This window comes from Burkholderia puraquae, assembly GCF_002099195.1.
Lineage (GTDB): Bacteria > Pseudomonadota > Gammaproteobacteria > Burkholderiales > Burkholderiaceae > Burkholderia > Burkholderia puraquae.
On the sequence record NZ_NBYX01000002.1, the window covers coordinates 1 to 55,428 of the forward strand.

Annotated in this window: 54 protein-coding genes and 2 pseudogenes (1 of these 56 only partly in view); 31 read left to right on the forward strand and 25 right to left on the reverse strand. The window is 67.4% G+C overall.

The window, feature by feature from the left end; all coding sequences use genetic code 11:
• Positions 1-1,369, reverse strand: a pseudogene (locus tag B7G54_RS04360) (methyl-accepting chemotaxis protein); the annotation flags it as partial.
• Between the two features lie 324 nt (positions 1,370-1,693).
• Here B7G54_RS04360 and B7G54_RS04365 point away from each other — a divergent pair.
• The 3 genes from B7G54_RS04365 to B7G54_RS04375 all read left to right on the forward strand — a co-directional run bounded on the left by B7G54_RS04365 (position 1,694) and on the right by B7G54_RS04375 (position 3,232).
• Positions 1,694-2,065 carry a hypothetical protein gene (locus B7G54_RS04365; protein ID WP_085037972.1) on the forward strand — a complete coding sequence of 124 codons (372 nt, stop codon included), beginning with the start codon at positions 1,694-1,696 and terminating at the stop codon, positions 2,063-2,065.
• Positions 2,062-2,622, forward strand: coding sequence for a GNAT family N-acetyltransferase (locus B7G54_RS04370; RefSeq protein WP_085037973.1), 561 nt, complete (start codon positions 2,062-2,064; stop codon positions 2,620-2,622). The genes B7G54_RS04365 and B7G54_RS04370 overlap by 4 nt, the downstream gene beginning before the upstream one ends.
• Positions 2,623-2,731: 109 nt before the next feature.
• Positions 2,732-3,232 (forward strand): 2-thiouracil desulfurase family protein, encoded by a 501-nt coding sequence (locus B7G54_RS04375; protein ID WP_425266457.1) that lies wholly within the window; start codon positions 2,732-2,734, stop codon positions 3,230-3,232.
• A 108-nt stretch (positions 3,233-3,340) separates the two neighbouring features.
• On the opposite strand, the gene pcaF is transcribed toward B7G54_RS04375, so the two are convergent.
• The gene (pcaF, locus tag B7G54_RS04380; protein WP_085037975.1) at positions 3,341-4,543 is read right to left on the reverse strand and encodes a 3-oxoadipyl-CoA thiolase; all 1,203 of its coding nucleotides are present in this window, start codon (positions 4,541-4,543) and stop codon (positions 3,341-3,343) included.
• A 227-nt stretch (positions 4,544-4,770) separates the two neighbouring features.
• Here pcaF and B7G54_RS04385 point away from each other — a divergent pair, with 227 nt between their 5' ends.
• Complete coding sequence (locus B7G54_RS04385) at positions 4,771-5,559, forward strand: IclR family transcriptional regulator (RefSeq protein ID WP_085037976.1); 789 nt, start codon at positions 4,771-4,773, stop codon at positions 5,557-5,559.
• A 229-nt stretch (positions 5,560-5,788) separates the two neighbouring features.
• Here the strand turns inward: B7G54_RS04385 and B7G54_RS04390 are convergent, their stop codons facing one another.
• A complete protein-coding gene (locus B7G54_RS04390) occupies positions 5,789-6,904 on the reverse strand; it encodes a succinylglutamate desuccinylase/aspartoacylase family protein (RefSeq protein WP_085037977.1) in 1,116 nt (371 codons plus the stop codon).
• A 59-nt stretch (positions 6,905-6,963) separates the two neighbouring features.
• Positions 6,964-7,737: a transporter substrate-binding domain-containing protein gene (locus B7G54_RS04395; RefSeq protein ID WP_085037978.1), complete on the reverse strand. Its 774-nt coding sequence runs from the start codon at positions 7,735-7,737 to the stop codon at positions 6,964-6,966.
• Between the two features lie 136 nt (positions 7,738-7,873).
• Here B7G54_RS04395 and B7G54_RS04400 point away from each other — a divergent pair, with 136 nt between their 5' ends.
• Positions 7,874-8,794, forward strand: a complete 921-nt coding sequence (locus B7G54_RS04400) for a LysR family transcriptional regulator (RefSeq protein ID WP_085037979.1) — start codon at positions 7,874-7,876, stop codon at positions 8,792-8,794.
• 46 nt (positions 8,795-8,840) lie between these two features.
• Here B7G54_RS04400 and B7G54_RS04405 read toward each other — a convergent pair whose 3' ends face one another.
• Entirely contained in the window at positions 8,841-10,172 is a 1,332-nt protein-coding gene (locus tag B7G54_RS04405) for an MFS transporter (protein WP_085037980.1), read from the reverse strand.
• A gap of 55 nt (positions 10,173-10,227) precedes the next feature.
• Entirely contained in the window at positions 10,228-11,415 is a 1,188-nt protein-coding gene (locus B7G54_RS04410) for a M20 aminoacylase family protein (protein ID WP_085037981.1), read from the reverse strand.
• A 222-nt stretch (positions 11,416-11,637) separates the two neighbouring features.
• Between B7G54_RS04410 and acuR the strand changes: the two genes are divergently transcribed.
• The 3 genes from acuR to B7G54_RS04425 all read left to right on the forward strand — a co-directional run bounded on the left by acuR (position 11,638) and on the right by B7G54_RS04425 (position 13,968).
• A complete protein-coding gene (acuR, locus tag B7G54_RS04415; RefSeq protein WP_085037982.1) occupies positions 11,638-12,276 on the forward strand; it encodes an acrylate utilization transcriptional regulator AcuR in 639 nt (212 codons plus the stop codon).
• A 44-nt stretch (positions 12,277-12,320) separates the two neighbouring features.
• Complete coding sequence (gene acuI / locus B7G54_RS04420) at positions 12,321-13,304, forward strand: acrylyl-CoA reductase (NADPH) (protein ID WP_085037983.1); 984 nt, start codon at positions 12,321-12,323, stop codon at positions 13,302-13,304.
• A gap of 85 nt (positions 13,305-13,389) precedes the next feature.
• Positions 13,390-13,968, forward strand: a complete 579-nt coding sequence (locus B7G54_RS04425; RefSeq protein WP_085037984.1) for a peroxidase-related enzyme — start codon at positions 13,390-13,392, stop codon at positions 13,966-13,968.
• Between the two features lie 131 nt (positions 13,969-14,099).
• Here the strand turns inward: B7G54_RS04425 and B7G54_RS04430 are convergent, their stop codons facing one another.
• Together B7G54_RS04430 and B7G54_RS04435 are read right to left on the reverse strand one after the other, a co-directional pair.
• Positions 14,100-14,975, reverse strand: a complete 876-nt coding sequence (locus tag B7G54_RS04430; protein WP_085037985.1) for an SDR family NAD(P)-dependent oxidoreductase — start codon at positions 14,973-14,975, stop codon at positions 14,100-14,102.
• Positions 14,976-15,148: 173 nt separating this feature from the next.
• Positions 15,149-15,727, reverse strand: a complete 579-nt coding sequence (locus tag B7G54_RS04435; RefSeq protein WP_085037986.1) for a TetR/AcrR family transcriptional regulator — start codon at positions 15,725-15,727, stop codon at positions 15,149-15,151.
• A 202-nt stretch (positions 15,728-15,929) separates the two neighbouring features.
• On the opposite strand from B7G54_RS04435, the gene zwf reads away from it, so the two are divergent.
• Positions 15,930-17,405 (forward strand): glucose-6-phosphate dehydrogenase, encoded by a 1,476-nt coding sequence (gene zwf, locus B7G54_RS04440; protein WP_085037987.1) that lies wholly within the window; start codon positions 15,930-15,932, stop codon positions 17,403-17,405.
• Between the two features lie 97 nt (positions 17,406-17,502).
• Here zwf and B7G54_RS04445 read toward each other — a convergent pair whose 3' ends face one another.
• Positions 17,503-18,444: a LysR family transcriptional regulator gene (locus B7G54_RS04445; protein WP_085037988.1), complete on the reverse strand. Its 942-nt coding sequence runs from the start codon at positions 18,442-18,444 to the stop codon at positions 17,503-17,505.
• 101 nt (positions 18,445-18,545) lie between these two features.
• On the opposite strand from B7G54_RS04445, the gene B7G54_RS04450 reads away from it, so the two are divergent.
• From B7G54_RS04450 to B7G54_RS04490, 9 genes are all read left to right on the forward strand, one after another.
• Positions 18,546-19,748, forward strand: a complete 1,203-nt coding sequence (locus B7G54_RS04450) for an MFS transporter (protein ID WP_085037989.1) — start codon at positions 18,546-18,548, stop codon at positions 19,746-19,748.
• A 30-nt stretch (positions 19,749-19,778) separates the two neighbouring features.
• Positions 19,779-20,102, forward strand: coding sequence for a MoaF-related domain-containing protein (locus tag B7G54_RS04455; protein WP_085037990.1), 324 nt, complete (start codon positions 19,779-19,781; stop codon positions 20,100-20,102).
• Positions 20,103-20,115: 13 nt separating this feature from the next.
• Positions 20,116-21,090, forward strand: a complete 975-nt coding sequence (locus tag B7G54_RS04460) for an LLM class oxidoreductase (protein WP_085037991.1) — start codon at positions 20,116-20,118, stop codon at positions 21,088-21,090.
• Between the two features lie 147 nt (positions 21,091-21,237).
• Positions 21,238-22,044 (forward strand): 2,5-didehydrogluconate reductase DkgB, encoded by an 807-nt coding sequence (dkgB, locus tag B7G54_RS04465; protein ID WP_085037992.1) that lies wholly within the window; start codon positions 21,238-21,240, stop codon positions 22,042-22,044.
• A gap of 75 nt (positions 22,045-22,119) precedes the next feature.
• Positions 22,120-23,235 carry an alkene reductase gene (locus tag B7G54_RS04470; protein WP_085037993.1) on the forward strand — a complete coding sequence of 372 codons (1,116 nt, stop codon included), beginning with the start codon at positions 22,120-22,122 and terminating at the stop codon, positions 23,233-23,235.
• A 23-nt stretch (positions 23,236-23,258) separates the two neighbouring features.
• Complete coding sequence (locus tag B7G54_RS04475; RefSeq protein WP_085037994.1) at positions 23,259-24,263, forward strand: aldo/keto reductase; 1,005 nt, start codon at positions 23,259-23,261, stop codon at positions 24,261-24,263.
• Positions 24,264-24,420: 157 nt separating this feature from the next.
• Positions 24,421-24,966, forward strand: coding sequence for a DUF3455 domain-containing protein (locus tag B7G54_RS04480; protein WP_085037995.1), 546 nt, complete (start codon positions 24,421-24,423; stop codon positions 24,964-24,966).
• A 548-nt stretch (positions 24,967-25,514) separates the two neighbouring features.
• On the forward strand, positions 25,515-26,903 hold the full coding sequence (locus tag B7G54_RS04485) for an NCS2 family permease (protein WP_085037996.1): 1,389 nt from the start codon (positions 25,515-25,517) through the stop codon (positions 26,901-26,903).
• A gap of 213 nt (positions 26,904-27,116) precedes the next feature.
• Positions 27,117-27,710: a hypothetical protein gene (locus B7G54_RS04490; RefSeq protein WP_085037997.1), complete on the forward strand. Its 594-nt coding sequence runs from the start codon at positions 27,117-27,119 to the stop codon at positions 27,708-27,710.
• Positions 27,711-27,756: 46 nt separating this feature from the next.
• On the opposite strand, the gene B7G54_RS04495 is transcribed toward B7G54_RS04490, so the two are convergent.
• Positions 27,757-28,158 carry a CopD family protein gene (locus B7G54_RS04495; RefSeq protein ID WP_085038390.1) on the reverse strand — a complete coding sequence of 134 codons (402 nt, stop codon included), beginning with the start codon at positions 28,156-28,158 and terminating at the stop codon, positions 27,757-27,759.
• The gene (locus B7G54_RS04500; protein ID WP_085037998.1) at positions 28,155-28,463 is read right to left on the reverse strand and encodes a DUF3817 domain-containing protein; all 309 of its coding nucleotides are present in this window, start codon (positions 28,461-28,463) and stop codon (positions 28,155-28,157) included. Before B7G54_RS04500 ends, B7G54_RS04495 begins: the two co-directional genes overlap by 4 nt.
• 105 nt (positions 28,464-28,568) lie before the next feature.
• Between B7G54_RS04500 and B7G54_RS04505 the strand changes: the two genes are divergently transcribed.
• The 4 genes from B7G54_RS04505 to B7G54_RS04520 all read left to right on the forward strand — a co-directional run bounded on the left by B7G54_RS04505 (position 28,569) and on the right by B7G54_RS04520 (position 32,949).
• Positions 28,569-29,516: a GlxA family transcriptional regulator gene (locus B7G54_RS04505; RefSeq protein WP_085037999.1), complete on the forward strand. Its 948-nt coding sequence runs from the start codon at positions 28,569-28,571 to the stop codon at positions 29,514-29,516.
• Positions 29,517-29,677: 161 nt separating this feature from the next.
• Positions 29,678-30,598 (forward strand): LysR substrate-binding domain-containing protein, encoded by a 921-nt coding sequence (locus B7G54_RS04510; RefSeq protein WP_085038000.1) that lies wholly within the window; start codon positions 29,678-29,680, stop codon positions 30,596-30,598.
• 226 nt (positions 30,599-30,824) lie between these two features.
• Entirely contained in the window at positions 30,825-31,607 is a 783-nt protein-coding gene (locus tag B7G54_RS04515; RefSeq protein WP_085038001.1) for an ABC transporter substrate-binding protein, read from the forward strand.
• Between the two features lie 226 nt (positions 31,608-31,833).
• Complete coding sequence (locus tag B7G54_RS04520; protein ID WP_085038002.1) at positions 31,834-32,949, forward strand: succinylglutamate desuccinylase/aspartoacylase family protein; 1,116 nt, start codon at positions 31,834-31,836, stop codon at positions 32,947-32,949.
• A gap of 138 nt (positions 32,950-33,087) precedes the next feature.
• Here the strand turns inward: B7G54_RS04520 and B7G54_RS04525 are convergent, their stop codons facing one another.
• Positions 33,088-33,894, reverse strand: a complete 807-nt coding sequence (locus B7G54_RS04525; RefSeq protein WP_085038003.1) for a MetQ/NlpA family ABC transporter substrate-binding protein — start codon at positions 33,892-33,894, stop codon at positions 33,088-33,090.
• A 308-nt stretch (positions 33,895-34,202) separates the two neighbouring features.
• Here B7G54_RS04525 and B7G54_RS04530 point away from each other — a divergent pair, with 308 nt between their 5' ends.
• The 5 genes and pseudogenes from B7G54_RS04530 to B7G54_RS04550 all read left to right on the forward strand — a co-directional run.
• Positions 34,203-35,360, forward strand: a complete 1,158-nt coding sequence (locus B7G54_RS04530) for a porin (RefSeq protein ID WP_085038004.1) — start codon at positions 34,203-34,205, stop codon at positions 35,358-35,360.
• 207 nt (positions 35,361-35,567) lie between these two features.
• Complete coding sequence (locus tag B7G54_RS04535; protein WP_011353838.1) at positions 35,568-35,828, forward strand: DUF2866 domain-containing protein; 261 nt, start codon at positions 35,568-35,570, stop codon at positions 35,826-35,828.
• Between the two features lie 124 nt (positions 35,829-35,952).
• Positions 35,953-36,336 carry a DUF6232 family protein gene (locus B7G54_RS04540; protein WP_085038005.1) on the forward strand — a complete coding sequence of 128 codons (384 nt, stop codon included), beginning with the start codon at positions 35,953-35,955 and terminating at the stop codon, positions 36,334-36,336.
• Positions 36,337-36,534: 198 nt separating this feature from the next.
• Positions 36,535-36,762 (forward strand): hypothetical protein, encoded by a 228-nt coding sequence (locus B7G54_RS04545; RefSeq protein WP_085038006.1) that lies wholly within the window; start codon positions 36,535-36,537, stop codon positions 36,760-36,762.
• Between the two features lie 369 nt (positions 36,763-37,131).
• Positions 37,132-37,755, forward strand: a pseudogene (locus B7G54_RS04550) (TonB-dependent receptor plug domain-containing protein); the annotation flags it as partial.
• A gap of 22 nt (positions 37,756-37,777) precedes the next feature.
• On the opposite strand, the gene B7G54_RS04555 reads toward B7G54_RS04550, so the two are convergent.
• Both B7G54_RS04555 and B7G54_RS04560 read right to left on the reverse strand, forming a co-directional pair.
• The gene (locus B7G54_RS04555) at positions 37,778-38,389 is read right to left on the reverse strand and encodes a trimeric intracellular cation channel family protein (RefSeq protein WP_085038008.1); all 612 of its coding nucleotides are present in this window, start codon (positions 38,387-38,389) and stop codon (positions 37,778-37,780) included.
• A gap of 8 nt (positions 38,390-38,397) precedes the next feature.
• Positions 38,398-40,521, reverse strand: a complete 2,124-nt coding sequence (locus tag B7G54_RS04560) for a penicillin-binding protein 1A (RefSeq protein WP_085038009.1) — start codon at positions 40,519-40,521, stop codon at positions 38,398-38,400.
• Positions 40,522-40,759: 238 nt separating this feature from the next.
• On the opposite strand from B7G54_RS04560, the gene B7G54_RS04565 reads away from it, so the two are divergent.
• The gene (locus tag B7G54_RS04565; RefSeq protein ID WP_085038010.1) at positions 40,760-41,554 is read left to right on the forward strand and encodes an aminoglycoside phosphotransferase family protein; all 795 of its coding nucleotides are present in this window, start codon (positions 40,760-40,762) and stop codon (positions 41,552-41,554) included.
• Between the two features lie 286 nt (positions 41,555-41,840).
• Here B7G54_RS04565 and B7G54_RS04570 read toward each other — a convergent pair whose 3' ends face one another.
• Complete coding sequence (locus B7G54_RS04570; RefSeq protein ID WP_085038011.1) at positions 41,841-42,668, reverse strand: SDR family NAD(P)-dependent oxidoreductase; 828 nt, start codon at positions 42,666-42,668, stop codon at positions 41,841-41,843.
• A gap of 100 nt (positions 42,669-42,768) precedes the next feature.
• On the opposite strand from B7G54_RS04570, the gene B7G54_RS04575 reads away from it, so the two are divergent.
• Positions 42,769-43,146 carry a MerR family transcriptional regulator gene (locus B7G54_RS04575; RefSeq protein ID WP_085038012.1) on the forward strand — a complete coding sequence of 126 codons (378 nt, stop codon included), beginning with the start codon at positions 42,769-42,771 and terminating at the stop codon, positions 43,144-43,146.
• Between the two features lie 178 nt (positions 43,147-43,324).
• Here B7G54_RS04575 and B7G54_RS04580 read toward each other — a convergent pair whose 3' ends face one another.
• The 5 genes from B7G54_RS04580 to B7G54_RS04595 all read right to left on the reverse strand — a co-directional run bounded on the left by B7G54_RS04580 (position 43,325) and on the right by B7G54_RS04595 (position 47,507).
• Positions 43,325-44,161, reverse strand: a complete 837-nt coding sequence (locus B7G54_RS04580; RefSeq protein WP_085038013.1) for a bifunctional allantoicase/(S)-ureidoglycine aminohydrolase — start codon at positions 44,159-44,161, stop codon at positions 43,325-43,327.
• 869 nt (positions 44,162-45,030) lie between these two features.
• Positions 45,031-45,468, reverse strand: a complete 438-nt coding sequence (locus B7G54_RS04585) for a hypothetical protein (RefSeq protein ID WP_085038014.1) — start codon at positions 45,466-45,468, stop codon at positions 45,031-45,033.
• A 378-nt stretch (positions 45,469-45,846) separates the two neighbouring features.
• A complete protein-coding gene (locus tag B7G54_RS04590) occupies positions 45,847-46,506 on the reverse strand; it encodes a methyltransferase family protein (RefSeq protein ID WP_085038015.1) in 660 nt (219 codons plus the stop codon).
• A gap of 156 nt (positions 46,507-46,662) precedes the next feature.
• On the reverse strand, positions 46,663-46,827 hold the full coding sequence (locus tag B7G54_RS38930) for a hypothetical protein (protein WP_162836114.1): 165 nt from the start codon (positions 46,825-46,827) through the stop codon (positions 46,663-46,665).
• Between the two features lie 260 nt (positions 46,828-47,087).
• Complete coding sequence (locus B7G54_RS04595) at positions 47,088-47,507, reverse strand: HIT family protein (protein ID WP_085038016.1); 420 nt, start codon at positions 47,505-47,507, stop codon at positions 47,088-47,090.
• 295 nt (positions 47,508-47,802) lie between these two features.
• On the opposite strand from B7G54_RS04595, the gene B7G54_RS04600 reads away from it, so the two are divergent.
• Positions 47,803-48,981 carry an NHL repeat-containing protein gene (locus tag B7G54_RS04600; RefSeq protein WP_085038017.1) on the forward strand — a complete coding sequence of 393 codons (1,179 nt, stop codon included), beginning with the start codon at positions 47,803-47,805 and terminating at the stop codon, positions 48,979-48,981.
• A gap of 192 nt (positions 48,982-49,173) precedes the next feature.
• A complete protein-coding gene (locus B7G54_RS04605) occupies positions 49,174-50,598 on the forward strand; it encodes a serine hydrolase domain-containing protein (protein WP_085038018.1) in 1,425 nt (474 codons plus the stop codon).
• A 91-nt stretch (positions 50,599-50,689) separates the two neighbouring features.
• Here the strand turns inward: B7G54_RS04605 and B7G54_RS04610 are convergent, their stop codons facing one another.
• From B7G54_RS04610 to B7G54_RS04630, 5 genes are all read right to left on the reverse strand, one after another.
• Entirely contained in the window at positions 50,690-51,313 is a 624-nt protein-coding gene (locus tag B7G54_RS04610; RefSeq protein ID WP_085038019.1) for a glutathione S-transferase family protein, read from the reverse strand.
• 72 nt (positions 51,314-51,385) lie between these two features.
• Positions 51,386-52,885 carry a TIGR01777 family oxidoreductase gene (locus B7G54_RS04615; protein ID WP_085038020.1) on the reverse strand — a complete coding sequence of 500 codons (1,500 nt, stop codon included), beginning with the start codon at positions 52,883-52,885 and terminating at the stop codon, positions 51,386-51,388.
• Positions 52,882-53,748, reverse strand: coding sequence for a thiol-disulfide oxidoreductase DCC family protein (locus tag B7G54_RS04620; protein WP_085038021.1), 867 nt, complete (start codon positions 53,746-53,748; stop codon positions 52,882-52,884). Before B7G54_RS04620 ends, B7G54_RS04615 begins: the two co-directional genes overlap by 4 nt.
• 93 nt (positions 53,749-53,841) lie before the next feature.
• Complete coding sequence (locus tag B7G54_RS04625; protein WP_085038022.1) at positions 53,842-54,312, reverse strand: DUF2269 family protein; 471 nt, start codon at positions 54,310-54,312, stop codon at positions 53,842-53,844.
• Positions 54,309-55,428, reverse strand: the 3' portion of a protein-coding gene (locus B7G54_RS04630; RefSeq protein WP_085038023.1) for an SDR family oxidoreductase. Its footprint extends 200 nt past the window's final position; only the last 1,120 of its 1,320 coding nucleotides appear in the window; its start codon lies beyond the right edge, outside the window; the stop codon is at positions 54,309-54,311. The genes B7G54_RS04625 and B7G54_RS04630 overlap by 4 nt, the downstream gene beginning before the upstream one ends.

The following is a 55,428-nucleotide window of genomic DNA, read 5'->3' on the forward strand; positions in this document are numbered from 1 at the left end:
GGCAACCACCGCGAAACCGCGCCCCTGGTCGCCGGCCCGCGCCGCCTCCACCGCCGCGTTCAATGCAAGGATGTTGGTCTGGAACGCGATGCCGTCGATCACGCCGATGATGTCGGCGATCTTGCGCGAGCTGGCGGTGATGTCGTTCATCGTCGCGACCACCTCGCTCACCGCCTGCCCGCCGCGCCCGGCCGCCTCGCTCGCCGACACCGACAACTGGTCGCCGGCACGCGCCGCCTCCACCGCCGCATTCAATGCAAGGATATTGGTCTGGAACGCGATGCCGTCGATCACGCCGATGATGTCGGCGATCTTGCGCGAGCTGGCGGTGATGTCGCTCATCGTCGCAACCACCTCGCCCACTGCCTGCCCGCCGCGCCCCGCCGCCTCGCTCGCCGACATCGCGAGCCGGTTCGCCTGCAGGGCGGTCTCCGTGTTGCTTCTCGGCCATCGACGCGGCCGTCTCCTGCACGCTCGACGCCGCCTGTTCGGTGCGCGCGCTCAGGTCGTTGTTGCCCTGCGCGATCTCGTTGCTCGCGCGCTGCACGTTGTGCACCTGCTCGCTGACGTCGTCGACGAGCCAGCGGAACATCAGGCCGAGCTGGTTGATCGTGCGCAGCGTCATGCCGATCTCGTCGACGCGGTTCATCCGCACGCCGCTGCGGCTTTCGCCGGTCGCGACGTTCAGCGCCTGGTCGTGCAGCCGCTTCAGCGGACGCACGATCTGCGCATCGAGCCACAGGCCGGCCGCCGCCGCCAGGCCGACCGTCACGCCGGCAAATGCCGCGAGCCCGCCGCCGGCCAGCCCGCATGCCCAGCCCGCGCCGACGAGCGCCGGCGCGAGCACGCACAGCGCCGAATGCACCCGCGCGCGCACCGACATCGTCTGCGACAGCGACGCGATGCGCAGCAGCCCCGTGCGGATCACCAACCCCTTGTGGAACCGGCGCTGGCCGGCCTTGCCTTCGCGAAACGCGCGATACAGCGCATCGGCGGCCTCGCTCTCGTCGTGCGGCGCCTTCGTGCGCACCGACATGTAGCCGTGCGGCTCGCCGTTGCGCATCACCGGAATCGCGTTCGCACGCACCCAGTAGTGATCGCCGTTCTTGCGGCGGTTCTTCACGAGGGCCGTCCACGGCTCGCCTCGCCTGAGCGTCGCCCACATGTCGGCAAACGCTTCGCGCGGCATGTCCGGGTGGCGCACCACGTTGTGCGGCTGGCCGACGAGTTCCTCGTTCGTGAAGCCGCTCACCTGTGCGAACGTCGTGTTGGCGTAGGTGATGATGCTGTCTGCATCGGTCGTCGACATCAGCGTGACGTCGTCGGGAAAATCGAATTCCTGTTGGGTAACGGGCTGGTTATTGCGCATGCAAGGCTCCGAAAGGCGGATCTGTCGTCCGCGCCGCGCTGAATTCACGTTCAGTAGCCGAAAAACGGTTTATCGCTTTACGACGGTCTTCATCTTACTGTCGGCATATTGGGGAAAAACCTTACCCTTTCCTCGCATAAAATATTCAATTTGGCGGCCGCCATGATTTCGATCAAATAATCCGTCAATAATCGCCGCGCACGTTCATCCGCATGTCACGCCGCGCTGCCCGACCACACCGCACGGCACGCCAATGCCGTCAGCCGTTGCACGCGGCGAAACGATTCCGTCTATCCTGCTCCATTCAACCGGCATTCGAATTCGATGAAAAAGGCATTGCACGAACTGAATCGGCTGTCCTGGAATACAACGACAGTCGCACATAACAGCCATAAAGGCGATCAGGCTGCATTTTTCCGAGAAGGCGGCTCGACGCCCTTTCCGGAAGAACGCGAACTGCTCGGCGACATCGCCGGGCTGCGGAGCGACGAGTTCATGTGGAGCATCGGCGAAGTCGTGAACGCGCTCGCGTCGGCCGGGCTCGCGACCGGTCGCCTGACCGAATACCCTTATGCGAACGGCTGGAAGGGCTTCGACGGCATGCGCGAACTGGACGGCCACCGGATGGTGCCGCCCGACGGCATGCCGCGCCTGCCGCTGATGTATGCAATCGCCGCGCATCGGGAGGCCGCATGATGCGCCGCACCGCCGCCGAACGCGATGCGCTTTCCGCCCGCCCGCTCGCACGCGACGAGGTGCCGCTCGTGTGGACCATCGACCGGCGCGAAATCATCGAGCACCTGTATGTGCTGCGCGACGGCACGCTGCATCTCGTGCCCGAGTTCTACGACGTCGCGGGCTGGCCCGACGGCGAAGCCGACCACTACACGCCGATCCTGCTCGACTGTCACGATCGCGGCGGCTGGTGCCTCGGCATGTTCGACGGCGCGCGGCTCGTCGCGGCGGTCGTCGTCGACAGCCAGCCGCTCGGCCCGCACCGCGACATGCTGCAGTTGAAGTTCCTGCACGTGAGCCGTGACTGGCGTGGCTGCGGGCTCGGCGAGCAGCTCTACCGCGCGGCCCGTGAGCAGGCGCGCGCGATGGGTGCTGCACGCCTGTATGTGTCCGCGACGCCGTCGCAGCGCACGATCGACTTCTACCTGCGGCTCGGCTTCACGGTCAGCGCCTCGCCCGACCCGGCGCTTTACGCGCTCGAGCCGGAAGACATTCATCTGGAAGCACCGGCGGCCTGACGCACCGGCAAGCGGGCAACGCGTAGAATTTCCCGCTTTGCCACGACCGCCATCGGTCATCGCGGAATCACGGAGAGCGAGATTGCAGAACGAAGCGCAGCCGCAAGCCATGCCGAAGATCCTCGTCAGCATGTGCGTGGTCGGTCATCCGGTCCGCTACAACGGCTCGGCCAAGACTGCCGCGCACGAGGCGCTCGAACGGTGGCAGCGCGAAGGGCGCCTCGTGCCCGTCTGCCCCGAACTGGCCGGCGGCTTCAGCGTGCCGCGCCCGCCTGCTGAAATCGCCGGCGGCGAATCGGGACAGCAGGTGCTGTCGGGCGCCGCGCGCATCGTCGACGTGAACGGAACGGACGTGACGGCACCGTTCGTATCCGGCGCGCAAACCGCGCTGGCCCTCGCACGCGCGCACGATTGCCGCTTCGCGATCCTGGCCGACGGCAGTCCGTCGTGCGGCAGCACGTTCATTTATGACGGGCGCTTCGAGAACCGGCGACACGCGGGCGCCGGCGTCACGGCCGCGTTGCTGCGCGAGCACGGGATCGAAGTGTTCGCGGACACCGAGATCGACGCGCTCGATGCGCGCCTCAAGCAGTTGTTGCAGGCCGGTTAACGACGATGCGCGGCACGAGAATCCTCGTGCCGCGCATCGTTCAGCAAACCGCAAAGCGGGATGGCGGCGAAGCGGCCAATGCCCTGCCGCTTCGCCGCGAGACGCAGGTCAGACGCGCTCAATCGCGATCGCGATGCCCTGACCGACGCCGATGCACATCGTACACAGCGCAAAGCGGCCGTTCGTGCGATGCAGTTGGTACATCGCAGTCGTCACGAGACGCGCACCCGATGCGCCGAGCGGATGGCCCAGTGCGATCGCGCCGCCGTTCGGGTTCACGCGCGGATCGTCGTCGGCAACGCCAAGCATGCGCAGCACCGCGAGACCTTGCGATGCGAACGCCTCGTTCAGCTCGATCACGTCGAACTGGTCGATGGTCATGCCGAGCCGCGCGAGCAGCTTCTGCGTGGCCGGCGCGGGCCCGATGCCCATCACGCGCGGTGCAACGCCGGCCGTTGCGATCCCGAGCACGCGTGCGCGCGGCGTCAGGCCGAAGCGCTTCGCGGTTTCTTCGTTCGCGAGCAGCAGCGCGGCGGCACCGTCGTTGACGCCCGACGCGTTGCCGGCCGTCACCGAGCCGTCCGGGCGCACGACGCCCTTCAGCTTCGCGAGCGTTTCGAGCGACGTCTCGCGCGGATGTTCGTCGCGCGACACGACCACCGGATCGCCTTTCTTCTGCGGAATCGTGACTGCGACGATTTCCTCGGCGAGCGTGCCGTCCTGCTGCGCACGCGCGGCCTTCTGCTGGCTGCGCAGCGCAAACAGGTCCTGGTCGGCGCGGCTGATGTTGTAGTCGACCGCGACGTTTTCGGCCGTCTCCGGCATCGAATCGACGCCGTGCAGCTGTTTCATCAGCGGATTGATGAAGCGCCAGCCGATCGTCGTATCGTAGATGTCGGCCTGGCGCGCGAACGCGCTGGCGGCCTTGCCCATCACGAACGGCGCACGCGTCATGCTCTCGACGCCACCCGCGACCATCAGCGCGGCCTCGCCGGACTTGATCGCACGGGCGGCCACGCCCACCGCATCCATCCCGGAACCGCACAGGCGGTTGATCGTCGAACCCGGCACGCCCTGCGGCAGGCCCGCGAGCAGCGCCGACATGCGCGCGACGTTGCGGTTGTCCTCGCCGGCCTGGTTCGCGCAGCCGTAGATCACGTCGTCGATCGCCGTCCAGTCGACATCGCGGTTACGCTCGACGAGCGCCTTGAGCGGCACCGCGCCCAGGTCGTCGGCGCGCACGCCGGACAGTGCACCGCCGTAACGCCCGATCGGCGTACGGATCGCATCACACAGAAAAGCTTCGGTCATCAGTGTCTCCGGTCCCAGGACAGGCTGGGGAATGAACAGGGCGCGCCCCTTGCATTGCCCGCCGGGATGCGCTTAAATGTTCTATATACGAACATAAGATCGTGTATCGAACGTTCAACGCATCATAGGGAGTGCGGGGACGACCTGTCAAGCGCCCGGTCCGCCGTGCGGTTGGCGTGTCAGGCCCCATGCGCTATCTTCTCGGCTGCACGATATTCCAGGCGCTCATGACAACCGAAGACACTCAGACGAAACCCGGCGACTCCTATGTCCAGTCGTTCGCACGCGGCCTCGCGGTGATCCGCGCGTTCGACGCGGCCCGTCCGGAGCAGACGCTCACCGAGGTCGCCTCGGCCACCGGGCTCACGCGCGCGGGCGCGCGCCGGATCCTGCTCACGCTGCAGACGCTCGGCTATGTCGAAGCCGACGGCCGGCTGTTCCGGCTCACGCCGAAGATCCTCGAGCTCGGCTTCGCGTACCTCACGTCGATGCCGTTCTGGAATCTCGCCGATCCGGTGATGGAGCAGCTGTCCGAGCAGATCCACGAAAGCTGCTCGGCGGCCGTGCTCGACCGCACCGAGATCGTCTACGTGCTGCGCGTGCCGACCCGCAAGATCATGACGATCAACCTGTCGATCGGCAGCCGGCTGCCTGCATACTGCACGTCGATGGGCCGCGTGCTGCTGTCCGCGCTCGACGATGCCGCGCTCGACGAAACGCTCGCACAAAGCGGCATCCGCGCGCATACGCCGCGCACGATCACCGACCTCGGCGAGCTGAAGGCGGCAATCGCGCAAGCGCGCCAGCAGGGCTGGGCCGTGGTCGACCAGGAACTCGAAGTGGGCCTGATGTCGTTGTCCGCGCCGATCCGCAACCGGCGCGGGCAAATCATCGCGGCGATGAACATCAGCGGCAACGCGCAGCGGCATACCGCGAAGCAGATGGTGAAGGAGTTTCTCGGGCCGCTGCAGCAGGCCGCGCAGACGGTGTCGGAGCTGGTGGCACGGCGCGGGTGAGCGGTTACTTCGCTCGCGGGATCGGCACGACGGTCATTCGCGGATAGTCCGGATAAAAAGACGGGCGGCATGGGCCGCCCGCTCAACTCTCTGACTCTACTTGCAACGTCCTTCTCACGGAACACGGAGCGCGCTCCGCATCACCCAATTTAGGGGCGCGGCAACGCCCGGTCAATTTGACGAGAACGAAATTGCGTGGCGCCACTCGGACACGCACCCGTCCCGCCGCTCACGCGCCCAGCAGCATGCCCTTGCGCACCGGTACCGTGCCCGTCACGCGGCCGAGCGGCGCGCCGGCGGTCACGAAGCGGATTGCGCGGCGCATGTAGAACACGCCGTCGGTGCCGCTCGAGATCGTCGTGATCGCGTCCGTCAGCGGATCGACGATGTCGAACAGCGGATCGCCCGCGCGGATCGTCGCGCCGATCGCCGCGCGGTGCACGAGTATCCCGCTCACCGGCGCGTAGAACTGCTCGCTGCCCGCGAGCGGCGTGGCCGGCGCAGCGAGCGGCGGCAGCGGCGTAGGCTCGCCGTGCACCGCGCCGCGCCATACGAGATAGTCGACGAGCGCATCGGCATCGCGTTCCGCATATTCGTACGTCACGTCGCGCTGGCCCCGGCACTCGACCGTCACGGCCACGGTGCCGGCCGCCATCGGCGTGCCTGCCGGCAAGTGCTGCCGCAATTGCGTCCACAGCAGGTGATGCGCATCGTCGAACGCGTGCCCGCCCGAATCCTCGGCGAGCAGCGACACCTCCGCGCCGAGATAACGCGCGAGCGGCTCGACTTCCGGCCATGCGGTATCGCTCGTGTACACGTGCATCACTGCTTCGAGCGAGCAATGCAGGTCGATCACGATCTCGGCGTCGAGCGACAGCTTCAGCAGCGCCAGCTGCAGCGCATCGAACTCGGTGCGCGGCGCGATCTCATCGAGCGCCGCGCCGACGCATTCGCGCACGATCTCGCGATTGCGGCCGCCGTCGTCGCCGAGCCGGTCGCGCGCACGCGCGGCGATTTCCGCGAGCGGCAGGAAGCCGCGATTGAAGTTGCGGCCGCTCGCGAGATCGAAACGGCCGATGAATTGCCCGAGCAGATGATGATTGAGGCCGACCGGGTTCGCGACCGGCACGAGCACGATCTCGGCGGCGAGCCGGCCGTCGGCATCGAGCTGCGCGAGCCGCTGCTTCAGCACGAACGCCGCGAGCATCGCGGGCGTCTCGTCCGCGTGCAGCGCGGCCTGCAGGTAGATCTTGCGGCCGGTGCCGGCCGGCCCGAAATGAAAGCTCGTCAGCGTGCGCTGCGTGCCGATCGACGGCGACAGGAGCGGCGTGGTGCGAATCTGCATCGATGGTCTCGAACGGGTGAAAACGGGGAAGCGGGTGAAACGGCGGGGCGCTGTGGCGCTTATTCGCCGTACGGGTTGAAGTCGAAATACTGCTTTGCGATCCGGTCGTACGTGCCGTCCTTCAGCATCGATGCGATTGCGCCGTCGATCGACGCCTTGAGCGCCGTATCCGACTGCCGCATGCCGATGCCGACGCCGCGATCGCCCATGTCGAGCGGCGCGCCGACGAACGCGAAGCCCTTGCCCTTCGGCGTGCGCAGGAAGCCGTAGTCGGCTTCCACGGTGCCGAGCAGCGCTGCATCGAGGCGGCCGTTGACGAGATCGGCGAACACGTCGTCCTGGCTCTTGTACGGCACCACGCCGACGCCGGCCGGCGCCCAGTGCGCGAGCGCCCACGATTCGAACTGCGTGCCCGACTGCACGCCGACGCGCTTGCCGGCCAGCGACGCGGTCGTACTGTCGACGCCGCTCGCGGGCCGCGCGACGAGCCGCGACTTGAAGCGGAACAGTTTCGACGAGAACAGGATCTGCTTCTCGCGCTTCTCGGTGATCGCCATCGACGACAGGATCGCGTCGATCTTGCGCGCCTGCAGCGCGGGAATCATCCCGGAGAATTCAAGCTCGACCCACTGGCAGCGCAACTGCGCACGGCGGCAGATCTCGTTGCCGAGATCGACGTCGAAGCCCTTCAGGCTGCCGTCGGGCGCCTTCGAATCCATCGGCGGATAGGTCGGATCGATGCCGAGGCGCACGGGGCGCGCATCGAGCGCATGCGCGGCGCTTGCCGCGAACGCAAGGCATAAGGAAACGAGCGGAAGGAAGGTACGTTTCATGGTCGACACAGGGCAGGACGATGGGCAAACGGCACGAGCCGGACTGCCTGCGATCGTAGTGCGCACGCGCCGCCGCCGGAATCGCCCGCTGCCTTATCATGATCACTTTTCCCGATCACCGGCCCCGCGCTCGCCCATGGCGTTCACGCTCTCCCAGCTCCGCATCTTCCAGGCCGTCGTCGAGCACGGCAGCCTGCGCGCCGCTGCACGCGCGCTCGATCTCGCGCAGAGCGGCGTCACGCAGCAGTTGCAAAGCCTCGAGGCAACGCTCGGCGCGACGCTGTTCACGCGCACCAATCGCGGGATCGTGCCGACGGCCGTCGGCCAGCGGCTGCTCGCGCGCTCCGGTTCGATCCTCGGCGAATGCGAGCAGGTCGAGCGGGAAATCCGGCAACTGAGCGGCGCGTACGAAGGCACCGTCACGCTCGGCCTCGTGGCCGAACCGCTGATCGACGCATTCGCGCCGGTGCTGAGCGCGTTCCGCGCGCGCTTCGACAAGGTCGACGTGCACCTGCGTACCGGCACGTCGCGGATGATGATCGGCTGGCTGCGGGAAAACGCGGTCGATTTCGCGATCGCGCTGGTCTCGAAGCAGACCGACACGACCGATCTCGCGGTCACGCCGCTGCGTGCTTCCGCGCCGGTGGTGGTGTGCCGCAACGGCCATCCGGCGATGCACGCGCAATCGCTCGCCGAGCTGGCCGGCTACGCGTGGGTGTCCACACGCTCGCCGAACCTGAGCGCCGACCCCGTCGTCAACCGGTTGCTCGCGTACTTCGACGTGCACGGCCTGCCGCCGCCGAAGATCCTCGCAACCGTCGAAGGGATGTTCGAGACGCTGCAGCTCGTCACGCAGACCGATTGCCTGTCGCTCGAAACCGAAGCCGTGACGCGGCACGGGCCGTTTGCCGGCACGCTCGCGAAGGTGCCCGTGCGCGAACAGGCCGAATCGCAGGACATCTGCCTGCTGCAGCGCGCGGCCGTGCCGCTGACGCCGGCCGCGCAGGAACTCGCGACGATGCTCGCGTCGTACCTGAGAGTGGTGCGCGGGCGGTAAGCGCATCTTGCCGCCTGCCGCCCGCGGTGCTGCACCGTGCTTTCCTTCAGTCGATCGAATCCCGCGCCGTCTCGCGCAGCGCGGCAACCGCGATCAGCGACAGCACCACGCACGCGGCCACGTAGCCGGCCGGCGCGAGCTTGCTGCCCGTCGTCTTCACGAGCCAGGTCGCGATCAGCTGCGCGGTGCCGCCGAAGATCGTCACCGCGAGCGCATACGCGATCGAGATGCCGGTCGCGCGCACGTGGCGCGGCAGCGACTCGCACATCAGCGCCATTTCGGATGCCGAGCCGAGCGAATAGAACAGCAGCATCAGCGCGGTCAGCGGCAGGATCACCGACAGCGTCGGATGATGGTTCATCAGCCAGAACGCCGGGAACAGCAACGCGACCAGCACGCCGCGGCCGACGAAGATCGGCAGGCGCCGGCTGCCGAGCCTGTCCGACAGCCAGCCGAACAGCGGGCAGGTGACCAGCATCACGCAGCCCGATGCGACGCCGACGAACATCGACAGCTTCATCGGCAGGCCAAGCGTGTGGATCGCGTAGGTCGGCATGTAGAACGTCAGGATGTAGGTCGACACCGTGCCGCCCATCACCGTGAGCATCAGCAGCAGCACCGTGCGCGTGTGCTTCGAGAACAGCTCGTGCAGCACGCCGCGTTCGATGCCGTGATGGTTGTCGCCGGGCGCATCGTCGGCGAGGCGGCGGCGCAGATACATGCCGACCGGCGCGATCAGCACGCCGACGAGGAACGGCAGCCGCCAGCCCCAGCTTTCGAGCGCGTCCTTCGTCATCGTGTTCGACAGCAGCGCCGCGAAGCCCGAGCCCATCAGCGCGGCGCCGCCCTGCGTCGCGAGCTGCCAGCTCGCGCGGAACGCACGGCGCGACGTGCCGCCCTGTTCGAGCAGCGTCGACGTCGCCGCGCCGAATTCACCGCCCTGCGAAAAGCCCTGCATCAGCCGCGCGAACACGACGAGCAGCGGTGCGGCCACGCCGGCCTGCGCATAGGTCGGCGCGATCGCGATCAGGCCCGTGCCGAGCGCCATCAGCATGATCGTCAGGTTCAGCGCGGCCTTGCGCCCCTTGCGGTCCGCGTAGACGCCGAGCACGACGCTGCCGAGCGGCCGCGTGAAGAAGCCGGCGGCGAACGTCGCGACCGACAGCAGCAGCGACGTGGTCGGGTCGCTCGACGGGAAGAACAGCTTGCCGATCAGCACCGCAAAGAAGCCGTACACGGTGAAGTCGAAGAATTCCAGCCAGTTGCCGATCACGGCCGCCGCGATCGCGCCGCGCCGCGTGACGGCAGGCGCGCCGGGCGCGCCGGCTTCGGCGACGCCCGTCGACGCGGGGTGCAGCGCGAGATGGTCTTTCTGCATCGCTATCCTCTCCTGTCAATGCGCCGGAAGCGCCGGAAGCGCGCCGCCGCCGCGATCACTGCCCGAGGTAACGCTCGACGAGGCGCGTCCAGAACGCCGCGCCGATCGGCAGGTTGCGATCGTTGAAGTCGTACTTCGGGTTGTGCACCATGCAGCCGTCCTCGCCTTCGCCATTGCCGAGCCGCACGAACGAGCCCGGCCGCTGCTGCAGCATGAACGCGAAATCCTCGCTGCCCATCAGCAGGTCGGTCTGCTCGACCACGTGCGCGTCGCCGACGAGCTCGCGCGCCACCTGCGCGGCGAAATCCGTTTCGGCATCCGTATTGACGACGACCGGATACCCTTCGATGTACTCGACGTTTGCCGTCGCGCCGTAGCTCGCGGCCTGTGTTTCGGCCAGCTCGGTGATGCGGCGCTTGAGCAGCGCGCGCACGTCGGGGCTGAACGAACGCACGCTGAGTTCGAGGCGCGCGCCGTTCGGGATCACGTTGTTCGCGGTGCCCGCATGCATCGAGCCGACCGTGACGACCGCCGGCTGCGCAGGGTCGACGTTGCGCGCGACGATCGTCTGCAGCGCCATCACGATGCTCGCCGCGACGACCACCGGGTCGACCGTCAGGTGCGGCCGTGCCGCGTGGCCGCCGACGCCTTCGATCGTGATGATCGCCTTGTCGCCGGCCGACATGAACGGGCCGCGCCGCGTCAGGAACACGCCCGGTGCCGCGCCCGGATGGTTGTGCATGCCGAACACGGCATCGCACGGGAAGCGCTCGAACAGGCCGTCGTCGATCATCTTCTTCGCGCCGCTGTCGACACCGTGCTCTTCCGCCGGCTGGAAATACAGGTGCACGGTGCCGGAGAAGTGGCGGGTCTTCGCGAGATGCTGCGCGGCGCCGAGCAGCATCGTCGTGTGGCCGTCGTGGCCGCACGCGTGCATCTTGCCGTGCGTGCCGCTCGCATAGGGCAGCCCCGTCGCCTCGATGATCGGCAGCGCATCCATGTCGGCGCGGATGCCGATGCTGCGCGTGCCGTCGCCCACGCGCAGCGTGCCGACCACGCCCGTCTTCCCGACCCCGCGCGTCACCTGCCAGCCCCACTGTTCGAGCTTCTCGGCGACGAGCGCGGCCGTGTCGTGCTCTTCGTACGCGAGTTCGGGGTGGTGATGGATATGGTGACGGATCTCGCGCAGCCCGCCGGCGGCGGGCATCAGATCCTCGATTTCGGTGAATCGGGCGTCGGTCATCTAAGGGGCTCCAGCTTGTTTGTGTGTGCACGCGTGACGCTGCGTGCGGGAAAGCGAGCCACTATATCGAGCCGATATCGGTTCAATAAGATGCGGAATTTTTCACCGCGATAAGGTTTTTTAATCAGGGTTAATACGGGTGATGCTTGCGGGTTCAACCTCATCGAACGCGCCAGATACACGACCCGTTGATTTTTGAGACGAACGGTCTATTATTCGCACATGGACGTTCGAACTGATCCGCCTCGCCGTCGCGGCAGGCCACCGAAGCAGCATGAAGACCTCGTCGCCACGCGGGACATGCTGTTGCGCACCGGGCTGGAAGTGCTCACCGAGAAGGGCTTCTCGGCCACCGGGCTCGACGAGATCCTGGGGCGCGCGGGCGTGCCCAAGGGCTCGTTCTATCACTACTTCGACAGCAAGGAAGCGTTCGGCCTCGAACTGATCGACCGCTATGCCGACTTCTTCGCGCGCAAGCTGGACCGTCATTTCAGCGACCCGGCGCGCTCGCCGCTGCAGCGCGTCCGCGCATTCGTCGACGATGCCCGGGACGGCATGGCCCGCTACGCATACAGCCGCGGCTGCCTGATCGGCAATCTCGGGCAGGAAATGGGTGCGCTGCCCGAAAGTTTCCGCGCCCGCCTGCACGCCACGTTCGAGGACTGGCAACGCCGCCTCGCCGCTTGCCTGGCCGCCGCGCAGCAAGCCGGCGAACTGGCCGGTTCGGCCGATCCCGCCGAGCTGGCCGCATTCTTCTGGATCGGCTGGGAAGGCGCCGTGCTGCGCGCGAAGCTGGAGCGCAGCGACGGGCCGCTGACCCTGTTCGCGCAGTTTTTCTTCAATGGACTGCCGCATCGCTGATTTTTTTGCCATTAACTAGACGATCGGTCTAGAAAGGAGGACACATGTTTCGAGGCATCGTGATCGACAAGGACGAAACCGGCCAGCACGCGCGGCTGCACACGCTGGACGACGCGCAATTGCCCGCAGGCAACGTGACGATCCGCGTGGGCTATTCGACGCTGAACTACAAGGACGGGCTGGCGATCACCGGCAAGAGCCCGGTGGTCCGCAAGTTTCCGATGGTGCCCGGCATCGATCTGGTCGGTGAAGTCGAGGAGAGCACGCACCCGGACTATCGCCCCGGCGATCAGGTCGTGCTCAACGGCTGGGGCGTCGGCGAAACACACTGGGGCGGCCTCGCGCAGAAAGCCCGCGTCGACGGCGACTGGCTGGTGCCGCTGCCGTCCGCCTTTTCGCCGCAACAGGCGATGGCCATCGGCACGGCGGGCTACACCGCGATGCTGTGCGTGATGGCACTGGAGCGACACGGCGTGCGCCCGGATGACGGCGAGATCGTGGTGACCGGCGCGGCAGGCGGGGTGGGCAGCGTCGCTACCGCTATCCTCACCAGGCTGGGATACCGCGTGGTCGCGGTGACCGGCCGTCCCGCCGATGCCGACTACCTGCGTCAGCTCGGCGCGGCGGAGATCCTGGAGCGGTCGCAATTCAGCGAGCCCGGCAGGCCGCTGGGCAAGGAGCGCTGGGCCGGCGCGGTCGACGTGGCGGGCAGCCACGTGCTCGCCAACGTGTGCGCGACCACGCGCTACCGCGGCGTCGTGACGGCCTGCGGCCTGGCCGCCGGCATGGACTTCCCCGCGACCGTCATGCCGTTCATCCTGCGCGGTGTCACGCTCGTCGGGATCGACAGCGTCATGTGCCCGCGCGCCGATCGCCTGGAGGCATGGCGCCGGCTCGCATCCGACCTCGACGTCGAGAAGCTGGGCGCGATCAGCCACCAGGTCGGCCTGGGCGACGTCGTCCCGCTTGCCGAGGCATTGATCGACGGCAAGGTTCGCGGCCGCATCGTCGTCGACGTCAACGCGTGACGCCGCCGACGACCACCGGCGTTGCCTTATTCGGACGGCGGCTCGCGCATCGAAAGCGCCCGCGCCACTTTATCCAGGAGACCTCATGACCGCCGCAAGCACCGCCCCCATCAGCCGCTTTCCCGTGCCCGCGCTCGCCGACCTGCCCGACGACATCCGCGAACGCATCGCCGCCGTCCAGGAAAAGTCGGGCTTCATCCCGAACGTGTTCCTTACGCTCGCGCATCGCCCGGACGAGTTTCGCGCGTTCATGGCTTACCACGACGCGCTGATGGACAAGCCCGGCAATCTCACCAAGGCCGAACGGGAAATGATCGTCGTGGCCACCAGCGCCGCGAACCAGTGTCAGTACTGCGTGATCGCGCACGGTGCGATCCTGCGCATTCGCGCGAAAGACCCGCTGATCGCCGACCAGGTCGCGACCAACTACCGCAAGGCCGACATCACCGCGCGGCAGAAGGCGATGCTCGACTTCGCGATGAAGGTGTCGCAAACCGCGCACGAGGTGGGCGAAGCGGATTTCGACACGCTGAAGTTGCATGGCTTCACCGAGGAAGACGCGTGGGACATCGCGGCGATCTCGGCGTTCTTCGGCATGTCGAATCGCATCGCGAACGTGACGAACATGCGGCCGAACGCGGAGTTCTACGCGCTCGGGCGTTGAGGGCGCGACGGCAGCGGCGATGGCTGGGCGAGCCGGGCGTACGCACACTCGGCCGTCGATCAGCCATCGCGCGCACCGGCGCAACGCGGGCACGGCGCCGGCACGCGCCGTCGATGCGGCGGCTCTCTCGCCTACCCGACCTGCTTCAACGTCTGCAGCCCGTCGGGCAGCTTCGCGTCCGGGAACATCGTCGACAACGTCGTGTCGCGCCACCGCGCCGCCTCTTCCGCGCGCTGCGCTTCCGCCTGCTCGCAGACGATCAGCGCGTCGCCGCCGAGCAGCAAGCGCATCGGCACATCGTCGCGGCGCGACAGCTCGACGATCAATGCCGCGATCCGCGCCGGATCGCCGACCTCATGGCCGCCGTATGCGCCGAGCATGTCGAGCATTTTCCCGACCGACGGCCGATAGTCGGGCAGCAGCCCGTCGACTTCGCGCTTGGCCTGCGCGGCCCACTCGGTTCGCATCCCACCGGGCTCCAGCGTGCACACACGCACGCCGAACGGTGCGACTTCCTTCGCGAGCACGTCGCTGAACCCGCCGACCGCCCACTTCGCGGCCTGATACGCGGACAGGCCCGGCGTCGACGTGCGCCCGCCGACCGACGACACCTGGAAGATGTGCCCTGCACGCTGCGCGCGCATCGTCGGCAGCACCGCACGCGTCAGGTTGATCACGCCGAACAGGTTCGTCTCGATCTGGTCGCGGAAATCGTCGGCGGCCATCTGCTCGAACGGCGCCGTATGGCCGTAGCCCGCGTTGTTCACCAGCACGTCGATGCGGCCGAACGCGTCGCGGGCGGCTGTCGCCGCCTCCGCGGCTGCCGCTTCATCGGTCACGTCGAGCGCGACTGGCAGCAACCGATCGCCGTACCGTTTCACCAGATCCGCAAGCCGCGCGGGATCGCGTGCGCCGGCCACCAGCCGGTCGCCCGCCGCCAGCACGGCTTCCGAAATCGCTCGCCCCAGGCCGCGCGCGGCCCCTGTTACCAGCCAGACTTTCGCCATTTTTCCACTCCTTGATCGTGGTGAAATCACAAAATGAATGATTACTCACTCATTAATAACGACGATGTACCGATCGCTCATGACCTCCATCGCCCTGCCCGAAACCCGCTACCCATCCTCGCCGCAGCGCGTGAACGTGAATCCGCCCGCGCCGCCACGACGGCAACCTTGCCTTACACCGCGTGCAACACGGCCCACAACGCGCGAAACCCGGCCTCCCGGTACGCGTCGGCCCGCGCCGGATCGCGCGCGACCGACTCCATGGCCGTTTCGGCGATCGACGTGAACAGCGCCGCGCAGAACGCGTGCGCCTCGTCCGGCTTCAGCCCGCCCGATGCCGCGATCTGCGCCTCCAGCAACGCGCGGATCGTGCCGAAACCTTCGGCCCCCGCCGCACGGTGCGTGTCGTCGACGCGCCCGCTCACACCCAGCTGCTGCAGCGCGCGCCGCCCGTCCGGATTCGCGACGCCCCATGACACATAGCCGTTCCACGCGTGCCGCAGCGCCTGCTCGGCCGTCGCGCCTTCCGGGAAACCCGCCATCATCGCGTCGCGCATCTCCGCCTTCAGGCTCACGTACAGCGCGTTCAGCAATGCGTCCTTGGTCTCGAAGTAAGTAAACACCGTGCCTTCCGCCACCCCGGCGAGCCGCGCGATGCGCGCGGTCGTCGCGGTCGCGCCGTCCTCGGCGAGCGCGCGTGCGGCCGCGGCGAGGATGGCTTCGTGCTTGTCGGGACTGCGCGGTCGGGCCACGTTCGATTCCTTTAATGAGTGAGCGCTCAATCATAATGGGGCGATCCTGCTGAATGCAAGCCCTGTTACATCCGGGGGAACCCACACGCAATCCATCAAAACCGTGCACTATTAGCGTTTTCACGTACTGGTGCGTTCACGTATCGGCGCCCGGTGCCTCGATGTTCGTTTCACGTTCACCGTTTCAAACCGCGAACCTCCCATGACGAATCAGCCTACCCAGAGCGCGGCCGACCGGCCCGTCGACATGATCATTTTCGGTGGCGGCGGCGACCTGGCCGCCCGCAAGCTGTTGCCCGCGCTGTACATGGCGCACCTGCACTGCAACCTCCCGCCCGAGACGCGCATCATCGCGGTCGGCCGCCGCGACTGGGGCATCGACGGCTATCGCAAGTTCATGGACGAGCAGTCGCGCCCGTTCATCGACGAAAAGGCGTTCGATCCCGCTGCCTGGAGCCGTTTCCTCGACCTGTTCAAGTACGTGCTGATCGACGTGAACGCGCCGGACGACTACCTGCGGCTCGCGGAAGCGGCGCGCGGCGATGCGATCCGCGTGTTCTACCTGTCGACGTCGCCGGAGCTGTTCACGACGATCTGCGACAACCTGTCGGCCGCGCATCTCGTCGACAGGCACTCGCGCGTCGTCCTCGAAAAGCCGCTCGGCCACGATCTCGCGTCCGCGAAGGCGATCAACGATGCGGTCGGCAAGCACTTCGAGGAATCGCAGATCTATCGGATCGACCACTATCTCGGCAAGGAAACCGTGCAGAACCTGATGGTGCTGCGCTTCGGCAACCCGATCTTCGGGCCGCTGTGGCAGGCGCCGAGCATCCGCAGCGTGCAGATCACGGTGGCGGAGACGGTGGGCGTCGGCAGCCGCGCGGGCTTCTACGACCATACCGGCGCGCTGCGCGACATGGTGCAGAACCACCTGCTGCAGCTGCTGTGCATCGTCGCGATGGAGCCGCCCGTGTCGCTCGACCCGGACGCGGTGCGCGACGAGAAGCTGAAGGTGCTGCGCTCGCTGCGGCCGATGGCAGTGGCCGACGTCGCGCGCGACACGGTGCGCGGGCAATACACGGCCGGCGCGGTCGACGGCCAGCCGGTCAAGGGCTATCTCGAAGAAGACAACGTGCCGGCGGACAGCCGCGCGGAAACCTTCGTTGCGCTGCGCGCGCACATCAACAACTGGCGCTGGGCGAACGTGCCGTTCTTCCTGCGCACCGGCAAGCGGCTGCAGCGCCGCCAGTCGGAAATCGTGATCGAGTTCGCGGACATGCCGTTCTCGATCATCCCGACCGGCCCGCGCCACTACAGCAACCGCCTCGTGATCCAGCTCCAGCCGGAAGAGTCGATCCAGCTGCGGATGCTTGCGAAGGAACCGGGCAGCGGGATGAACATGGTGCCCGTGAGCCTGAACCTCGACCTGCAGCAGGCGATTCCGGAGCGGCGCGCGGAAGCGTACGAGCGTTTGCTGATCGACGTGATCCGCGGCCGCCTCACGCACTTCATGCGCCGCGACGAGCTCGAAGCCGCGTGGTCGTGGGTCGAGCCGATCCTCGACGGCTGGAAGCAGCTCGGCGACCGGCCGCGCCTGTACACGGCCGGCACGTTCGGTCCCGCGGCTTCGTCGGCGCTGCTCGCGCGCGACGGGATGTCGTGGTCGGAAGAGGCGTAACCGCTGCACGACGGCGTGCCTGAATACGGCACGCCGGATCGCACGTCCAATCGCACGGGGCGCGGCCCGCCCCGTCGTCCCTGCCAGCCTGACGCCGCTATCGCGGCGCCATCCACGGCGCAGCCTTGCGCCGCCCCGGCGCATCGTTGCCGCCGCCGCCCAGCGCCTCGATCAGGTAGTCGACGAACGACGCGATCCGCGACGAGATCGCGGTATTGCGGTAGTACACCGCGTGAATCGGCTGCTGGACATCGAGCGTGTGGCGCGCGAGCACCTGCACCAGCCGCCCCGCATCGCGATCCTGCGCGGTCACGAAATCGGACAGGCAGACGACGCCCGTGCCCTCCAGCGCAAGCTGCCGCAACGTTTCGCCGCTCGACGAATACACGTCCGGCTCGATGCGGTACGCTTCGCCGTCCGTGCCGAGGATCGGCCAGACGTTCAGCGATTCGGGCTGCGTGAAGCCGAGCAGCGTGTGCTTGTCGAGATCCTCCACCTTGCGCGGCTGGCCGTGCGCTTCGATGTATGCCGGGCTCGCGAGCATGCGCACCCGGCTGTTGCCGATGCGCCGGCTGTGCAGCGTCGAATCCTTCAGCCGGCCGATCCGGATCGCGACGTCGGTGCGTCGCTCCAGCAGATCGATGATGCCCTCGTTGCTGTTCAGCTCCAGCTCGACCTTCGGGAAGCGTTCGCGGTAGCCGCGCACGAGCGGCACGATCACGTGCAGCATGAACGGCGTCGCGGCGTCGACGCGCAGCCGCCCCGACGGCGTCTCGCGCCGCGCGAGCATCTGCTCCTCGGCATTCTCGACCGATTCGATGATCGCGCGCGCGTTCTGCAGGAACGCGCGCCCTTCTTCCGTCAACTCCAGCCGGCGCGTGGTCCGGCGCAGCAGCGTGGTCTTCAGCTTCTCCTCGAGCCGCGCGAGCGTGCGGCTCGCGGCCGACACGGTGAGGTCGAGCTGCTGCGCGGCGGCGGTGATCGATCCGGTGTCGACCACGGCCGCAAAGGCCTGGAGTTCGTCGAGCGTGATTTTCATTGTTGATCTGAAATCAAAACAATTTGGTTTATAGACCAGTTTTTCCGCAAAAGTAAAGTCGGCACACTGCGATCCATCCTTACTGGAACCAGGATCTCACCATGCCACTCGCCCTGCTTGCGCTGACCATCAGCGCCTTTGCCATCGGCACCACCGAATTCGTGATCGTCGGGCTGATCCCGACGATCGGCGCCGACCTCGGCGTCAGCCTGCCGTCGGCCGGCCTGCTCGTCAGCCTTTACGCACTGAGCGTCGCGATCGGCGCACCGCTCCTCACCGCGCTCACCGGCCGCGTGCCGCGCAAGACGCTGCTCGCGGCGCTGATGGCGCTGTTCACGGTCGGCAACCTCGTCGCGTGGCAGGCGCCCGGCTACGAGTCGCTGATCGTCGCGCGCATCCTCACCGGCCTCGCGCACGGTGTGTTCTTCTCGGTCGGCTCGATCATCGCGACCACGCTCGTGCCGAAGGAGAAGGCCGCCAGCGCGATCGCGACGATGTTCAGCGGGATGACCGTCGCGTTCGTCGCCGGCATTCCGCTCGGCACCTTCATCGGCCAGCACTTCGGCTGGCGCGCGACGTTCCTGGTCGTCGCGCTGTTCGGCCTCGTCGCGTTCGTCGGCGCGGTCGCGTTCGTGCCGCGCGGCCTGCCGCAAACGCCGCCCGCGCCGCTTGCCCGCCAGTTCCGCGTGCTCGCGCAGCCGCGCCTGCTGCTGGTCTATGCGATGACGGCGGTCGGCTACGGCGGCTCGCTGATCGCGTTCACGTACATGGCGCCGCTGCTCGAGCAGATCGCCGGCTTCACGCCGTCGCAGGTCAGCCTCGTGCTCGTCGGCTACGGCGTGTCGGTCGCGTTCGGCAACGTGTGGGGCGGCAAGCTCGCAGACGCCGTCGGCCCCGTGAAGGCGCTCAAGCGGATCTTCCTGCTGCTCGCGATCGTGCTGCTCGCGCTGACCTTCACGATCCACGTCAAATGGCTCGCCGTGCTGACGATGCTCGCATGGGGTGCGGTGGCGTTCGGCAACGTGCCGGGCCTGCAGGTGTACGTCGTCAAGCAGGCGCGCCACTTCGCGCCCGACGCCACCGACGTCGCATCCGGTTTCAACATCGCCGCGTTCAACCTCGGCGTCGCGGGCGGCTCGGCACTCGGCGGCCTGATCGTCGCGCACGCCGGCCTCGGCCATACGCCTTGGATCGCGGCAGCCGTCACGCTCGGCGCATTCGCGCTCACCGCGCTGAGCGGCCGGCTCGACCGCGGCGCGGGCCTGCCCGAACGCACGGCCGAACCCGTCGAACTCGCACATTGAACGTCACTTTATTTGCAGGAGTTTGCTCACATGAACGCATCGCCCCCGCGCCCGCCGTTCGCCGGCAAGACTTTCGAAGTCCGTTACGACGGCCTCACCGCGCTCAACGCGTACGACGAAGACGGCCTCCACATGCGCTACGAGATCACCGAAGGCCCCTACGCGGGTGCGCAGGGCGAAGTCGAATACACGTGGCAGCCCATCGCCGGCGAAACCTACGCGATCTCGTGGCAGGAAGCCGATCGCGCAACCGTCGTGCATCTCGACGATTTCGCCGCCGGCACGTCGCGCACGTTCTTCACCGCGGCGTCGCTCGATTTCTACCGGCTCGAAGGCAGCCTGCGCGCAGTCTGAACGGAACCCGATCATGCCCACCTCACTCGACAAGCTGACTACCGGCGGCTTCAGCATCGGCATCGAACTGCCGCTCGACAACGACTGGTCGCCGGCCGGCGACGCGAAGCGCCAGCACGACGGCCGCCGCCCCGGCGTGCCAAGCCTCGAGTTCCACGCGAAGCTCGCGCAACTCGCCGACACGCTCGGCTTCCGCGCGCTCTGGGTGCGCGACGTGCCGCTGTACGACCCGTCGTTCGGCGACGCCGCACAAGTGTTCGAGACCTTCTCGTATCTCGGCTACCTCGCCGGCATCACGAACGACATCCTGCTCGGCACGGCGGCCGTCGTGCTGCCGCTGCGCGAGCCGCTGCTGACGCTGAAATCGGCCGCGACGATCCAGGAACTGAGCGGCGGCCGCCTGCTGCTCGGCGTCGCAAGCGGCGACCGGCCGGTCGAATATCCGCTGTTCGGCCGCGACTTCGCATCGCGCGGCGCGAACTTCCGCGACCAGATCGCGCTGCTGCGCGACGGCGCACGCGGGCACCTGCCGCCCGGCCTCGACGTGCTGCCCGCCGCCCGTTCGCCAGTGCCGCTGCTCGTCGCGGGCCTCGCGCAGCAGACGCCCGCATGGATCGGCGAACACATGGACGGCTGCCTCGCGTATCCAGGCTCGCCGGACGATCACCTGCATCGTGTCGCGAACTGGCGCGCGGTGGCCGGCGACAAGCCGTACGTGAGCTTCATCCACCTCGACCTCGCGGAAGATCCGCACGAACCGCTGCAGCGGCACCGCTTCGGCGCGCGCGCCGGACGTATCGCGCTGACGGAGGAACTCGCGGCAATGCGCGACGCGGGCGTGCAGCACATCGGCCTGCATTTCCGCCGCAACCGGCGTCCGCTCGACGAGACGATGGCCGAGATCGCGGCGGACGTGCTGCCGGTGTTCCATGCGAACGCGAATGCCGACGCCGCGCCCGGTACGAAAGCGCGGACGGGCACCGCCTGAAACCGCCCCCTCCGCAGCCGCCCGGATTCGCGGCCAATATTTGATTTCAAATCAAATATTTTTGACCTCTAACGGCGTTTATCTCATCAGTCTCAAGCGCCAGAATGACTTCCATACCGCAACCGCCCCCCCTTTCAGGAGCCCACGATGAGCACCATTCCCGCATTCGGCCTCGGTACGTTCCGCCTGCAAGGCCAGGTCGTGATCGACTCGGTCCGCAACGGTCTTGAAGTCGGCTACCGCGCGATCGACACCGCGCAGATCTACGGCAACGAAGCCGAAGTCGGCGAAGCGATCGCCGCGTCGGGCGTGCGCCGCGAAGACTTGTTCCTCACGACCAAGATCTGGGTCGACAACTACGCGCCGGACAATCTCGTGCCGAGCCTCGAAGAGAGCCTGCGCAAGCTGCGCACCGACCACGTCGACCTGACGCTGATCCACTGGCCGGCACCCGACAACGGCGTCGCGCTCGACACGTTCATGACCGCGCTCGCCGATGCGAAAGCGAAGGGCCTCACGCGGCAGATCGGCATCTCGAACTTCAACATCGCACTGACGAAGCAAGCGATCGCGGCCGTCGGCAAGGACGCGATCGCGACGAACCAGATCGAACTGAGCCCGTACCTGCAGAACCGCACGCTCGTCGAGTTCCTGAACGCCGAAGGCATCCACGTCACGTCGTACATGACGCTCGCATACGGCAAGGTGCTCGGCGATCCGGTGATCGGCGCAATCGCGCAGCGTCACGACGCGACGCCGGCACAAGTCGCGCTCGCGTGGGCGTTGCAGCTCGGCTACTCGGTGATCCCGTCGTCGACGAAGCGCGAGAACCTCGCGAGCAACCTGCTCGCGCAGACGCTGCGCCTGACCGACGAAGACATGGCGCAGATCGCCGCGCTCGAACGCAACGGCCGCGAAGTCGACCCGGCCGGTCTCGCGCCGAAGTGGGACTGAACGCGCGCCGCCCGCCCTTTGCCATTCCGATTCGCCGCGGCCGGAAAGCCGCGGCACCGACAGGACATCATCACCATGACCCAGGACCCGCTTTTCCAACCGCTGCAACTCGGCGCGCTGACGCTGCCGAACCGCATCGTGATGCCGCCGATGACGCGCTCGCGCGCGAGCCAGCCCGGCGACGAAGCCAACGAACTGATGGCCGCGTATTACGCGCAGCGCGCGAGCGCCGGCCTGATCGTCAGCGAAGGCACGTATATCGCGCCGCTCGGCAAGGGCTACGCATGGACGCCCGGCATTCACACGCCGTCGCAAGTGGCGGGCTGGCGCAAGGTGACGGACGCCGTGCATGCCGCGCACGGCCGGATCTTCGCGCAGCTGTGGCACGTCGGCCGGCTGAGCCACACGAGCCTGCTCGGCGGCCGGCAGCCGGTGTCGTCGTCGCCGCTTCAAGCAAAGGGCGTGAACGTATTCATCGCCGGTGAGGACGGCAGCACGCCGGGCTTCGTGCAGGCGTCCGAGCCGCGCGCGCTGTCGATCGACGAGATCCGCGAGATCGTCGATCAATACCGGGCCGCCGCGCGCAACGCGATCGAAGCCGGCTTCGACGGCGTCGAGCTGCACGGTGCGAACGGCTACCTCGTGAACCAGTTCATCGACTCGAATGCGAACACGCGCACCGACGCATACGGCGGCTCGCTGGAAAACCGGCTGCGCTTTCTGCGCGAAGTCACGCAGGCGCTGATCGAAGGCACGGGCGACGCGTCGCGCGTCGGCATCCGCCTCGCGCCGCTGACCACGTTGAACGGCTGCGTCGACGCCGATCCGGAAACGACCTACCTCGCCGCCGCGAAGCTGCTCGGCGAACTCGGCGTCGGCTACCTGCACATCGCGGAGGCCGACTGGGACGACGCACCGCTGATGCCGGTCGAATTCAAGCAGCAACTGCGCGCCGCGTTCCCGGGCGTGCTGATCTATGCCGGCGCGTACACCGCCGCGCGTGCCCGCGACGCGATCGCCGCCGGCTGGGCCGACCTCGTCGCTTTCGGCCGCCCGTTCGTCGCGAACCCCGACCTGCCCGAGCGCCTGCGCACCGGCGCGGCACTCGCGCCGCACGACCGCAACACGCTGTTCGGCGGCGGCGAGCGCGGCCTGACCGACTACCCGACGCTGGCCCAGGCCGCAGCCTGAGCCGGCTCACCGCGAGACTGCACATGAGAATCACGCTCCCTTCCCGTCTGGGCTTCGGCACCGCACCGCTGGGCAACATGTACCGGGACATCCCGCACGAAGAAGCGCTGGCCACGGTCGATGCGGCCTGGGAAAGCGGCATCCGCTATTTCGACGCCGCGCCGCTGTATGGCGCCGGGCTCGCCGAGCTGCGTCTCGGCGAAGCGCTCGCGGGGCGCCCGCGCGACGAATACGCGCTCGGCACCAAGGTCGGCCGGCTCGTCCTCGACGAACACGAAGACGCATCGCAGCGCGATCTCGGCGAAAAGGGCGGCCTGTTCCGCCACGGGCTGCCGAACAGGATCGTCTACGACTACACCGAGGACGGCACGCTGCGCTCGATCGACGCGAGCCTCGAGCGGCTGCGCACCGACCGGCTCGACACCGTGTGGATTCACGACCCGGCCGTCGACTTTCACGGCGACGCGTGGCGCGACGTGTTCGACGTCGCCATGTCGGGCGCAGCCAGGGCACTCACGCGGCTGCGCGACGAGAAGGTCATCCAGGGCTGGGGCCTCGGCGTGAACCGCGTCGAGCCGTGCGAACTCGCGCTCGAACGCGCGGACCCCGATGGCTTCCTGCTCGCCGGGCGCTACACGCTGCTCGATCATGCAGGCGCACTCGAACGGCTGATGCCGGAAAGCGCCGCGCGCGGGCTCGGGATCATCGTCGGCGGCCCTTACAACTCGGGCGTGCTGGCGGGCGGCACGCACTTCGAGTATCAGCCGGCCACGCAGGCCATGCTCGACCGCGTCGCGCGCATCCGCCAGATCTGCGAGCGATTCGGCGTCGATGTCCGCGCGGTGGCGCTGCAATTCTCGCTCGCGCACCCGGCCGTCGCGGCCGCGATCCCCGGCGCGAGCCGGCCCGACCGCATCGACGACAACCTGCGTCTCGCCGCGATGCCGATCCCGGCCGAACTGTGGGACGTGCTGAAGGCCGAGCGCCTGATTGCCGCGCATGCACCGACGCCGGCGGGCGCGGGTTGAGCGGCGTGGCGCGACCGTATGCGGCCGCGCCACCCGTGACAATCGCGGCGACTATCACCGCGATTGTCATTTCCGTATTGCAGCCTGTGCAATCGGCGTCTAGCGTTTACGCGATCGACCTCGTACGATCGTCACCGACCTGAAAGGACGCCCCGCCATGCCAAGCCGCTCCCCGACACGCGACATGCTGCTGGCCGTTGCGGCCGGCCTCGCCTTCGCAGCGTTCACAGCGCCTGCCCACGCCGGCGATGCGGCGTCACTCGCGCCGCCCGAGCCTGCGTCGACGGTGCTGTCGACCAGCGCGACCGGCGTGCAGATCTACGCATGCGAATACGACCATGAACATCGGCTCGCGTGGGCGTTCCAGCGGCCGGAGGCGATGCTGTTCGACGCGAGCGGCACGCTCGTCGTCCGGCACGGCGCGGGGCCGTCGTGGGAAGCGCTCAACGGCAGCCGCATAACCGGCAAGAAACTCGCGGAAGCGCCGAGCGCGCGCGCCGGCAGCATCCCGCAACTCCTGCTCGCCGCGACGCCGGCCACATCGACCATAACGACCACAACGGCCGCGACCGGCACGCTCGCCGGCGTGCGCTTCGTCCAGCGGCTCGATACCGTGGGCGGCACGCCGCCGGACGCAGCGTGTTCGGCCGAGCATGCGATCGGCCGCTTCCCGTATTTCGCGCGCTACGTGTTCCTGAAGTAACGCACGACAGTGCCCGAAGCACAGCACACCATTGCAGTGTCATCCTTCGACAACCCGATTATCATCCGGGTGCCGCTTGCCCGCGACCGCGCATCGCGTCGCGCGCCGCCGTCGCCATCCGCGTATGCAGCCCCAATGAAAGACATCTGTAATTTTCAATGCATCCCCCGCTTGCCTCCTGCCCGTCGACCCCGCATTCAAATAATCGCCTTAACGGATTCGAACTAGGCGTATACACGCGTGTCGTCGCGACGGAGCCCCGTTGCACGCCGATATAAGCGCTGAGACATGCGCTGCATGCTCTTCCCCCAATGGGACGTGATGGGCGGTTCGCCTAACCTTCGCTACGGCAAAGCACACGTGACGGGGTCGACAACACAACGCGTCGCACGACGCGACACCCTCGCGATCGTTTCGATTCGCACATAGCGACACGGATCACGCGTCATTCGTCCCCACGACGTTGCCGACAATCCCAACTAGATACGAGACACCCTGACGACGGTTCGCTACGGGCCGTTTCAGCATGCTGATAAAGGAGCAAGCTCATGAGTGATACCCCGGTGCAGCCGACGGTCGGCGTCGGCGCGGAAGAAACTGACTTTGGCACCAAGGGAGTCATCGACCGGTACTTCGGCATTTCGTCGCGCGGCAGCACGCAGCGCCGCGAGATCATTGCCGGCGTCACGACCTTTCTCGCGATGGTCTATTCCGTGTTCGTCGTACCCGGCATGTTCGGCAAGGCCGGCTTCGACACGAGTGCCGTGTTCGTCGCGGTCTGCCTCACGACCGCGTTCGGTTCGCTGCTGATGGGCCTGTGGGCGAAGCTGCCGATCGCGATCGGCTGCGCGATCTCGCTGACCGCGTTCACCGCGTTCGGCCTCGTGCTCGGCAAGGGGCTGCATCCGACGGTCGCGCTCGGCGCCGTGTTCCTGATGGGCCTCGTGTTCACCGGCATTTCGGTCACCGGTGTGCGTTCGTGGATCCTGCGCAACCTGCCCGCGGGCGTCGCGCACGGCACCGGGATCGGCATCGGCCTGTTCCTGCTGCTGATCGCATCGAACGACGTCGGCCTCGTGATCAAGAACCCGGGCGCCGGCCTGCCGGTATCGCTCGGCCAGATCACCGCGCTCCCGGTCATCATGTCGGTTGTCGGCCTCGCTGCGATCTTCGGCCTCGAAAAGCGTCGCGTGCCGGGCGGCATCCTGCTCGTCGTGATCGCGATCTCGGTGTTCGGCCTGATCTTCGATCCGAGCGTGAAGTACCACGGCATCTTCGCGCTGCCGTCGCTGAGCGCACCGGGCCATGCGTCGCTGATCGGCGCGATGGACATCAAGGGTGCGCTGTCGATGGCCGTGCTGCCGAGCGTGCTGGCGCTGGTGATGACCGCCGTGTTCGACGCGACCGGCACGATCCGCGCGGTCGCGGGCCAGGCCGGCCAGCTCGACGAGAACGGCCGCATCATCAACGGCGGCCGTGCGCTCACCGCCGATTCGATCAGCTCGATCTTCTCCGGCTTCCTCGGCGGCGCGCCGGCAGCAGCCTACATCGAGTCGAGCGTCGGCGTGGCCGCCGGCGCGAAGACGGGCCTCGCGGCAGCCGTGGTCGGCCTGCTGTTCCTCGTCGTGATGTTCTTCTCGCCGCTCGCGGGCCTCGTGCCGTCGTACGCCACGGCACCCGCACTGATGTACGTCGGCCTGCTGATGCTCGGCAGCGTGAGCAAGCTGCACATGGACGACATGGTCGACGCGATGTCGGGCCTCGTGTGCGCGGTGTTCATCGTGCTGACCGCGAACATCGTGACGGGCATCATGCTCGGCTTCTCGACGCTCGTGATCGGCCGCATCGCCAGCGGCGAATTCCGCAAGCTCAACGTCGGCACCGTGCTCATCGCTGCCGTGCTCGTCACGTTCTATCTCGGCGGCTGGGCGATCTGACCGCGAATCGTGCGCGACGTCGCCTGCCGAAGGGCGGCGCGCATCGGGACGACATCGTCTCCTCCACCATCATCGTTGATGGTCTCCAGGCCTGGGAACGCAAGTTTCCAGGCCTTTTTTGTCGATGCGGCACAGCGCGGCACGCACCGGGCACGCGTCGCGACACGAATCCACGCCCGGTGCTACGATCGCATTTTGCCTTCAGGAGCCGCCATGAACGCGCTCGGCATCGTCTCCGAATCGAACACCCGGACCTCGGCGCGCAAGCCGCCGTTCATCCCGTCGTTCGGCTTCCATGAAGTGCATGAATCCAGGCCGATCGATGCCGCTCCGGCACGCATCATCGACGCGGTCACCGCGCTCGACATGCGCACGGATCCGGTCGTCGATGCGCTGCTCAACGTCCGCGAATTCCCGGCAGCCCTGGCCGCTTCGTTGCGCCACGGCACCCCGCGAGGCGAACGCGAACGCTTCGGCCTCCATGCGTTCACGCCGCTGCATCGCGACGACAGGTCGCTGTCACTCGGCCTCGTCGGCCGCTTCTGGCGGCCGGACCTCGGCGTGCTGACGATCGCCGACGCGGCGGCGTTCGTGCAGCATGACGACCCGCGCGATGCGAAGCTGGTGCTCCGCTTCGAGGTCGTCGGGCTCGCGTCGGGTGCGCACATGCTGCGCACCGAAACCTTCGTGCATTGCCCGACCGCCCGTACGCGGCGGCTGTTCATGCCGTACTGGCTCGCGATCCGGATGGCGAGCGGCTGGATTCGGCGCCGCACGCTGGTGGCAGTCGAGATGGCGCTGGCGTAGCGCCTGCCCCCGCCTCTGCGATGGCCGGCTCGCGCCGGCCTGCGCGTCAGAACGGCTTCATCACGACCAGCCCGACGACGATCGCCGTCGCGGCCACGACCGCGCCCGCTGCCTGCCCGAGCCAGGGCGCCGGCGCGACGACGAGATCGTCGCGTTCCATGCGCCGCAGCGTGCCGGCCAGGATCCCGTGCAGTGCCGACAGTGCGACAACCACCACGAGCTTCACCGACAGCCACGCCGCGCCGAACCAGTGACCGTCCAGCGCAAGCGCGATCCCCGCGATCCAGACGAGCGCGAGCGCGGGAGCCGTCACCGTGCGGTCCCAGCGTCGCACCGCACGATGCACGGCGAGGTTGGCGATACGCACGCCGACGGACAACATCAGCAGCCCCCCGACGAACGTGACGACGGCAACGACATGGACGGCCTTGAGCCACAGGTAGATCATCGTGCGTGCCTCCTGCGCGCGATCCATCCGGCACTCGTCAGCCCCACGAACGGCACGACGGCCGCCAGCACGAGCCGTGCAACTTCCGCCTTGCTCCACAGCCCGCTCGACGCGGTGCCGACGACCGCCCACACGTACATCGCGAACGCGATGCCGTGCACCGGGCCCATGATCGATACCGCAGCCGGATAACCGGCCAGGTGCTTGAGCGGCACGGCAACGCACACCAGCACGACGAGCGTGGCCGCCTCCAGCAACGACAGGTATTGCAGGTTCCGCAACGCATTGCGATCGTCTTGTTGCATCGGCAGCCTCCAGGTGGGTTCGTGACGATTGTCGCGTGTGGTGCCGTTCCGGGCCATTGGCTAAAATGACATCTTTAAACGGATTCTGGCCACGCCCCCAACGCCATGCACAAGGTCGCCGTGCTCGCCCTGCCCGATGTCGTCCCGTTCGATCTGGGCATGGCGTGCGACACGTTCGCGCGCGTGCGTTCGCCCGACGTCGTGCAGCCGTACCGCGTCCGCGTGTGCAGCGAGCACGCGCGTGTCGCCGGCGACCTGTTCGACCTGCGCCCCCCGTTTCGCCTCGACGCGCTCGCCGATGCCGATACGATCGTCGTCCCCGGCACGTCCGTGCCGCTCGCGCCCACGTCGCGCCACGTAATCGCGGCACTGCGCGCGGCAGCCGCGCGCGGTTGCCGGATCGCGTCGATCTGCAGCGGCGCGTTCGTGCTCGCGGAAGCCGGGCTGCTCGACGGACTGCGCGCGACGACGCACTGGCTCGCGGCCGCCGAACTCGCGCGCCGCTATCCGCGCGTGACGGTCGACCCGAACGTGCTGTTCGTCGACAACGGGCAGATACTCACGTCGGCCGGCGCCGCGGCCGGCCTCGATCTGTGCCTGCACATGATCCAGGCCGACTACGGCGCGGCGGTCGCCGTCGACGCCGCGCGCTGCGCGGTGGCGCCGCGGGTTCGCGAAGGCGGGCAGGCGCAGTTCATCGCACCGGAATGGCCGAGCGGCACCGACGGCCTGCAAGGCCTGATGGACTGGCTGCAGGCCAACCTGCGCAAGCCGCTCACGCTCGACGCGATGGCCCGCAAGGCGTCGACGAGCGTGCGCACGCTGACGCGGCGCTTCCAGGAGCAGACGGGCACGTCGCCGCGGCAATGGCTGCAGACCGCGCGCGTCAGGCATGCGCAGCAGTTGCTGGAGGTCACGGCGCTGTCGATCGAGCATGTCGCGACGGAGGCCGGGTTCGGTTCGGTCACCGCGTTCCGCGAGCGGTTCACGCGCATCGTCGGCACGTCGCCGCAGCGGTATCGTCAGGCGTTTCGCGCGCGGTCCGGCGCATGATGGCCGCCGCGCCGCCACCCACCGCACCCCGGCCTGCGATATGTTGCCTTGTCGTCGCAAAACCTCGTCGCAAAACCATGCGCACGCAACCGTCTGGATTACTACCGAATTCCACTACACCACGTCGCCTGCCACAGTATCGCGCCAACCGGACCCGATCGATGACCCGCATCCGCAACCCCTTGAACCTCGCGCAGCTCCAGGCGTTCGTCTCCGCCGCCCATCACAAGAGCCTGCGCGCCGCCGCGCGCGAACTCGGCGTCACGCAGCCCGCGATCACGCATACGATCCGCGAGCTCGAAACGGCGCTCAACGCGGAACTGCTCGCGCGCAGCGTACGCGGCGTCGAGCTGACCGCGTGCGGCCATGCGCTGCTGCCGCGTGCCGAGCAACTGCTCGGCGACATCCGCCGCACGGTCGAGGCCGTCGAGCAGGTGAAAGGCGAGATGTCGGGGCGCGTCGCGGTCGGCACGATGCCGTCGATCGCGCTGACGGCGCTGCCGCGCGCGGTGACGGCATTCCGCCAGTCGATGCCGAACGTGAGCCTGCATCTCGAGGAAGTGACGGTGCCCGACGCGCTCGCGCAGTTGCGCAACGGCACGCTCGACATCGCTGCGATGCACCATGTACCCGCGCTCGATCGCGATTTCACACAATTGCCGCTGCTGTCGACCGAATTCACCGTCGTGATGCGCGAAGGCCACCCGCTTGCGCACGCGCGCCGGTTAGAGGAATTGCTCGATGCCGAGTGGATCGTCACCGTCGGCGCCGAGCAGTTCCCGCACAGCGTGATGGTCGGGATGTTCGAGGCGCACGGGCTGCCGCTGCCGAAGCGCCTGCTGCGATCGCCGATGTCGTTCGCGGTGACGCTCGGCCTCGTCGCGCGATCGGACGTGATCGGCTGCTTCACGCGCCCGCTCGCCGCCATGGTCGCGCCGCTCGGCATCCGCACGGCCGAACTCGACGAAAGCATGCCGCGCTTCGACCTGTCGATCATCGCGCGGCGCGACCTGCTGCCCACGCCCGCCGTCACGCAATTCGTCACGTGCCTGCAGCGCGCGGTCAACGAAACGCTCGGCTGAATCGTTCATGTGTCTGAAACGGTAGCGCACCCGACGCGCCGCCGCCGGGCCCGGTATCGGGGCTTGTCCTAGGCGCCCTGCCGGTATTTTGTCTTGATAATCTTGCGCACGTCGCGCGCCCGCATCGGGTGAGCGAAACGGACAGCCTGACGCGAAGCCGCGGCGGGCCGAAGGCTTACGGCGCGGCACAACCGCGCACCCATCGAACAAAACGAGGAGTCACCGAGTGAAAAAGATTCTTGCGGCTGTGACCGTGGCCCTGCTCGCCGTATCGGCCGGCAGCGCGTACGCGAAGGACTGGACGACCGTGCGGTTCGGCGTCGACGCAAGCTACCCGCCTTTCGAATCGAAAGGCGCTGACGGCAAGGTGGTCGGGTTCGACGTCGATCTCGGCAATGAAATCTGCCGCCGCATGAACGCGAAGTGCGTGTGGATCGAAAACGACTTCGACGGGATGATTCCGGCGCTGAAGGCCCGCAAGTTCGACGGCGTGCTGTCGTCGATGTCGATGACGCCGGCGCGTCAGGAACAGATCGCCTTCTCCGCGAAGCTGTTCAACACGCCGACGCGCCTCGTCACGAAGAAGGGCTCGGGCCTGATGCCGACGGCCGAATCGCTGAAGGGCAAGTCGGTCGGCGTCGAGCAGGGCACGATCCAGGAAACCTACGCGAAGACGTACTGGGCCTCGAAGGGCGTGAAAGTCGTGCCTTACCAGAACCAGGACCAGGTCTACGCCGACCTGATCTCCGGCCGTCTGGACGGCGCGCTGCAGGACGCGGTGCAAGCCGAGATTGGCTTCCTGAAGACGCCGCGCGGCGCGAGCTTCGATTTCGCCGGCAAGGATATCGACGATCCGAAGACGCTCGGCAACGGCGCCGGCATCGGCCTGCGCAAGGAAGACACCGACCTGAAGTCGAAGATCGACGGCGCGATCGCCGGCATGCGCAAGGACGGCACGTACGACAAGATCGCGAAGAAGTACTTCGATTTCGACGTCTACGGCAAGTAATCCGCCAAGCAAGCGCACGCTTCGCTTCGGCACCGACGGGCTCCGCATGGAGCCCGTTTTTTTTGCATGCGGGGCGCCGGCCGCGTTATTTTTTTCGCGCCAACCTGATGATTCTCAACGAAAATCCGTGCGTTCTGGCGCCGGTTTGGTGGCGGTGAGAAAGGCAACGTACAATCGATCTTCCACGCACACCGGATCATTCGCGGCTGCGCCGCACTCCCCCACCATGCAAACGCAGACCCATCCGCTGATTTCCCCCGCCGTCGGTACCGAACGCCAGATCACGAGCTTTCACTACGGCCCGCGCGGCGGCAAGAAGGTCTACATCCAGTCGTCGCTGCACGCGGACGAGCTGCCCGGCATGCTGGTCGCCACGTTGCTGCGCCGCAAGATCGCCACGCTCGAGGCGGCCGGCAAGCTGCGCGGCGAAGTCGTCATCGTGCCCGTGCCGAACCCGATCGGCCTGTCGCAACACGTGTTCGGCGATCACCTCGGCCGCTTCGAGCTCGGCTCGATGCAGAACTTCAACCGCAATTTCTACGATCTCGCCGCGCTCGTGCTGCCGCGCGTCGAACACCGCCTCACGAACGACGCGCAGCGCAACCTCGTCGCCGTGCGCGCCGCGATGCGCGAAGCGCTCGACGAGCAGACGCCGCGCACCGAGCTCGACTCGCAGCGCCTCGCGCTGCAGAAGCTGTCGTTCGACGCCGATATCGTGCTCGACCTGCACTGCGACAGCGATGCGGTGATGCACCTCTACACGAATCCCGATCTGTGGCCCGACGTCGAGCCGCTGTCGCGCTATCTCGACGCACAGGCGTCGCTGCTCGCGCTGAATTCGGTCGGCAACCCGTTCGACGAAATCCACAGCTTCTGCTGGTCGGATCTGCGCAACCGTTTCGGCGACCGCTTCCCGATCCCGAACGGCGCGATTTCCGTCACGATCGAGCTGCGCAGCGAGCGCGACGTGTCGTACGAGTTCGCCGAAAAGGATGCGCAGGCGATCGTCGAATACCTGACCGAGCGCGGTGTCGTCGACGGCACGCCGGCGCCGCTGCCGCCGCTCGCGCATCCGGCCACGCCGCTCGCGGGCACCGATCCGCTCGTGGCGCCCGTGTCGGGCGTAATCGTGTTCCGCACGCCGGTCGGCGCGATGATCGAGGCCGGCGAGGCCGTGGCCGACATCGTCGATCCGCTGACCGATCGCGTCGTCACGCTGAAGAGCAGCGTGTCGGGCGTGCTGTACGCGCGCCAGATCGTGCGCTTCGCGACGGCCGGCATGGAAGTCGCGCGGATTGCCGGCGCGACCGCGATCCGCACGGGTTCGCTGCTGTCGGCCTGAGCGTCCGGCCCGCGCGCCCGGTCACGGCGCGCATCGCGCTCACCCGCGCGCACCAACGAAATCGCCCGCTTGCGCGGGCGATTTGCTTTCCGGAGTGCCCGGCGATCCATCGGGCCGGGCGGTGGCACGCTCGACCGTTCAGAACGCCGGCACGATCGCGCCGCCGAACTTCTGGTCGATGAACTTGCGCACGTCGTCCGATTCATAGGCCGCGACGAGCTTCTTCACCCACGGCTTGTCCTTGTCCTGCGCACGCACCGCGATCAGGTTCGCGTACGGCCCGCGCAGGTCCTCGATCGCGATCGCATCCTTCACCGGCGTGAGCCCGGCCTTCACCGCGTAGTCGGTATTGATCGACGCGGCATCGAGATCGGGCAGCGCGCGCGGCAGCTGTGCGGCGTCGAGTTCGACGATCTTGATCTTCTTCGGGTTCTCGGCGACGTCGAGCGGCGTCGCGTTCACGCCGTTGGTGCCGGCGCCCGCCTTCAGCTTGATCACGCCGTATTTCTGCAGCAGCAGCAGCGCGCGGTTGCCGTTCGACGGATCGTTCTGGATCCCGACCTTCGCGCCCGCCGGCAAGTCCTTCAGCGACTTGAGTTTCTTCGAATAGAAGCCCATCGGCGCCGTGTACGTGAGCCCGACGTTGACGATCCTGTAGCCGCGCTGCTTGATCTGGCTGTCGAGGAACGGCTGGTGCTGGAAGCCGTTCGCGTCGAGATCGCCGGAATCGAGCGCCGCGTTCGGCTGCACGTAGTCGTTGAATTCGATGACCTTGATCGCGAGGCCTTCGCGCGCGGCGACCTTCGTCACCTCGGTCCAGATCTGCGCATCGGGGCCGCTCATCGTGCCGATCTTCAGCGTTTGCGGATCGGCGTGCGCGCCGGGCGCCGCGAATGCCAGCGCTGCGGCGAGCGCGCCGAGGCCGGTCAGGAATGAACGTCGCATGGTGTCCTCTTGTCCCGTGTCGTTTGTTGGAACACGGATCGTGGCATGGGGCCGGAACGCCACCAACCAAGCTTATTTCATGTGCATATTCCCGATTCCGATCGAATCTCAGTCTGAATCGGTATAACCCCCGGCTATACAACCGGGCAGAATTCAGTGTCGCATCGACGCCACACATTCTTCATATGACAGTCGCTGTCATATTCATTACGTGGCCCCTCGATAAAGTTGCCGCCGGTACGTGAAAGCGCCCATAGAGAGCGCCGAAACCGCAACTGGACACGCCATTTATTCGCTCGGAGAATCCTTTGAACAAGAAACTGTTGACCATCGCCGTCCTGGCAGCAACGGCCGGCACGGCACATGCACAAAGCAGCGTGACGCTGTACGGCGTCATCGATGCCGGTATCAGCTACGTGAACCACAGCAAGACCGCCAACGGCGGCTCGGGCAAGCTGTTCAAGTATGACGACGGCGTTGCCCAGGGCAGCCGTTGGGGCCTGCGCGGCACCGAAGACCTCGGTGGCGGCCTGAAGGCGATCTTCGTGCTCGAAAACGGCTTCAACAGCGGTAACGGCACGATCGGCCAGGGCGGCGCGATCTTCGGTCGCCAGGCTTACGTCGGCCTGAGCCAGCAGCAATACGGCACGGTCACGTTCGGCCGCCAGTACTCGTTCTCGACCGACATCCTCGGCTCGAACTACTCGACGGGCGGCAACACGGTCGGTGGCAACTACGCGTACCACGTGAACGACATCGACCAGCTCACGTCGAGCCGCATCAACAACGCCGTGAAGTTCCAGAGCGCGAACTACTCGGGCTTCACGTTCGGCGCGTTGTACGGCTTCTCGAACTCGACGGACTTCGCCGGCGCAGCCGCGACGACGTCGGGCACGACGACGACGGCAGGCTCGTCGCGCGCATACAGCTTCGGCCTGAACTACGCGAACGGCCCGCTGTCGGTCGGCGCAGCCTACACGGACATCCGCTTCCCGAGCCAGTCGTCGCCGGCCTTCTCGACGACGATCGCGAACATCAGCACCGGCAACGTCCGCGACCTGCGCACGTACGGCGTCGGTGGCCGCTACGTCTGGGGCCCGGCAACGGCATGGCTGCTGTGGACGCGTACGCAGTTCTCGACCGTTTCGGGCGCGGGCGGCACGTTCTACAACGCATATGAAGCAGGCGCGAAGTACGCGTTCACGCCGGCGCTGTCGGGTGGCCTCGGCTACACGTACACGAACGCGACGCAGAACGGCAACTCGTGGCACTGGAACCAGGTCAACGGTATCGCCGACTACGCACTCAGCAAGCGTACGGACGTGTACGGCCTGGTCGTGTACCAGCAGGCATCGGGCAAGGGCGTGCAAGCGCAGATCGGCTCGAGCACGAGCTACTTCAACACGTCAGGCACGGGTTCGAAGAACCAGATCGCCGCACGTATCGGTATCCGTCACAAGTTCTAAAGCATCCGCTTAACTCGCGGATCACGACGGCAAGAAGCGCCCCGCTCCACGCGGGGCGCTTTTTTATGGGCTTTTAAGTTTCGCTTAATTCTGGGCTGAGAGGATGCTCTCACCCCCCCTGTTGGCCGCCTGAACATCGGCGGCTTTTTTTTTGACACGCCGACGGCGCCGCCATCGATTGCCCACAAGACAGGATCGGAGGCCATGATGATCGAAGATACCGTTTTCAGCCATCTGCACGCGATTCTGACGTGCCAACACTCGATGCCGGTTCAGAGCTGCCGCGTATCGGTCGAAATGCAGCGCCCGTGGGGCCGGCCATATCGTCTCGTCGAATGGACGATGCATCTCGACGCGCCCGCGCGGCGCCAGATCGTGCCAGCCGAGTCGACCGACGAAGAGATCGCCGAGGTCGTCGCCTCGCACGTGCCGGGCCGGCTTTACGGCGACGGCCGGCTGCAGTTCTGAACGCCTTCCCGCGCTACCCGCTTCCCGCATTTCAGCCGCGCCGCTCGCATCGTGCGGCAGTCGGTCTCGTTTGATGCCGCAACGAAACCTGCTACGCTGCGCGTTTTCGTCCACGCAACACACGATGGAAAACGCATTCAACGAACGCGGCGTGACGATCACGCGCAACGGCCTGTCGGCCGCCGGGCAGGTATTCGCACTGCGTGACATCCGCCAGGTCGATGTCGTCAAGATTCCGAAGAACCGCCTCGTACCGTCGCTGATCTCGCTGATCGGCGCGGCCGCCGCCGTCGCAGGCGGCATCGCCGGATCGAGCGCCGCGCTCGTCGTCGGCGTGATGCTCGCCGTCGTCGGCTATCTCACGTGGGCCACGCAGGACGTCACGTATCGCCTGATGGTCGAGATGCCCGACGGCAAGCGCGAAGCGCTGTCGAGCATCGACGCGGCGTTCGTCGAACGCGTTGCACAGGTCGTGCGCGATGCGCAGGCCGCGAAGGCGGCCGGCTGATTCCGGTCTCCGCCCTGCACGCTTCGATTCACGGTGCCTGACCGCGCGCGGCGCGTTTCACGCCACGCAACGGCACCCTCGTTTGCCCCGTCGAATCGCGTTTCGCCACCGTCTCGCCAACATCGCGCCTGCGCGGCGTACGCCGACCGCCTAGTATGGAAAGAGCGGCTCGCCGCCGCATCGTCCGAGGAGGCCAGCATGAACGTCCAGACGCTGTCCGGCACGCTTCGCGCGCAGGAACTGCTGATCGTGTCGATGATCCGCGCGCTTCCCCCTGACGCACGCCGTGCGCTCGTCGACCTCTACACCGAACAGATCGCGTTCGCCGAACAGTCCGGCCTCGAAGCCCACAGCGATCGCGCGACGCACGACGCGTTCATCACGCATGCACGCAACCTGCTGATCCGCATCGAAGCCCTCGCCTGACCGGGCCTGCGTTTTCCCGAATTTGCCGCCGCGGCTCGCCCGAGCCGCGCAGGTGAGCGCTCACCCATACGAGCCATTTTCCGTTCTTGTATTGATAATCATTCTCATTTAGACTGGTAAAGTTATCAGTTGCCTTTCAATTCGCCGCTCGCCGCCTTCCGTGCGCGGGCGGGCCAGCCAGGTGAACGCGTCACCCAGCCAGCCTTCGGGCTTGTTTTCGTCAATGGGAGACCACCTGTGCATTGCTATACGCTGGCGCGGCGGCCGATCTGTGCCGCACTGTTCGGCGCGTTCGGCCTGTCCGCCGCCCCGGCTCACGCCGATTCGACGCCGCAAGGCGCCACCCCGCCTACCGCCATCCTCGCCGCCGCGTCCACGCGCGGCGATGCGGCGCTGCTCGACCCCGTTACCGTCACGGCCAACCGCACCGCCACGGCCGCGAGCCGCACGGCTGCGTCCGTCTCGGTGATCACCGACGAGGATCTGGAAGAACAGCAGGCCACCAACATCAAGGACGCGCTGCGCTACGAGCCGGGCCACGGTGCGCCGCACCGCGTACCGGCCCGCGCGGGTGCCGATACGCTCGTCGGCCGCGACGTCACGACGCTGTCGGGCGGCGAACTCGCGCGCGTGCAGTTCGCCCGCGTGCTCGCGCAGCTGTGGCCGGACGACGACGCGACGGAAGGCGGCCCGCGCTACCTGCTGCTCGACGAGCCGACCGCCGCGCTCGACCTCGCGCACCAGCATCGCCTGCTCGACACCGTGCGCGCAGTCGCGCGCGAATGGCGGCTCGGCGTGCTGGCGATCGTCCACGATCCGAACCTCGCCGCGCGGCACGCGGATACGATCGCGATGCTCGCCGACGGTACGATCGTCGCGCACGGCACGCCGCGCGACGTGATGACGCCGGCCCATATCGCGCAGTGCTACGGATTCGCGGTGAAGATGGTGGAAACCGGCGACGGTACGCCTCCGGTGATGGTGCCCGCGTAGCGCGGGTGGCGAGCATCCCCGCTCAATGCTCGACGTCCGCGACGCCGAACGTGCGCATCTTCCAGCCCAGCCGCACCGCGAACATCCGCATCGCGAACCCTGCGGCAAGCGCGACCACCGTCGCAACTTCGCCATCGACGCCGAGATACTGCATCCCGACATAGAGCCCGCCCGTGACGAACGCGACGCTCGCGTACAGTTCCTCGCGCAGGATCAGCGGCATCTCGTTGCACAACAGGTCGCGCAGCATCCCGCCGCAGACACCCGTAATCGCGCCGGCCAGCACGACGATGATCGGTGCGGTGCCCGTCGACGCGCCGATGTCGCAGCCGATGATCGTAAACGCCGCGAGGCCGATCGCATCGACTGTGACGAACAGCGTCTTCATCCGCGCCACATGCCGTGCGACCCACGACGCGACGGTCGCCGCGACCAGCGTGATCACCAGGTATTCCGGGTGCGCGATCCAGCCGAGCGGATAGTGGCCGAGCAGCACATCGCGCACGGTGCCGCCGCCGAGCGCCGTCACCGCGCCGACGAGCGCGAGCCCGAAGCGGTCCATCCCGCGGCGCATGCCCATCAGCGCCCCCGACATCGCTTCCGCGACGATTGCAATCAGATAGAGCGTATGCATGGCGCGCGTCAGTCATCCGTGCGGAACAGGTCGAGCACGCGTTCGCGCTCGGCCGCATCGACAGCGGCAGGCATCGGCTCGGCAGGCTTGCCGTTGTTGCCCGGCGCGTCGGACGCACCAGTCACTGCCGGCGCCCCGCCGCACGCGAAGCGGCTGCGGATGTACGACGGCACGTCGGCCGTGCACGTGCCGCGCGTATATTCGGCATACACGAAGTCGCCGTCGACGAGCGCGACATCCTGCGGCGGCGTTGCCTCGACCGGCGTACGCCCATCGACGGCCGTCTTCATGTAGTCGAGCCAGACCGGCAGCGCCAGCGTCGCACCGGTCGCGCGCCCCATCGGGCGCGGCGTGTCGTAGCCGAGCCACGCGACCGCGACGATGCCCGACGAGTAGCCGGCGAACCACACGTCCTTCGATCCGTTCGACGTGCCCGTCTTGCCGGCCGCGTCGTCGCGGCGCAGCGCGAGCGCACCGCGCGCGGTGCCGGACTTCACGACGTCGCGCAGCATGCTGTCCATCACGAACGCGTTGCGCGCCGACACGACGCGCTCTCCCGCGGGTGCGGTGGCTTCGTACATCGCGCCGCCGTGACGCTGCTTCACCGACAGGATCAGGCGCGGCTCCATCCGCGTGCCGCCGTTCGCGAACACGCTGTATGCGCTTGCCAGTTCGAGCGGCGTCACGGCGCCCGCGCCGAGCGCGAGCGGCAGCGACGCCGGATTGCGCTGCGCGTCGAAGCCGAAGTGCACCGCGTGCTGCTGCACGTAGCGCGCGTCGGTGGCCTGCATCAGGCTGACCGCGACGAGATTCTTCGAGCGCATGAGCCCGCGCCGCACCGGGATGAAGCCCTCGTAGTTGTTGGCGAAATTGCGCGGGCGCCACGGCCGCGCGCCGGTTTCCGCATGCGTGAGCGTGCGCTGCGTATCGTCGACGAGCACGCCCGGGAAGTAGCCCTTTTCAAGCGCCGCCGAATAGACGAACGGCTTGAAGCTCGAGCCCGGCTGGCGATATGCCTGCAGCGCATGGTCGAACACGTTGCGGTTGAAATCCGCGCCGCCGACGAGCGCGAGCATGTCGCCCGTTGCCGCGTCGAGCGACACGAGTGCGCCTTCGAGCCCGTTGCGCGCATCGCGCTTCGCGCGCGGCTGGCGATTCAGCGTGCGTTCGAGCGACGCTTCGGCCGCGCGCTGGTCGCGCATCGAGATCGTCGTCGTCACGTCGAGGCCGAGCGTATAGGCGTCGTCGTGAAAACGTTCGACCATCATCCGGCGCGCGCGCTCGGCGACGTACGGCGCCGCGATGATCCCGGGCGGCGGCGTGGTCGCCAGCGCGATCGGCGCGTCGACGGCCGCGCGGTACGTCGCGTCGTCGAGCTGGCCGAGCGCATGCATGCGGCCGAGCACGTAGTTGCGTCGCGCGGTCGCGCGTGCCGGATTGACGACCGGGTTGAACGCGGACGGCGCCTTCGGCAGCCCCGCGAGCACGGCCGCCTCGCCCGCGCTCAGCGCGTCGAGCGGCTTGCCGAAATAGACGTTCGCCGCCGCCGCGAAACCATACGCGCGCTCGCCCAGGTAGATCTCGTTCATGTACAGCTCGAGCAGCTTGTCCTTGCTGTATTCGCGTTCGAGCTTGGCCGCCATCAGGATCTCGGCGAGCTTGCGGCTCAGCACCTTGTCGCGCGTCAGGTAGAAGTTGCGCGCGACCTGCATCGTGATCGTGCTGCCGCCCTGCCCGGGCTGCCCCGTCACGACGTTCGCGAACGTCGCGCGCGTGAGGCCGCCGAAATCGACCGCACCGTGCTGGTAGAACTTCGCGTCCTCGGCCGCGAGCAGCGCCTGCCGCATCAGCGGCGGGATACGTTCGAGCGGCACGAACTCGCGCCGCTCGACGCCGTATTCGGCGAGCAGGTCGCCGTCGCGCGAGAAAATCCGTAGCGGCAGCGCGGGACGATAGACGGCGAGGTGCTCGACGGATGGCAGCTGCGTCCAGATACGCTGGATCGTCCATGCGCCGATGCCCGCACATGCGAGCGTCAGGCCGAGCAGCGCGCCCGCGAGCGTGCGCCACACGCGGCGCCGGCGCGGCGGCGGCGCGGGTGGTGGTGGCGGGGATGCGGTGTGGTCGGTCATGTCGGGCTCCTTCTTCGATGCTGCGACCGTCGGTGCGCGGGAGGCACCGACCGATCACGAAAGGCGCGCATTGTCGAAGGGATGGCGCAAAACCGGAACATTCTTTAGCCAAAGTTTGGCTGGCTAAATTTTATTTAGGAAATCGCGACTGAGCCGTTCACGTCACACCTGCGACCGCGTGACGCATCGTCGGAGGAACTGCGCTGCACGCGCTCCGGTTCGCTTGTACCATCGTGTGATGTTCGATCGATACCTCGACCAGTGGGCCCTCGTTCCCGACGGCGGCCCGATCCTGACCGCGAGCGGCGGCCTGCTGCCCGTCGTCTGGCAGGGCCGGCCCGCGATGCTGAAAGTCGCTACCTGCGATGAAGAGCGGCGCGGCAATGCGTTGATGACCTGGTGGAACGGGCATGGCACCGCGCAGGTCTGGCAGCACGATGGCGATGCGGTCCTGCTCGAACGAGCGCAGCCGGCGCCGACGCTGGCCGGTTTTTCGGCGACGGGCCACGACGACGACGCGATGCGCATCGCGTGTGATGTCGTCGCGCGGCTGCACGCGCATCGTGCGCCGGAGCCGCCTTCGGTCGTGCCGCTGCACGGCTGGTTCCATGCGCTGCTGTCGGATGCTTCTGGCAGCGAGGTGCTGCACCGCTCGGCAACGGTCGCACGCCAGCTGCTGGCCGGGCCGCCCATCGACGAAGTCGTCCTGCACGGCGACATCCATCACGGCAACATTCTCCATTTCGGCGATCGCGGCTGGCGTGCGATCGATCCGAAAGGGCTGCGTGGCGAGCGTGCGTTCGACTACGCAAACCTGTTCTGCAATCCTTCGCATGATATTGCGGTCGATCCCGTGCGCTTCGCGCAGCGCGTCACGCTCGTGGCAGACGCCGCGCAACTCGAGCGGCGCCGGCTGCTGCAGTGGATTCTCGCGTGGTCGGGCTTGTCGGCGGTGTGGTTGATCGAGGACGGGCTGCTGCCCGATACGCGACTGCAGGTTGCGACGCTCGCGGCGGCTACACTTGGCCTGTAGCAATACGCATCGCCAATGAAAACAGGTTCATCGCGCATTTCCGGGGAAGGCGGAGAGGACCGACGGCTCTCGGTTGCGGATTCAACCGTTCGACAGGGGCACTCGGATCGTTGACAATCGATGGCCAACCCCGCCGGCAGGCCTACCAACCGCACCTGGCGACCATCCGCGTCGGGCCATTTCGTTCTCTGACATCACGCTCCGCCGCCCAATACGGCCGCCGGAAGCCGCTCACATTCAAACCGGAACGGCTGGAGCGCAACGTGGGGGAGATAGTGGCCGCACCCTACGCGTTGGTCTCTCCCGTCACCAGGTCCTGAACGTCTCTCGGCCGAAGGATTTTCTCAACCAGGCGTGCCGACATCTCGCGGCTCAACAGTCTCTGCAAATTGGCAAGCAGCCGGTTCCGGGTTCCAACAATCCGATGGCTCCGATTACGATCCAGCGCCCACAAGGCATCCTGCACCACACTCGCGACAGGCATCGGCGTGCCGACGGCCGCCTCCTGCGCGCCAACGACATCGAAAAAGGCGGTTTGCGTCGCCCCGGGACATAAGGCGACGACCCGGATGCCGCGATGCCGGTTCTCAGCCCAAACGGCTTCTGAAAATGACAACAGAAAGGCCTTGGTTGCGCCGTAGACGGCCATATAAGGATCGGGCTGGAACGCGGCTGTCGACGCGACGTTGATGACCACGCCAGCGGAACGCGCCTGCATCCCCGGCAGCAGAAGATGAGTCAGCTCGATTGCGGCCATGCAGTTCACCAGCACTTCGTCGCGTTGGCGCGTCCACGGAATCGTTTCGAAGCGCCCGTAAGCCGCAAAGCCCGCATTATTGACGAGTACATCGACGACTTTGCCGGTCACCTTCAGGTGGCAATCGATTGTGTGTACGGCATCAGTTGTGCTCAGGTCGGCCGTCAGGAAATCGGCGTCGCACGCATAGTCGCGTCGCAGTTCCGCGGCCAGATCGCGCAGCTTGTCGCGAGAGCGTGCGACCAGCAGAAGTCTCGCACCACGTTTGGCCAATGCATAGGCAAACGCGCGCCCGATACCCGACGATGCACCCGTGACAAGTGCTGTTTTTCCGTGAAAATCGAAACGATTTCTCATAGCCCGCGGATGGAGTGGAAGGTGATTTTGGACTGTAAACCGTTGACTATAGGCAACGGTCAAGCCTTAATGACGGTCCACAACATTGAATGGAGGCAGCATGCGCATCGGCGAACTATGCAAGCGGGCGGGCGTTTCGCACGATACCGTGCGCTACTACGAGCGAATGGGGCTGCTGGACAAAGCAACACAACCTCACGCGACAAATACGTACAAGCACTACTCCGAACGCTCGTTACAGCGGATACAGCTGATTATCCATGCGAAGGCATTGGGCTTCACGCTCACGGAAATTGGCGACGTCATTCATGTATGGGACAGTCCGGCATTCGGTGTTGCGAAAAAGGTCGCGTGCCTGCAAGCAAAGCTCACGGAAATCGACGAAAAGAGCCGCGCGCTGATCATGCTGCGCGCAGGGCTGCTGAATGCGCTGGCCAAAGTCGGCAGCGATTGCGTCGAAGGACACATCGCGTGGTGAGGCGCTGTTGGTGCAAGCGACAAGCCGACTCAAGCAAGAGTGTCAATGGCCGCTTCGGTTTCAGGCGAGCGTCCGCTCCGAGCCGTCAATCGATATCCACGGAAATCCACGAAGAACCTAAAGAAAAAGCCCGCCGGTATTCCCGGCGAGCTTCCACATCCCACTGCTTGCTCGACGCTTAACGCGCCGGATTCAGCAACAGGTTCATGTGACGGTTCACATCCTTGTACAGCAGATAACGGAAGCGGCCAGGGCCACCCGAATAACATGCCTGCGGGCAGAACGCGCGCAGCCACATGAAATCGCCCGCTTCGACCTCGACCCAGTCCTGGTTCAGTCGATACACGGCCTTGCCTTCGAGCACATACAACCCGTGCTCCATCACGTGCGTTTCAGCAAACGGAATCACGCCGCCCGGTTCGAACGTCACGATGTTCACGTGCATGTCGTGGCGCATGTCGCTCATGTCGACGAAGCGCGTCGTCACCCATGCACCGTTGGTGCCCGGCATCGGGATCGGCTCGACGTCCTGCTCGTTGGTCACGAAGGCGTCCGGCAGCGGAATGCCGTCAACGGCCTGATAGTGCTTGCGCACCCAGTGGAAACGCACCGCGGCATCGCTGACGTTGTGCAGCGTCCAGTCCGCGCCCGGCGGAATGAACGCGTAGCCGCCCGGCTTCAGCACGTGCTTCGTGCCTTGCAGCGTCAGTTCGGCCTCACCTTCGACGACGAACAGCACGGCTTCGGCGTTCTTGTCCTGCTCGGGCTTGTCGCTGCCGCCGCCCGGGTTCACTTCGACGATGTACTGCGAGAAGGTTTCGGCGAAACCCGACAGCGGGCGGGCGATCACCCACAGGCGCGTGTTCGTCCAGAACGGCAGCCAGCTCGTGACGATGTCGCGCATCACACCCTTCGGGATCACCGCGTACGCCTCGGTGAACATCGCGCGATCGGTCAGCAGATCGGTCTGCGGCGGGTGGCCGCCATGCGGCGCGTAATACGTTGTCTTAGACATAGTGCATCCAGGCAATGGGTTGGTCCGGCCCCGGACGCCAACGGCATCGGGCGGCACGCATGCGCGTGGGGCACGCGTGCGGCGGCGGGACATCGTTGCCGGGGTGGCTTGAAGGCGCATACGCCTTCGTTCGGTCGGCCAGGCTTCGCGACGGGTCCGTCCGGTTCATCGAACGCGGCGGCCCATGCTTGTGGGGCCGGCGGCCGGGCCGTGGCGCTCGCGATCATGCGGCGAGGCGCGGCCAGCAGCACGGTTCGATGCCGTACGCGAGCATCGCCGACGATAGCGAAGTCGTTCGCAATCGACCAATTAAATGTTGCGATGGATTCCATTCGATTTCCCACTACCGGCCGGCACCCGCGACGCACGGTGTGGAAGCGTGGCGCGATGGCCTGGCTATCAGGGAAATCCTGACGGCTGGAGCAACACGCACGTCCGCCGGGACGCGGGAGATGAATGCAAGTAACCGCAGCAATCCCTGTCATACACGTGGGTCGCGATACATCTGGTTACGCAGATTGGCGAGCGGCGATGCGCGCATGGCAGCAAGCCGCTCCGCGCCGATCATGAGCCGCCGTCAGGCCGGAACGGGCCAACGGGGATCGAACGGAACGCGAATGGTGTCGGCGCTGCTCGGGCGCATGCAGTCGCGAGAGGCGGTGTAATCGGGAAACGGGGAAATGCAGCGAGGAGGGAAACTTGCCGGCCCGACGATCGGGCGTCTGGCCGCGGCTGAAGAAGCCGGAAAGGGTTCGCCGGTCTGGCCGGCGATGGCGGCCCGGCAGGCCGCCGGGCCGAATCTCGCGTCGGGTGCCGACGCCGTCGGCGCGCCGGTGCGCGGGTCGCGCACCGTGCCGCGCCAGCGGCGATCAGTCCCAGTCGCGGTGGTGACGATGCTTGCGGTGGCGATAGCCGCGATCGCCGTGATCGCGGTCGTACGAATTGCGCGACATGTTGCCGCCGAGCGCCGCGCCGGCGCCGCCGCCGACAGCCGCACCCAGCAGGCCGCCCGTGCGGCCGCCCATCGCGTTGCCTGCCGCGGTGCCTGCACCGCCGCCGAGTGCGCCGCCGATGATCGCGCCGGTGCGCTCGCGACGGTTCGACGTCACCGCGCCACCCGCGCCGCCGCCGATGGCGCCGCCGATCACGGAGCCCGTGCTGCCGCCGACTGCGCCGCCGACCGCTGCGCCGGCTACCCCGCCGAGCGCGCCGCCAAGCGCATTGTTCAGGTCACCGGCCAATGCCGGCAGCGAGGTCGCGCCGGTCAGCGCGGCGACGACGAGAGCGGGGGCGATTTTCTTCCACATTCCCGTATTCTTCCTTGTTCGCAATCTGGTTATTGAAGGTCCGCTCGGTACGACGATCTGAATCGATCGACGTCGGGTCAGGCATTGTGCCGAACCGTGGACCAATTCATTTCAATGAGCTTGCGGCGAAGAATAGCACCGGTCCCACATCCTTGCCGTGGACATTCTGGTAACAAGTTGTTTACGAATCAGTGACCTCGAACGCCCGCGCCGGAATGCCCGCAAACCCGCGCCGGCATTGGCTCCGTCGAGGGTCCGGCCCTGCGGAAAAACAAGCCGGCCATGGGCGGCGTCGCACGTTTGCGACACACGTGGCAACACATCGGGCACGTCTCGTGAGCGAGCCCCGAAACGACAGTCGCGAAGAAATGAAGGGGGTCAGTACACGCCGGGCAGCAGCCGCCACGTCCGCGCGCAATACGCGTCGTATTCGGCACCGAATTGCGCACGCAGCAGCGCCTCCTCGGAGCGGATGCGCGCGACGAGCGGCACCATCGTCAGCACGACCAGCAGCACGCCGACGCCCGAGCGGAACGCCAGCGCCCAGCCGACCGAATTGACGAGCAGGCCGAGATAGCTCGGATTGCGGATGCGACGGTAGATGCCGTCGGTCACAAGGGTATGGCCCGGCTGGATCGCGACGAGCCCGCTGAAGCGCTTGCCGAGCACGAATACGGGCCAGATGCGCAGCACGCCGCCCGCGATGTACAGCACGACGCCGGTCCAGCGCACCGCATCGCCGCCGAAGGTCCAGACATCGAGCCGGTCGGTCAGCGCGGGCAGGTACGCGAGCAGCAACCCGCTCACCCCGAACGCCGCGAGCACCCAGCGGTTGTCGCGGTTCTCGCGCTCGCCGCTGCTCAGGTTGCCTTCGGTGAACATCGCGGCGACGGCCATCGCGAGCGTCGCGATCACGACGACGGTCAGTGGCGGATGCGAGAAAAAGGCAGCGAACCCGCCGCTGCCAAGTATGGCGAGCCCGAGATAGACGAGCGTGGACACGCCCGACAAGACGGCGACCTTGCAGGTGACGCTCATGACAGCCTCGCGGGGATGCGCTTTCCTGTGAAGTATAGGAAGCGCGCACACGAAGCGCCGTGCGCCGTCGTCACGCGGCGCGCGAATCCGCGCGAACCGTCCGGCGGAAGGCGGCGGCCCGGGCCGATGCGGTGCGCGCCCGCGCCCGGTGCCGGATCAGCGGATGCGGAAGTTGCCGCCGATCCCGACGCTGACCGGCGGCGCGTAATACGCCGGCGCATAGCCGTAGTAGGCCGGCGCAGGCGCGTAGCCGTACGGCGGCGCGACGTAGCAGCCGGACAGGCCGCCGATCAGGGCAAGCGTGATGAGAAGTCTGGACATGGCTCGATTCCCGGCGCAAAAGACGAATGGCACCTCGCGAAAGCCGCACCGCCGCGACGTGTGGCGGCCGGCACGAAGAGGCGATCCGCCCTTCCTGTCGCTCGGTGAAGCAATGCGCGGAGTCTAGCGCCGGGTTGGCCGGGCCGAGTTTCGCCGGCGGTTACAGGTGTTACCTCACGTGACCGCCGAAACAGGCAATGGCGCGGCGGCCGGATAGTGCGCCGCCATCCTGCCGCGCGACATCGGGGGCAATCGATGCGTTACACGAAGCGCGCGCGAATGCGCTGCGCGAGCGCTTCGAGCGTCGCCGCATCGGCAATCTCGCGCGCGTGCATCCGCAGTTCGGCGCCTTCCCAGCGCGGGATCACGTGGAAGTGCACATGCGGAACCGTCTGGCCGGCTGCCGCGCCGTTGAACTGGCCGATGAACACGCCGTCCGGTTCGAGCGCCGCGCGCACCGCCGCCGCGACACGCTGCGTCATGCGGATGCCCGCCGCGGCTGCGTCGCCGGACAACTCGAAGATCTGCGCGGCCGGCTCCTTCGGGATCACGAGCACGTGGCCGTCGGCCTGCGGCATCAGATCCATGATCGCGAGGGTTGCGTCGTCTTCCGCGACCTTCACGCACGGCAGTTCACCGCGCAGGATTTTGGCAAAGGGGTTGGTGTTGTCGTAGGGCATGGCGTTTTCCGATAACGATTGGACTGGGAGAGTGGGAGAGCGATGCCGGACGATTATCGGCCGACGGCGCGTCGGATTTCAACTTGTCAGGCCGCGTCGCCGTTGCGGCGAACAAGGTACGCCGGCTCGCATGCAACGGGCGTAACAGATTGGAATATCAGGCCGTCGCCGTTCGTTTATTTCGAGCGTGGGTTCACGCGGCAACAGCACGATCGCGAACCTGCGCCGGACACCCGTCGGCTGCGCAGGCCGGCAGCCGGGATGACTGATCGTGATCATCAACCGGAGTCATGCCATGGACCCTCTCCCCTCCTGTCGTTCCCCCGCCGCGCCCGTGTCCGCGGTCGATCCGCCTGCCCTCGCGCGCGTCCGGCACACGCTCGCGCGCACGCTATGCCGCGCGGCTTGCGGCGCCGGGCTGGTCGCGTTGTCGTCGGCGTTCGCGTGGGCCGGCGGCAACGACATCATCTTGCCGATTCCGTCGTTCACCGCATCGACCGTACCTGCCAATGGCGACGTCAATCCCTACGGCATCGCGTTCGTGCCACGCGGCGTGCCGCCCTGGAGCACGCTGAAGCCGGGCGACGTCGTCGTGTCCAACTTCAACGCGGCGTCGAACACGCAAGGCACCGGTACGACGATCGTGAAGCTGTCGCCCGGCAAGACGCCGGCGACGTTCTTCCAGGGCAGCAATCTCGGCCTGACGACCGCGCTCGTGGTGCTGCGCAGCGGCTTCGTGCTGGTCGGCAACGTCCCGGCGCCGGACGGCAAGACCGTCGTGCCGCCGGGTTCGCTGCTCGTCATCGGTCCGCAAGGCAATCTCGTCACTCAACTGTCCAGCGCGGCGCTGCTCGACGGGCCGTGGGACATGACCGTGATCGATCGCGGCCAGCGCGTGACCGCGTTCGTGTCGAACGTGCTGAACGGAACGGTCTCACGCATCGAACTCGCGATCGGCGACAACGGCGTCACGATGCTGCCGGGCTCGCGCATCATCGCGTCGGGCTACGTGAATCGAACCGATCCCAATGCCCTCGTCGTCGGCCCGACCGGCCTCGCGTACGACCCGAACACCGACGTGCTGTATGTCGCCTCCACCGGCGACAACGCGGTGTTCGCGATCCAGAACGCCGCGTCGACGAATCGCAACGGCGGCGTCGGACGCATGATCTACTTCGATGCGGCGCACCTGCACGGCCCGCTCGCGCTGGCGCTCGCACCGAACGGCCATCTCGTGACCGCGAACGGCGATGCAGTCAACGCCGATTCGCTGCAGCCGAGCGAGATCGTCGAATTCACGGTGGACGGGCGCTTCGTCGCGCAAATGCAGGTCGACACCGTGCCGGGTGCGGCATTCGGCCTGGCGTTCGGGCGCGGCAGCAAAGGCCAGCTGGAATTCGCGGCCGTCGACGACAACACGAACACCGCGATGGTCTGGACCCTGCGGTCCGACAACAACAACAACGCGCAGTGACGCGCCACCTGGACGGGCCGCACGCGGCCCGTTCGACCTGAGCGATCGACACACACGATTCGCATACGCCGGGCAACCTGCACCCGATCGGCGCCGCCCGGCGTCCCGCGCCCCCGCGATTGCCACCGCCTGCCCGAACCTGCGACACTGCCGGTTCATGTTGTGCCTGCAGACAACCGAGGACGCTCGCGCATGACGATCCCCTTCAAGAAGCTGATCCTGCGCGGCGTCGCGCTCGGAGTCGTCGCCGTGGTCGGCTACACGGGCTACATGCTGTCCCGGCTCGCGCCGATCGCGACCGGCTATGCGGCGAAAGCGCTATGTTCAGGCGTGTACGTATCGGGCCGCCCCGCCGCATCCGTGATCGACGTCGACATCATGGCGGGCGTGCATCCGCTGCTGAAACTGGTGCGTCCGTCGATCGATCCCGACCATCATCGCGCCGTGGCGACCTTCGCCGGCTTCGCCGAACGCGAAGCCGACTTCCGGCCCGGGCTCGGCTGCACGCTCGCGGTCGGGCCGGCGCCCGGCGCGTCCGCGGCCGCCCTGCCGGCTGCTTTACCGGCCGCGCTGCCGCCCCTCCCCGATCCGCCGTCCGCGCAGCCGGCACCGGCCACGCCGCCGGCCGGCATCGACGCGCAGAAGCTGCAGGCCGCGCTCGACCGCGCGTTCGACGAGCCCGATCCGGCACGGCCGCGGCGCACGCGCGCAGTTGTCGTGATGTGGCGCGGCCAGGTGATCGCCGAACGCTATGCGCCCGGCTTCACGGCCGACACGCCACTGCCCGGCTGGTCGATGACGAAGACCGTGACGGCCGCGCTGGTCGGCACGCTCGTCGCACAACACAAGCTGTCGCCCGATGCGTCGGCACTGCTGCCCGAATGGCGCGGCAGCGGCGATCCGCGCGCGGCCATCACGCTCGACGAACTGCTGCGGATGACGAGCGGCCTGCAATTCAACGAGGACTACGACGAGCCGCTGTCCGACGTCGCGTTGATGCTGTATGCGCAGCCCGATACCGCACGGTTTGCGTCGGCGAAGCCGCTCGCTGCACCACCCGGCACGCGGTGGTCTTACTCGAGCGGTACGAGCGCGATCGTCGCGCGCGTGATGCGTGAAGCGCTGGGCGGCAGCGAGGACGACTACCTCGCGTTTCCGCGCCGCGCGCTGTTCGCGCCGCTCGGGATGCGCAGCGCGGTGTTCGAGCCCGATGCGTCCGGCACGCTCGTCAGCCCGTCGTACATGTATGCGAGCGCACGCGACTGGGCGCGCTTCGGGCAGCTTCTGCTGCAGGACGGCGTGTGGGACGGGCAGCGGCGGCTGCCGGAAGGCTGGGTGCGCTACCTGACGCGCGCGACGCCGCAGTCGGAGCGCCAGGAGTACGGCGCGCAGCTGTGGGTCAAGGTGCCGGAGCCGTTCAACGATCGCGATCCGCATGCGGCCGCGATGCCGGCCGACGCGTTTCATGCGGTCGGCCACGAAGGCCAGTTCGTGAGCGTGGTACCGAGCCGTCAACTGGTGGTCGTGCGGCTCGGGCTGTCGCGGCCGGAATCCGCGTGGAACCACGAGGCGTTTCTCGCGCGCGTGCTCGACGCGGTGCCGGCGCCCGGCGCGTGAAAATGGGCCTGCGGGCCTGCGGGCCCGTGCATGCCGCTCGTGACGCGGCGGCGCTTGCCACGCCGCCGCACCGCGCACGACCTGCGATGCATCACGGGTTCGCGCTGCCCGCGTATTTCTGGAAGCCCTCGCGCGTCGCGAGACGTTCGATATAGCGCGACACCGCCGGGAAATCCGGATGCTCGAACGGCGTGCCGAACCAGCGGTTCACCGACAGGCCGATCGGAATGTCCGCGAGCGTGAAGCCGTTGCCGGCCACGTACGCGCCGGTCGCTTCGAGCTGCGCGTTCAACACCTGCATGTGCTTCGTCCAGCCCGCGATCGACTGCGCGATGCCGGCCGGATCCTGGTGATCGGGCGATTTCCGCACGAGGCCGAGGAACGCGCCGACCCACGAGCGGTTCAGGTCGGCGCCCTGCCAGTCGATCCATTGATCGACCCGTGCGCGCGCCTGCGGCTCGGCCGGATACAGCGCGTCGCCGCCATAGCGGTTCGCGAGGTAGCGGATGATCGTGTTCGATTCCCAGAGCACGAAATCGTCGTCCTTGATGACGGGCACGAGACCGTTCGGATTCAGCGCGAGATAGGCCGGATCGTTGGTCGTACGGAAGCCCGCGCCCCAGTCTTCCTGATCGAACGGCAGGTTCAGCTCGGTGCAGAGCCACAGCACCTTGCGAACGTTGATGGACGGGATCTTGCCGAGGATGTGCAGCATGCAGTCTCCTTGTGAGGTCGGATGCGGAGCACCCGGGACGCACGACACGTCCCGAACGCGTTCACGCCGAATTTATACACGACCTCGGGGCAAACGACAGGCCGTACGCGGAAAATCCGCGTGCGGTCGATTCGTCAGGTCGCGCAGCGCGTGCTCGGCCGTCGGGAACCGGAACATGAACCCGTCCTGATGCAGCCGCGCCGGCATGACCCGCTGCCCGTCCAGCAGCAGTTCGGCCATCTCGCCCATCGCGATGCGCAGCGGCGCGGCCGGCACGTGCAGCCAGGCCGGGCGGTGCAGCACCTTCGACACGACCTGCACGAACTCGCGCTGGGTCAATGGCGCGGGCGCAACCGCGTTGTAGACGCCGTGCATGCCCGGGTGCGTCATCGCGCGCGCGATGATCCGCAGCACGTCGTCCCGGTGGATCCAGCTCATCACCTGCGTGCCGTCGCCGAATCGCCCGCCCATCCCGACGTAATGCGGCAGCAGCATCGGGCGCAGCGCGCCGCCGGGGCCGAACACGACGCCCAGCCGCAGCACCACCGCGCGAACGCCGTGGCGCTCGAGCGCCTGCGCGGACTGCTCCCACTGCCGGCACAGCCCGGACATGAAGCCCGTGCCGGCGCTGCTGCTCTCGTCGAGCCGCTCGTCGGCCGGGCGCACGCCGTAGTACCCGATCGCCGATGCCTGAATCCACGTGCGCGGCTTGACCTCGGCGGTCTCGACCCAGCGCATCAGCGATGCCGTGACACCGACGCGGCTCGCGAGCAGCACCGCCTGCCGGCGTTTGCTCCAGCGCGCGCCCAGCACCGGCGCCCCCGCGAGATTGATGACCGTGTCGAAACGCTCGTGCGGCCGCAGTTGTTCGACGGACGTCACGCTGCGCACGCGGCCGTGAAACTGGTAGGCCGCGCGCAGCGGATCGCGCGCCAGCAACGTGACCGTATGCCCTGCATCGAGCAGCTGGTTCACGAGCGTTTCGCCGATGAAGCCGGTTCCGCCGGTCACGAGCACGTTCCCCGGCGGCTGCCCCGCGAACGGATTGGCGGCCGGCGCGTGTCGCGCGATCCGGCAGGCCGCGATCCCGTCGCGGATTCCCGATACCGACACGCCGACGGCAAAGAGGCTCAGCACCCAGCCGCGCCAGCCGAGATCGAGCGCCTGCAGCGCGGTCGGCTCGTGCGCCCACGCAGCCAGCTGCATCGCGATCATCCCGAACAGCGCGCCGCCGTTGACGGCCAGCAGCGTGTGCAGCACGCGCTCGGTCGCCGGCAGCTTGCGGCTCTGGTCCTCGACGACGAAATCCCACAACGTCAGCACCACCTCGACGACCACCACCGCCGCGATGGCCGCGACCCAGGCGCCGTGAAAGGCGACGTTCGCGATCGACGCGAACACGAGACCGTAAAGCACGGAACGCACCGCATGAATCGCCAGCTCGAGCCGCGCGCGCGGGCTGTGCGGGAGATCCTGCGTGAGTTCGTGGTGATAGAGCGTATCGAATGCGCCCATCGCGCCCTGCACGATCAGCAGGTTGAGCGCCCAGTCGAAAGCAGGCAAGGTGTTCATAGGGTGTCCCTCCTCCAGAGCCAGACGAGCGGGGGCACCATCGCAACCAGTGCCGCCGCGTCGATCGCCACGTGGCCCGATACATGGGCCTGCAATGAAAGCAGCATGTCCTGTGGCGCCCAGATCAACAGGCCGGCCAGCAGCCATCCCCACACCTCGCGCCGGCGCAGCCGGTTGCCGAGGTGGACGAGCGCCAGCATCCAGACCGATGCGCATTGCACCGTCGCGCCGATCAGCGACATCCACCAGACCTGCTGTGCACGCGCCGGTTCGGGCGCCGTGCCCGCCCAGAAATGCAGCTCGATGACGCGGTGATACGCGTCGAGCCACGGCGCGCCGGCTAGCCACGGAACGGCGATGCCGACGAGCAGGTGTGCGATTGCCGCGCCGAACATCCAGGTCACCACGATGCGGCGCGCAGCGTCGCCCGCCGGCCGATCGGCCGCGGGTTCGGCGGCACGGCCGCTGCCGCATGCCGCGCCGTCGCACGGCGCTTCAGCGCGATAGCCGAGCCAGCGCGAGACGGCATGCCGGTTGCGCGCGAAGCAGCGATACAGCGGCGCCAGCGCACTGCGCATGGCCGGCACGCGAAGCAGCCGGACGAGCCAGCGGCGTCCGGTCAGCGCATGGGCGGCCAGGATGCTGTCCACGCCGGTCAGCATGCGTCCGTCCGGCAGACGCGCGTGCAGCTCGCGGTTCAGCGCGGGCAGGCCGACGCCGAGCGGCACGGGATCGAAGCCCGGCTCGGTGATATCGACGAAAGCCAACTGCTGTCGGGCGTCGCGGGCCGCGAGACGCTTTATCTCGGCAACGCATAACGGACATCGCCCGTCGAAGTACAGCACCAGTTCAGTTGAGTCCATGATTCGCACTCCTTCTTGTTATTGCAGGCATCATGAATCGATCGGCAGCTTTCCGGTACGTCGTACCACCGCTCCCGTGCGGCGGCGGCGCACTTACATCGGCTTGACCACCATCAGGAAATAGACGGTCAGCATCGCGAAAAACGCCGGATAGCCGAGCAGCTCCCAACGCTTCGCATAGCGCCAGTAGCGTTCCGGCAGCGCGGCATCGCCGTTCACATGAGCGAGCTTCGCCATCGCGGCCAGTTCGACCTGCAGCCAGACGACCGGTAGCCAGCACACGCCGGCGATCGCATACAGCACGATCGACGCGACGAGCCACGGCGTATGCCACGGCCAGCCGGCCGTGTGCGCAAGCCAGAGCCCCGAAGCCGGCTGGAAGATCACGGCCGGCGTCGTGAACCACCAGTCCGCGCGCACCACGAGCCGCGACACGGCCGCGATCGCGGGCACCGAGCGCGTGCGGTTCGCGAAGAACAGGTAGAACGCGGTGCCGAACCCCGTGCCGACCAGCAGCACCGAGGACAGGATGTGAAGCGCCTTGATGACGAGATAAGTATTCATGCTTGTTCTTCTTCTGAAAAAAGGATCAACAGGATCGCGAGAATCGGCACGTTCTTGAGCACGGGGCCGAACGGTTCGGCGAGCAGGCCCGGCATCGTGACCGCAATGACGACCGAATATGCGACGATCAGCGCGGCTTGCGCGACCCACAGGCGGCGCGACGGCGCGGCGACGGTGGCGATGCCGAACGCGAAGTCCAGCGCGCTGGCCGCATAGAGCGCGAGCAGCGCAGGCAGCCCGGCCAGGTGCGCAGGCGCGAGCAGGGCGAGGCTCGCGTGCAGCGGATGGATGAATGCGCTGGCGATGGCCGTCCAGATCCATACGATCGCAAGCGCGCCCCGCAGCAGCGGACGGCGCCACATCGCGAGCGCGTCGCGGCGCAGCGCAGCGGCTTCCGCGCCGATAAAGCCGTCGATCCCGCGCGGCGGCCGGCCGAGCAGGGCCGTGACGGCGGCCGGATCGCCGGTGTTCCCGCCGCGCAGCATCGTCCACGTGTCGCGCGTGAAGATCGCGCCAGGCAGCGTGCCGAGCAACGCGGCCGCCGCGCCGGCCAGCGGGCCCGGCAATGCAATGCGGGCGGCCGGCGGAAACCCCAGCGCGGCGCGGTATCGGGCCAGCATCTCGCGATATTCGACTTCGTCGTTGCCGACCACGTCGATCACCCGGCTGCCGGCCGCCGGCGCATCGCCCGGTTCCACGACGAGCCGCACGACGACTTCGGCGAGATCGTCGACGTGCACGGGGCGCAGCCGTTGATGGCCACCCGCCGGCAGCACCTGCACGGGCAGGCTCGCGAGCATCCGGAACAACCGCGCGGACGCGCCGGCCGTGCCATAGACGAGCGCGGGACGCACGATCCGGAAGTCGATCGGCAGCGTCTGCAGGAAGCGATCGGCTGCGTACTTGCTCGCGAAGTAGCGTGTATCGCCACGCTCGACGCCGAGCGCCGAGATCTGGATCACCCGCCGCACGCCGGCGCGGCAGCACGCGGTGAAGAGCGCGCACGGCGCGGCGCGATGCACGGCGTCGAGCGTCGCGCCGCGTCGATCGGCGAGGATCCCGACCGCATTGATCACCACGTCGACGCCCTCCAGCCGCGCGAGCCACGCGTCGGGA

Bases quoted from the DNA above. Each gene is read 5' to 3' on its own strand.
- B7G54_RS04595 (WP_085038016.1), bottom strand. From the start codon at position 47,507: ATGCCCTACGACAACACCAACCCCTTTGCCAAAATCCTGCGCGGTGAA.
- B7G54_RS04580 (WP_085038013.1), bottom strand. From the start codon at position 44,161: ATGTCTAAGACAACGTATTACGCGCCGCATGGCGGCCACCCGCCGCAG.
- B7G54_RS04385 (WP_085037976.1), top strand. From the start codon at position 4,771: ATGACAACCGAAGACACTCAGACGAAACCCGGCGACTCCTATGTCCAG.
- B7G54_RS04625 (WP_085038022.1), bottom strand. From the start codon at position 54,312: ATGAATACTTATCTCGTCATCAAGGCGCTTCACATCCTGTCCTCGGTG.
- B7G54_RS04560 (WP_085038009.1), bottom strand. From the start codon at position 40,521: ATGACCGACCACACCGCATCCCCGCCACCACCACCCGCGCCGCCGCCG.
- B7G54_RS04480 (WP_085037995.1), top strand. From the start codon at position 24,421: ATGCCAAGCCGCTCCCCGACACGCGACATGCTGCTGGCCGTTGCGGCC.
- B7G54_RS04540 (WP_085038005.1), top strand. From the start codon at position 35,953: ATGGAAAACGCATTCAACGAACGCGGCGTGACGATCACGCGCAACGGC.
- B7G54_RS04405 (WP_085037980.1), bottom strand. From the start codon at position 10,172: ATGCAGAAAGACCATCTCGCGCTGCACCCCGCGTCGACGGGCGTCGCC.
- B7G54_RS04410 (WP_085037981.1), bottom strand. From the start codon at position 11,415: ATGACCGACGCCCGATTCACCGAAATCGAGGATCTGATGCCCGCCGCC.
- B7G54_RS04500 (WP_085037998.1), bottom strand. From the start codon at position 28,463: ATGCAACAAGACGATCGCAATGCGTTGCGGAACCTGCAATACCTGTCG.
- B7G54_RS04575 (WP_085038012.1), top strand. From the start codon at position 42,769: ATGCGCATCGGCGAACTATGCAAGCGGGCGGGCGTTTCGCACGATACC.
- B7G54_RS04555 (WP_085038008.1), bottom strand. From the start codon at position 38,389: ATGCATACGCTCTATCTGATTGCAATCGTCGCGGAAGCGATGTCGGGG.
- B7G54_RS04390 (WP_085037977.1), bottom strand. From the start codon at position 6,904: ATGCAGATTCGCACCACGCCGCTCCTGTCGCCGTCGATCGGCACGCAG.
- B7G54_RS04395 (WP_085037978.1), bottom strand. From the start codon at position 7,737: ATGAAACGTACCTTCCTTCCGCTCGTTTCCTTATGCCTTGCGTTCGCG.
- B7G54_RS38930 (WP_162836114.1), bottom strand. From the start codon at position 46,827: ATGTCCAGACTTCTCATCACGCTTGCCCTGATCGGCGGCCTGTCCGGC.
- B7G54_RS04535 (WP_011353838.1), top strand. From the start codon at position 35,568: ATGATCGAAGATACCGTTTTCAGCCATCTGCACGCGATTCTGACGTGC.
- B7G54_RS04620 (WP_085038021.1), bottom strand. From the start codon at position 53,748: ATGGACTCAACTGAACTGGTGCTGTACTTCGACGGGCGATGTCCGTTA.
- B7G54_RS04485 (WP_085037996.1), top strand. From the start codon at position 25,515: ATGAGTGATACCCCGGTGCAGCCGACGGTCGGCGTCGGCGCGGAAGAA.
- B7G54_RS04470 (WP_085037993.1), top strand. From the start codon at position 22,120: ATGACCCAGGACCCGCTTTTCCAACCGCTGCAACTCGGCGCGCTGACG.
- B7G54_RS04455 (WP_085037990.1), top strand. From the start codon at position 19,779: ATGAACGCATCGCCCCCGCGCCCGCCGTTCGCCGGCAAGACTTTCGAA.
- B7G54_RS04565 (WP_085038010.1), top strand. From the start codon at position 40,760: ATGTTCGATCGATACCTCGACCAGTGGGCCCTCGTTCCCGACGGCGGC.
- B7G54_RS04370 (WP_085037973.1), top strand. From the start codon at position 2,062: ATGATGCGCCGCACCGCCGCCGAACGCGATGCGCTTTCCGCCCGCCCG.
- zwf (WP_085037987.1), top strand. From the start codon at position 15,930: ATGACGAATCAGCCTACCCAGAGCGCGGCCGACCGGCCCGTCGACATG.
- B7G54_RS04425 (WP_085037984.1), top strand. From the start codon at position 13,390: ATGACCGCCGCAAGCACCGCCCCCATCAGCCGCTTTCCCGTGCCCGCG.
- B7G54_RS04430 (WP_085037985.1), bottom strand. From the start codon at position 14,975: ATGGCGAAAGTCTGGCTGGTAACAGGGGCCGCGCGCGGCCTGGGGCGA.
- B7G54_RS04615 (WP_085038020.1), bottom strand. From the start codon at position 52,885: ATGAACACCTTGCCTGCTTTCGACTGGGCGCTCAACCTGCTGATCGTG.
- B7G54_RS04610 (WP_085038019.1), bottom strand. From the start codon at position 51,313: ATGCTGCACATCCTCGGCAAGATCCCGTCCATCAACGTTCGCAAGGTG.
- B7G54_RS04545 (WP_085038006.1), top strand. From the start codon at position 36,535: ATGAACGTCCAGACGCTGTCCGGCACGCTTCGCGCGCAGGAACTGCTG.
- pcaF (WP_085037975.1), bottom strand. From the start codon at position 4,543: ATGACCGAAGCTTTTCTGTGTGATGCGATCCGTACGCCGATCGGGCGT.
- B7G54_RS04520 (WP_085038002.1), top strand. From the start codon at position 31,834: ATGCAAACGCAGACCCATCCGCTGATTTCCCCCGCCGTCGGTACCGAA.
- acuI (WP_085037983.1), top strand. From the start codon at position 12,321: ATGTTTCGAGGCATCGTGATCGACAAGGACGAAACCGGCCAGCACGCG.
- B7G54_RS04460 (WP_085037991.1), top strand. From the start codon at position 20,116: ATGCCCACCTCACTCGACAAGCTGACTACCGGCGGCTTCAGCATCGGC.
- B7G54_RS04505 (WP_085037999.1), top strand. From the start codon at position 28,569: ATGCACAAGGTCGCCGTGCTCGCCCTGCCCGATGTCGTCCCGTTCGAT.
- B7G54_RS04450 (WP_085037989.1), top strand. From the start codon at position 18,546: ATGCCACTCGCCCTGCTTGCGCTGACCATCAGCGCCTTTGCCATCGGC.
- B7G54_RS04400 (WP_085037979.1), top strand. From the start codon at position 7,874: ATGGCGTTCACGCTCTCCCAGCTCCGCATCTTCCAGGCCGTCGTCGAG.
- B7G54_RS04495 (WP_085038390.1), bottom strand. From the start codon at position 28,158: ATGATCTACCTGTGGCTCAAGGCCGTCCATGTCGTTGCCGTCGTCACG.
- B7G54_RS04445 (WP_085037988.1), bottom strand. From the start codon at position 18,444: ATGAAAATCACGCTCGACGAACTCCAGGCCTTTGCGGCCGTGGTCGAC.
- acuR (WP_085037982.1), top strand. From the start codon at position 11,638: ATGGACGTTCGAACTGATCCGCCTCGCCGTCGCGGCAGGCCACCGAAG.
- B7G54_RS04510 (WP_085038000.1), top strand. From the start codon at position 29,678: ATGACCCGCATCCGCAACCCCTTGAACCTCGCGCAGCTCCAGGCGTTC.
- B7G54_RS04490 (WP_085037997.1), top strand. From the start codon at position 27,117: ATGAACGCGCTCGGCATCGTCTCCGAATCGAACACCCGGACCTCGGCG.
- B7G54_RS04525 (WP_085038003.1), bottom strand. From the start codon at position 33,894: ATGCGACGTTCATTCCTGACCGGCCTCGGCGCGCTCGCCGCAGCGCTG.
- B7G54_RS04375 (WP_425266457.1), top strand. From the start codon at position 2,732: ATGCCGAAGATCCTCGTCAGCATGTGCGTGGTCGGTCATCCGGTCCGC.
- B7G54_RS04585 (WP_085038014.1), bottom strand. From the start codon at position 45,468: ATGTGGAAGAAAATCGCCCCCGCTCTCGTCGTCGCCGCGCTGACCGGC.
- B7G54_RS04605 (WP_085038018.1), top strand. From the start codon at position 49,174: ATGACGATCCCCTTCAAGAAGCTGATCCTGCGCGGCGTCGCGCTCGGA.
- B7G54_RS04365 (WP_085037972.1), top strand. From the start codon at position 1,694: ATGAAAAAGGCATTGCACGAACTGAATCGGCTGTCCTGGAATACAACG.
- B7G54_RS04570 (WP_085038011.1), bottom strand. From the start codon at position 42,668: ATGAGAAATCGTTTCGATTTTCACGGAAAAACAGCACTTGTCACGGGT.
- B7G54_RS04590 (WP_085038015.1), bottom strand. From the start codon at position 46,506: ATGAGCGTCACCTGCAAGGTCGCCGTCTTGTCGGGCGTGTCCACGCTC.
- B7G54_RS04475 (WP_085037994.1), top strand. From the start codon at position 23,259: ATGAGAATCACGCTCCCTTCCCGTCTGGGCTTCGGCACCGCACCGCTG.
- dkgB (WP_085037992.1), top strand. From the start codon at position 21,238: ATGAGCACCATTCCCGCATTCGGCCTCGGTACGTTCCGCCTGCAAGGC.
- B7G54_RS04600 (WP_085038017.1), top strand. From the start codon at position 47,803: ATGGACCCTCTCCCCTCCTGTCGTTCCCCCGCCGCGCCCGTGTCCGCG.